General features: G+C 68.7%; 49 protein-coding genes and 1 pseudogene (2 of these 50 cut by a window edge). 27 read left to right on the forward strand and 23 right to left on the reverse strand.

Annotation, left to right across the window (positions count from 1 at the left end; genetic code table 11):
• The 8 genes from ACWGCN_RS15040 to ACWGCN_RS15075 all read left to right on the forward strand — a co-directional run.
• On the forward strand, positions 1-406 hold the 3' end of the coding sequence (locus ACWGCN_RS15040) for a hypothetical protein (protein WP_379313399.1). 1,046 nt of this gene lie to the left of the window's left edge; 406 of the gene's 1,452 nt are visible here — the last part of the coding sequence; the start codon falls outside the window, past its left edge; it ends in the stop codon at positions 404-406.
• The gene (locus tag ACWGCN_RS15045; RefSeq protein WP_378988993.1) at positions 403-1,899 is read left to right on the forward strand and encodes an SCO6880 family protein; all 1,497 of its coding nucleotides are present in this window, start codon (positions 403-405) and stop codon (positions 1,897-1,899) included. Before ACWGCN_RS15040 ends, ACWGCN_RS15045 begins: the two co-directional genes overlap by 4 nt.
• Positions 1,900-1,906: 7 nt before the next feature.
• Positions 1,907-4,198 carry a hypothetical protein gene (locus tag ACWGCN_RS15050; protein ID WP_379313400.1) on the forward strand — a complete coding sequence of 764 codons (2,292 nt, stop codon included), beginning with the start codon at positions 1,907-1,909 and terminating at the stop codon, positions 4,196-4,198.
• On the forward strand, positions 4,195-4,503 hold the full coding sequence (locus tag ACWGCN_RS15055; protein ID WP_056810706.1) for a transposase: 309 nt from the start codon (positions 4,195-4,197) through the stop codon (positions 4,501-4,503). The genes ACWGCN_RS15050 and ACWGCN_RS15055 overlap by 4 nt, the downstream gene beginning before the upstream one ends.
• Before the next feature lie 61 nt (positions 4,504-4,564).
• On the forward strand, positions 4,565-6,220 hold the full coding sequence (locus tag ACWGCN_RS15060; RefSeq protein ID WP_452459206.1) for a peptidoglycan DD-metalloendopeptidase family protein: 1,656 nt from the start codon (positions 4,565-4,567) through the stop codon (positions 6,218-6,220).
• The gene (locus ACWGCN_RS15065; RefSeq protein ID WP_452459207.1) at positions 6,217-6,783 is read left to right on the forward strand and encodes a hypothetical protein; all 567 of its coding nucleotides are present in this window, start codon (positions 6,217-6,219) and stop codon (positions 6,781-6,783) included. Before ACWGCN_RS15060 ends, ACWGCN_RS15065 begins: the two co-directional genes overlap by 4 nt.
• A 31-nt stretch (positions 6,784-6,814) precedes the next feature.
• The gene (locus ACWGCN_RS15070) at positions 6,815-8,641 is read left to right on the forward strand and encodes a type IV secretory system conjugative DNA transfer family protein (protein WP_387442797.1); all 1,827 of its coding nucleotides are present in this window, start codon (positions 6,815-6,817) and stop codon (positions 8,639-8,641) included.
• Complete coding sequence (locus ACWGCN_RS15075; protein WP_378626947.1) at positions 8,638-9,063, forward strand: DUF4913 domain-containing protein; 426 nt, start codon at positions 8,638-8,640, stop codon at positions 9,061-9,063. The genes ACWGCN_RS15070 and ACWGCN_RS15075 overlap by 4 nt, the downstream gene beginning before the upstream one ends.
• Positions 9,064-9,123: 60 nt before the next feature.
• Here ACWGCN_RS15075 and ACWGCN_RS15080 read toward each other — a convergent pair whose 3' ends face one another.
• Positions 9,124-9,678: a hypothetical protein gene (locus ACWGCN_RS15080; RefSeq protein ID WP_452459208.1), complete on the reverse strand. Its 555-nt coding sequence runs from the start codon at positions 9,676-9,678 to the stop codon at positions 9,124-9,126.
• A gap of 240 nt (positions 9,679-9,918) precedes the next feature.
• Positions 9,919-10,815, reverse strand: a complete 897-nt coding sequence (locus ACWGCN_RS15085; RefSeq protein ID WP_452460402.1) for a peptidylprolyl isomerase — start codon at positions 10,813-10,815, stop codon at positions 9,919-9,921.
• A gap of 85 nt (positions 10,816-10,900) precedes the next feature.
• On the opposite strand from ACWGCN_RS15085, the gene hisS reads away from it, so the two are divergent.
• Positions 10,901-12,175 carry a histidine--tRNA ligase gene (gene hisS / locus ACWGCN_RS15090; protein WP_379315761.1) on the forward strand — a complete coding sequence of 425 codons (1,275 nt, stop codon included), beginning with the start codon at positions 10,901-10,903 and terminating at the stop codon, positions 12,173-12,175.
• 108 nt (positions 12,176-12,283) lie between these two features.
• On the forward strand, positions 12,284-12,931 hold the full coding sequence (locus tag ACWGCN_RS15095; RefSeq protein WP_449966087.1) for a hypothetical protein: 648 nt from the start codon (positions 12,284-12,286) through the stop codon (positions 12,929-12,931).
• 42 nt (positions 12,932-12,973) lie between these two features.
• On the opposite strand, the gene ACWGCN_RS15100 is transcribed toward ACWGCN_RS15095, so the two are convergent.
• Positions 12,974-13,987 carry an Rv2578c family radical SAM protein gene (locus ACWGCN_RS15100; RefSeq protein WP_452460401.1) on the reverse strand — a complete coding sequence of 338 codons (1,014 nt, stop codon included), beginning with the start codon at positions 13,985-13,987 and terminating at the stop codon, positions 12,974-12,976.
• A gap of 31 nt (positions 13,988-14,018) precedes the next feature.
• Complete coding sequence (locus tag ACWGCN_RS15105) at positions 14,019-14,993, reverse strand: NAD-dependent epimerase/dehydratase family protein (RefSeq protein ID WP_452460400.1); 975 nt, start codon at positions 14,991-14,993, stop codon at positions 14,019-14,021.
• A gap of 193 nt (positions 14,994-15,186) precedes the next feature.
• On the opposite strand from ACWGCN_RS15105, the gene ACWGCN_RS15110 reads away from it, so the two are divergent.
• Entirely contained in the window at positions 15,187-15,504 is a 318-nt protein-coding gene (locus ACWGCN_RS15110) for a type VII secretion target (protein WP_378945397.1), read from the forward strand.
• The gene (locus tag ACWGCN_RS15115; RefSeq protein ID WP_452529040.1) at positions 15,501-17,126 is read left to right on the forward strand and encodes a hypothetical protein; all 1,626 of its coding nucleotides are present in this window, start codon (positions 15,501-15,503) and stop codon (positions 17,124-17,126) included. Before ACWGCN_RS15110 ends, ACWGCN_RS15115 begins: the two co-directional genes overlap by 4 nt.
• A 58-nt stretch (positions 17,127-17,184) precedes the next feature.
• On the opposite strand, the gene ACWGCN_RS15120 is transcribed toward ACWGCN_RS15115, so the two are convergent.
• Positions 17,185-17,679 carry a hypothetical protein gene (locus tag ACWGCN_RS15120; protein WP_378989005.1) on the reverse strand — a complete coding sequence of 165 codons (495 nt, stop codon included), beginning with the start codon at positions 17,677-17,679 and terminating at the stop codon, positions 17,185-17,187.
• 48 nt (positions 17,680-17,727) lie between these two features.
• On the reverse strand, positions 17,728-18,654 hold the full coding sequence (gene ypfJ / locus ACWGCN_RS15125; protein ID WP_378989006.1) for a KPN_02809 family neutral zinc metallopeptidase: 927 nt from the start codon (positions 18,652-18,654) through the stop codon (positions 17,728-17,730).
• 209 nt (positions 18,655-18,863) lie between these two features.
• Here ypfJ and aspS point away from each other — a divergent pair, with 209 nt between their 5' ends.
• Positions 18,864-20,678 carry an aspartate--tRNA ligase gene (gene aspS, locus ACWGCN_RS15130; RefSeq protein WP_452457816.1) on the forward strand — a complete coding sequence of 605 codons (1,815 nt, stop codon included), beginning with the start codon at positions 18,864-18,866 and terminating at the stop codon, positions 20,676-20,678.
• Positions 20,679-20,753: 75 nt separating this feature from the next.
• Positions 20,754-21,722, forward strand: a complete 969-nt coding sequence (locus tag ACWGCN_RS15135) for a DUF389 domain-containing protein (RefSeq protein WP_449966075.1) — start codon at positions 20,754-20,756, stop codon at positions 21,720-21,722.
• Between the two features lie 2 nt (positions 21,723-21,724).
• On the opposite strand, the gene ACWGCN_RS15140 is transcribed toward ACWGCN_RS15135, so the two are convergent.
• On the reverse strand, positions 21,725-22,735 hold the full coding sequence (locus tag ACWGCN_RS15140) for a hypothetical protein (RefSeq protein ID WP_452457817.1): 1,011 nt from the start codon (positions 22,733-22,735) through the stop codon (positions 21,725-21,727).
• Between the two features lie 193 nt (positions 22,736-22,928).
• Between ACWGCN_RS15140 and ACWGCN_RS15145 the strand changes: the two genes are divergently transcribed.
• Together ACWGCN_RS15145 and ACWGCN_RS15150 are read left to right on the forward strand one after the other, a co-directional pair.
• Positions 22,929-24,098 (forward strand): phosphotransferase family protein, encoded by a 1,170-nt coding sequence (locus ACWGCN_RS15145; protein WP_379312458.1) that lies wholly within the window; start codon positions 22,929-22,931, stop codon positions 24,096-24,098.
• A gap of 76 nt (positions 24,099-24,174) precedes the next feature.
• Entirely contained in the window at positions 24,175-24,996 is an 822-nt protein-coding gene (locus ACWGCN_RS15150) for a siderophore-interacting protein (RefSeq protein WP_387442815.1), read from the forward strand.
• Positions 24,997-25,017: 21 nt separating this feature from the next.
• Here the strand turns inward: ACWGCN_RS15150 and ACWGCN_RS15155 are convergent, their stop codons facing one another.
• From ACWGCN_RS15155 to ACWGCN_RS15165, 3 genes are all read right to left on the reverse strand, one after another.
• Positions 25,018-26,265 (reverse strand): RNA polymerase sigma factor, encoded by a 1,248-nt coding sequence (locus ACWGCN_RS15155; protein ID WP_452457818.1) that lies wholly within the window; start codon positions 26,263-26,265, stop codon positions 25,018-25,020.
• Positions 26,262-26,615 carry a YciI family protein gene (locus tag ACWGCN_RS15160; RefSeq protein ID WP_387442819.1) on the reverse strand — a complete coding sequence of 118 codons (354 nt, stop codon included), beginning with the start codon at positions 26,613-26,615 and terminating at the stop codon, positions 26,262-26,264. Before ACWGCN_RS15160 ends, ACWGCN_RS15155 begins: the two co-directional genes overlap by 4 nt.
• Positions 26,616-26,748: 133 nt before the next feature.
• A complete protein-coding gene (locus tag ACWGCN_RS15165) occupies positions 26,749-28,413 on the reverse strand; it encodes an alkaline phosphatase D family protein (protein ID WP_452457819.1) in 1,665 nt (554 codons plus the stop codon).
• Between the two features lie 123 nt (positions 28,414-28,536).
• On the opposite strand from ACWGCN_RS15165, the gene ACWGCN_RS15170 reads away from it, so the two are divergent.
• Positions 28,537-29,913: a replication-associated recombination protein A gene (locus ACWGCN_RS15170; protein WP_378989015.1), complete on the forward strand. Its 1,377-nt coding sequence runs from the start codon at positions 28,537-28,539 to the stop codon at positions 29,911-29,913.
• A 12-nt stretch (positions 29,914-29,925) separates the two neighbouring features.
• Here the strand turns inward: ACWGCN_RS15170 and ACWGCN_RS15175 are convergent, their stop codons facing one another.
• Both ACWGCN_RS15175 and ACWGCN_RS15180 read right to left on the reverse strand, forming a co-directional pair.
• Complete coding sequence (locus tag ACWGCN_RS15175) at positions 29,926-30,321, reverse strand: nuclear transport factor 2 family protein (protein WP_378989016.1); 396 nt, start codon at positions 30,319-30,321, stop codon at positions 29,926-29,928.
• Between the two features lie 56 nt (positions 30,322-30,377).
• Positions 30,378-31,097: a helix-turn-helix transcriptional regulator gene (locus tag ACWGCN_RS15180; RefSeq protein WP_452457820.1), complete on the reverse strand. Its 720-nt coding sequence runs from the start codon at positions 31,095-31,097 to the stop codon at positions 30,378-30,380.
• A gap of 96 nt (positions 31,098-31,193) precedes the next feature.
• Here ACWGCN_RS15180 and alaS point away from each other — a divergent pair, with 96 nt between their 5' ends.
• The 5 genes from alaS (at position 31,194) to ACWGCN_RS15205 (ending at position 37,300) form a co-directional block, all read left to right on the forward strand.
• A complete protein-coding gene (gene alaS / locus ACWGCN_RS15185; protein WP_452457821.1) occupies positions 31,194-33,857 on the forward strand; it encodes an alanine--tRNA ligase in 2,664 nt (887 codons plus the stop codon).
• Positions 33,857-34,405 carry a Holliday junction resolvase RuvX gene (ruvX, locus tag ACWGCN_RS15190; protein WP_378989019.1) on the forward strand — a complete coding sequence of 183 codons (549 nt, stop codon included), beginning with the start codon at positions 33,857-33,859 and terminating at the stop codon, positions 34,403-34,405. The genes alaS and ruvX overlap by 1 nt, the downstream gene beginning before the upstream one ends.
• The gene (locus ACWGCN_RS15195; RefSeq protein ID WP_449966051.1) at positions 34,402-35,928 is read left to right on the forward strand and encodes an endolytic transglycosylase MltG; all 1,527 of its coding nucleotides are present in this window, start codon (positions 34,402-34,404) and stop codon (positions 35,926-35,928) included. The genes ruvX and ACWGCN_RS15195 overlap by 4 nt, the downstream gene beginning before the upstream one ends.
• 1 nt (position 35,929) lies before the next feature.
• Positions 35,930-36,748, forward strand: a complete 819-nt coding sequence (locus ACWGCN_RS15200; RefSeq protein ID WP_378989021.1) for a shikimate dehydrogenase — start codon at positions 35,930-35,932, stop codon at positions 36,746-36,748.
• Positions 36,749-36,856: 108 nt separating this feature from the next.
• Complete coding sequence (locus ACWGCN_RS15205; RefSeq protein ID WP_452457822.1) at positions 36,857-37,300, forward strand: B-4DMT family transporter; 444 nt, start codon at positions 36,857-36,859, stop codon at positions 37,298-37,300.
• 106 nt (positions 37,301-37,406) lie between these two features.
• Here ACWGCN_RS15205 and aroB read toward each other — a convergent pair whose 3' ends face one another.
• The 4 genes and pseudogenes from aroB to ACWGCN_RS15225 all read right to left on the reverse strand — a co-directional run bounded on the left by aroB (position 37,407) and on the right by ACWGCN_RS15225 (position 41,858).
• Complete coding sequence (gene aroB, locus ACWGCN_RS15210) at positions 37,407-38,525, reverse strand: 3-dehydroquinate synthase (protein ID WP_101467074.1); 1,119 nt, start codon at positions 38,523-38,525, stop codon at positions 37,407-37,409.
• An 866-nt stretch (positions 38,526-39,391) separates the two neighbouring features.
• Positions 39,392-39,937 (reverse strand): annotated as a pseudogene (locus ACWGCN_RS15215) (shikimate kinase); the annotation flags it as partial.
• A gap of 56 nt (positions 39,938-39,993) precedes the next feature.
• The gene (aroC, locus tag ACWGCN_RS15220) at positions 39,994-41,202 is read right to left on the reverse strand and encodes a chorismate synthase (RefSeq protein WP_387444442.1); all 1,209 of its coding nucleotides are present in this window, start codon (positions 41,200-41,202) and stop codon (positions 39,994-39,996) included.
• Positions 41,203-41,384: 182 nt separating this feature from the next.
• On the reverse strand, positions 41,385-41,858 hold the full coding sequence (locus ACWGCN_RS15225; protein ID WP_452457823.1) for a prepilin peptidase: 474 nt from the start codon (positions 41,856-41,858) through the stop codon (positions 41,385-41,387).
• A gap of 161 nt (positions 41,859-42,019) precedes the next feature.
• Here ACWGCN_RS15225 and ACWGCN_RS15230 point away from each other — a divergent pair, with 161 nt between their 5' ends.
• The 4 genes from ACWGCN_RS15230 to ACWGCN_RS15245 all read left to right on the forward strand — a co-directional run bounded on the left by ACWGCN_RS15230 (position 42,020) and on the right by ACWGCN_RS15245 (position 44,560).
• Positions 42,020-43,141, forward strand: a complete 1,122-nt coding sequence (locus tag ACWGCN_RS15230) for a M24 family metallopeptidase (protein WP_378989024.1) — start codon at positions 42,020-42,022, stop codon at positions 43,139-43,141.
• A 64-nt stretch (positions 43,142-43,205) separates the two neighbouring features.
• Positions 43,206-43,769: an elongation factor P gene (gene efp / locus ACWGCN_RS15235; RefSeq protein WP_067452307.1), complete on the forward strand. Its 564-nt coding sequence runs from the start codon at positions 43,206-43,208 to the stop codon at positions 43,767-43,769.
• A 2-nt stretch (positions 43,770-43,771) separates the two neighbouring features.
• The gene (gene nusB / locus ACWGCN_RS15240) at positions 43,772-44,290 is read left to right on the forward strand and encodes a transcription antitermination factor NusB (RefSeq protein ID WP_378626982.1); all 519 of its coding nucleotides are present in this window, start codon (positions 43,772-43,774) and stop codon (positions 44,288-44,290) included.
• Between the two features lie 3 nt (positions 44,291-44,293).
• Complete coding sequence (locus ACWGCN_RS15245) at positions 44,294-44,560, forward strand: YciI family protein (protein ID WP_452457824.1); 267 nt, start codon at positions 44,294-44,296, stop codon at positions 44,558-44,560.
• A 62-nt stretch (positions 44,561-44,622) separates the two neighbouring features.
• Here ACWGCN_RS15245 and ACWGCN_RS15250 read toward each other — a convergent pair whose 3' ends face one another.
• The 6 genes from ACWGCN_RS15250 to ACWGCN_RS15275 all read right to left on the reverse strand — a co-directional run bounded on the left by ACWGCN_RS15250 (position 44,623) and on the right by ACWGCN_RS15275 (position 50,236).
• On the reverse strand, positions 44,623-45,282 hold the full coding sequence (locus ACWGCN_RS15250; protein WP_452457825.1) for a hypothetical protein: 660 nt from the start codon (positions 45,280-45,282) through the stop codon (positions 44,623-44,625).
• Between the two features lie 74 nt (positions 45,283-45,356).
• A complete protein-coding gene (locus ACWGCN_RS15255) occupies positions 45,357-46,409 on the reverse strand; it encodes a hypothetical protein (protein WP_452457826.1) in 1,053 nt (350 codons plus the stop codon).
• A 52-nt stretch (positions 46,410-46,461) separates the two neighbouring features.
• Positions 46,462-47,334: an inositol monophosphatase family protein gene (locus tag ACWGCN_RS15260; protein WP_452457827.1), complete on the reverse strand. Its 873-nt coding sequence runs from the start codon at positions 47,332-47,334 to the stop codon at positions 46,462-46,464.
• On the reverse strand, positions 47,313-48,002 hold the full coding sequence (locus ACWGCN_RS15265; RefSeq protein ID WP_378989030.1) for a hypothetical protein: 690 nt from the start codon (positions 48,000-48,002) through the stop codon (positions 47,313-47,315). The genes ACWGCN_RS15260 and ACWGCN_RS15265 overlap by 22 nt, the downstream gene beginning before the upstream one ends.
• Positions 48,002-48,910: a hypothetical protein gene (locus tag ACWGCN_RS15270; protein WP_378989031.1), complete on the reverse strand. Its 909-nt coding sequence runs from the start codon at positions 48,908-48,910 to the stop codon at positions 48,002-48,004. The genes ACWGCN_RS15265 and ACWGCN_RS15270 overlap by 1 nt, the downstream gene beginning before the upstream one ends.
• Positions 48,911-48,982: 72 nt before the next feature.
• Positions 48,983-50,236 (reverse strand): ArsB/NhaD family transporter, encoded by a 1,254-nt coding sequence (locus ACWGCN_RS15275; RefSeq protein ID WP_378989032.1) that lies wholly within the window; start codon positions 50,234-50,236, stop codon positions 48,983-48,985.
• Between the two features lie 89 nt (positions 50,237-50,325).
• Here ACWGCN_RS15275 and ACWGCN_RS15280 point away from each other — a divergent pair, with 89 nt between their 5' ends.
• Positions 50,326-56,070 (forward strand): WD40 domain-containing protein, encoded by a 5,745-nt coding sequence (locus ACWGCN_RS15280; protein ID WP_452457828.1) that lies wholly within the window; start codon positions 50,326-50,328, stop codon positions 56,068-56,070.
• A gap of 135 nt (positions 56,071-56,205) precedes the next feature.
• Here the strand turns inward: ACWGCN_RS15280 and ACWGCN_RS15285 are convergent, their stop codons facing one another.
• Positions 56,206-57,671, reverse strand: partial view of an NERD domain-containing protein gene (locus tag ACWGCN_RS15285; RefSeq protein ID WP_452457829.1) — the 3' portion only. 784 nt of this gene lie beyond the right edge of the window; only the last 1,466 of its 2,250 coding nucleotides appear in the window; its start codon lies beyond the right edge, outside the window; the stop codon is at positions 56,206-56,208.

Raw genomic sequence — 57,671 nt, forward strand, 5'->3', positions numbered from 1 at the left:
CGGCACCGGCGGCTCGGGTCTGATGGTGGCCGGTGGTGCGGCGGTAGCGGCGATGGGGCTCGGTGCGATCGGCACCAAGGCTGTCGCCTCTCGGCCGGTGGCGGCGCCCGGCTCCGCGGGCTACTTCGGTAATGGCGGTGCGGGTCCGCGGCCCGGTGGACCCGGCGGGGGCGGGGGAAGCGGCGGCGGTGGCGCGGCGCCACGACCGACACCGCCACCACGAGGGGGTGCGCCCGCGCCCGCGACGACGAGTTCGGGCTCGGTACCCGCCGGCGCCCGCAATGTGGCGGCCGCTCGGACCGCGGCCAACACCACCTCGCGCGCGGACCAATCGATGGGCGACGTCGCCGGTGACCGCTGGGCGAATCGTTCACCCGACCTCGGCAGGAGCACGATTCCGCGATGACGACCTCGGCGACCGACACCTACGAGCGCCGCTCGTACGGGCTGTGGCAGAAACCGCGCAGCGCGGGCCTTTTCGGCCTGCGCTGGGAAGAGACCGTGATCGGTTTCGTCGTGGTGATCACGGCACTGATCTGCGCGATGGTCGGTGGATTCAAATGGGGCCTCGTCGTCGGCGGGCTCGGTGCGCTGGTGATGGTGCCCCTGGTGTGGCGGACGGGGGGCCGCTCGGGCTATGAGACGGGACTGATGATGTTCAACTGGAGGCGCTCGCGCAACAACGGCGAGCACGTGTATCGCGGTGGCCGGTTCTCCCGGATCCCCGGCGGTGTCACGAAATTGCCGGGGCTGCTCGCGCCGTCGAAGCTCTACGAAGGCATCGACGCCGGTGGGTATCACTTCGGGATGATCCATCTGCCCGCGTTCGCGCAGTACACGGTGGTGTTGCGGGCCTGGCCGCAGGGGCACGAGGCGGTGGACCAGCCGGTGATCGATCGCTGGGTCGCGGCTTGGGGCACCTTCCTCGCCTCGGTCGGGCAGACCAGCGACATCGTCGCGGTGGTGCCGGTGATCGACACGGTGCCCGAGACCGGAAACCGGTTGCTCAACGAGGTGTCCACGATCACCCGCCCCGAAGCCCCCGATCTGGCCCAGCAGGTGATGTACGAGCTGGCGACCGAATTGCCGCAGGAGCGTGTGCAACTGCTGCCGCGGGTGGCGATCACGTTCAAGGCGACCACCGCCGAGCGGCGCAAGAACCCGGCCGAGGAAGCGGTGGAGATCGGGCGCAGGCTGCCCGGTATCTGCGCGGCGCTGGCCGAGGCCGGCGTGCGGGCGCAGCCGATGTCGGCGGAGGAGGTCATCTCCTTCATCCGCCGCAGCTACGACCCTGCCTCGCAGGCCGACCTCGAGGTGGCCGCGGCCGATCCCGGTGGGCACGGCCTCGGCTGGGACGACGCGGGTCCGGTGTCCTACGACGAGAAGTGGGATCACCTGATCCACGACGGCGGCCGCTCGGTGACCTGGGAGATGGACGCGGCGCCCGAGGGCGCGGTGGACGAGCGGGTGTTGCAGCGATTGCTCGCGCCCAATCCCGAAGTGCCACGCAAACGCATCGCGATCGTCTACCGGCCGCACTCGGCCGCCGACGCCGCCGAGATCGTCGACGACGACTTCAAGAACGCGCTCGTGGCCCAGCAGAGCGAACGCGGCGTGGTCTCGGCGGCGGCGACGCTGCGCGTCGGCGCCACCCAGCAGGCGCGCGAGGAGCAGGCGCGCGGACACGGTGTCACCCGGTTCGGTGCGCTGGTCACCATCACCGAACCGCTGCGCGGTGACCTGCCCCGCATCGAGGCCATCACCCGCGACCTGTCCACGCAGGCTCGGCTCAAGATCCGGCGCTGCTACCGCTACCAGTCCGCGGCGTTCGCGGCATCTCTCGGTTGCGGCGTGATCCTGCCCGAACACGCAACCATTCCGAAGGCATTGGCGGGGTGAGGCGATTATGGGACGCGACTACGAACCCCCGGTGCGCGATCGCGACGACGTCGCGTTGCGCCCGGTCCACCGGCCGCCGCGCATCCGCGGCGAACGCGAGCCACGGCCCGCGGGGAGCGCGCCGCGCGTGAGCGACGACGTGCTCGGCCTCGACGAGCGCACCGACCGCGACGAGCGAGAAGGCTCGGCGCGGGGATCACGCACGGCCGAAGGCCGTCCACCGGTCGAGCACCGGGCACGGGACGAAGCCCGCACCGAGCGAGGTCGTCCACCCCGGCCCCGTGGCGAGGAGCCACGCAGGCCACGCGAGGACGAGCCGCGTCGATCGCGCGAGGGCGAGCGGCGGACGCGGGGTCCGCGTCCCGATGCCGATCGGGGCGCCAGGGCGCGCGCCGAGCGTGGGTTGCGCGACCAGGATCACGGTCCCCGGTTGGAACACGAACGCCCACAGGGTGATCCGCGCCGGCGTCCCAAGCAGGCCGCACCGAAGCCGATGAAGAAGGCGCGGCCCGCGAAGGCGGTGCGCGCGGTCCGGGCCGACGAGGCCGCCGATCGGGCGATGGGTTCGGGCCGGTCGGCGAAATCGACCAAGCCGGACCGGCGTTCGCAAGGCCCCTCGCTGCTCGACGACGCTACCCGCGCCCGCTACGAGATGATCGCCCGCGAGCAGTCGGGTCTGCGCGCGGCCTGGGCGACGTTCCGGATCCACACCGACGATCTGCGCCGCAACAACGCGCACGCGCGCACCGAGGCCGTGGTCAAGGACGGGTTCGACCGCACCACCGCCGAATTGACCGACCGCGGGTACTCGGGCGCGGGCGGCGGCAAGATGAACGTCGTCGGCCGCCCGGTCGAGTATCGCGCCACCACCGCCCAGGTCGCGGGTCTGTGGCCGTGGTCGGTCGGTGCCGGTGCGCCGTTGATCGGCACCCCACTCGGCTCGCACCTGCACACCGGCGCCCCGGTGTGCTTCGACCCGATGAACTGGTTCATGCGCGGCAGTTTCATCACCGCACCCAGCCTGTTCGTGCTCGGCCTCAACGGTTTCGGCAAGTCCTCGCTGGTGCGCCGGATCGTGCTCGGCGGCATCGCCCAGGGCATCACCCCGCTGATCCTGGCCGACGTGAAACCCGACTATCGCAAGATGGTCGAACTCGTCGGCGGCCAGGTGATCGACCTCGGCTACGGACACGGCAAGCTGAACCCGCTGGCCGCGGGCGTGCTCGGTTCGGTGGTGCCACGCCTGGCGGACGAACCCGCACTGCAACGTCAGGTGCTGCAGGATCTGCGCGCCCGGCAGGTGACGTTGATCGCGGGCCTGGTGGAACTGGTTCGCGGCGCCCGCGTCGCCGACTTCGAGGAAACGCTGATCGCCACCGCGCTGCGCATCCTCTACCAGCCCGGCGGGTTCACCCCCGACAAACCGCCGATCATGGAAAACCTGCTCGAGGTGATCGTCGGCGGCGGCGCCGAGATGATGCTCGACGCGGGCGCCGACAACGCCGACGAATACCAGAACGCGATCAAGGGACTGCGCCGATCGTTGCGCGCGCTCACCCAGGGCCCGTTCGGCGCGATCTTCAACGGCCAGACCAGCGTTCCGATCGACACCAGCGCCGTGGCGGTGTGCATCGACGTCTCGCACATCCCCAGCGGCGACAAGAAGCTCAAGGCCGCGGTCATGCTGGCCTGCTGGGCAGACGGTTTCGCGTCCGTCGAGGCCGCGCACGTGCTGGCCGACGCGGACCTCGGCCCGCAGCGCTACTTCCAGGTGGTGATGGACGAGCTGTGGCAGGTGCTCGGGCTCGGCGACTTCATGGTCGACCGCGTCGACGAACTGACCCGTCTGCAGCGTGGCCTGGCCACCGCCCTGATCATGATCAGCCACACCATCAAGGACCTGCAGGCGCTGGGGTCGGACGCCGCGATCGCCAAGGCCATCGGCTTCCTGGAACGCGCGCGCGCCAAGATCTTCGGCGCGCTACCCGCCGAGGAGATCAGCAGGCTCGACTCCACGGTGCCGTTCACCTCGGCCGAGCAGGAAATGGTGACGAGTTGGTCGGCGCCGCAGGCCCTCACCGGGGAGGCGCTCAAGCCCGGCCAGCAGCGGCCGTCGCCGCCCGGTACCGGCAAGTTCCTGCTGAAGGTCGGCGAGGATCGCCGGCCGGGCATTCCTTTCCACATGGAGTTCACGGTGTCGGAGCGAGAAAGCGGAATCCACGACACGAACCAGCGCTTCAGCGAGTTCGGCGACAACCCAAGGGGCACGCCGGACTATTCGAACGGGAGTGAGCAATGATGCCGCACCGGTCCTATCGCCGGGTCTCGCCGGAGGTCCGCAATGCCGCCGTCGCCCAGGTGGTCGCGCTGACCGACAAGTTGCGCAGCGAATCGGAGGCCTGCCGGATGGTGGCCGAACAGATCGGCGTGCACGCCAATTCGGTGCGCAACTGGGTCCGCGCGACCCAGGACCCGAGCCTGGACCGCATGGACGCCACCGCGTTACGCCGCAAAGTGGCGCTGTTGCAACAACAGCTGGCCGCCGCCGCGGAAATGAACCGCACGCTCGCCGACACGCTCAACGAGTCCCGGCGCCGAACATGAACTCCGCCGCGGCGGACGTTGCGCGAATCGGCGCCCGGCGCGGACCGCGGGGAGGCGGCCGGTGAACGTCCGCACGATGATGATGACGGTGTTCGGCTCGGTCGTCGGGTTGGTGGCCCTGGTGCTGGTGATCGTGCTGCCGTCCTCGGATGAGACCTGCGAGACCGGCGATGTGCTGGTCGGATCGTCCGTGCCGACGCTGCCCGAACTCGGTGGGGACAATCGCGCGGGCGCGACCAGTGCTGCCGCGCCGACATCGAATCCGGCGGTCACCGGAACACCGGTGCTGGCCGCGGGTGTGGGTCCGCTGCGCCGCACGTTGCCGCTGGAGATCGGAACGTTCACCATCTCCGATGTGTTCGGTTCGCGCGGCGGCGATCACAAGGGCATCGACATGGCCGCCACCGACGGCACCACGATCTACTCGGTGTCCGACGGCAGGGTCGTCGCCGCCGGTCCCGCTTCCGGGTTCGGCAACTGGATCGTCGTCGATTCCGTCGACACCAACGGTCGCGCCTACTCCGCGGTGTACGGCCACATGTGGGACGCCGGCGTCAAGGTGCGCACCGGCCAGACGGTGACCGCGGGTCAGCCGATCGGGATGGTCGGGTCCGCGGGCGAATCGAGCGGTCCGCACCTGCATTTCGAGATCGTGCCCGGCGGCCGGTTCACCGGCGGTCGTCAGATCGACCCGATGCCGTGGCTCGACGGCGCGCCGACCCCGGATGTCGGTGGCGCGCGGGCATTTTCGAGCGATCCGAACTGTGTGCGCGGATTCGGCAGCGCCGGTGGGGCATTGGCCGACGGGAAGGTACCCGCCGAACTCGAGATCTGGTATCGCCGCGCGGGGACGGTATGCCCGGAGATCTCCTCGTCGCTGCTGGCCGCGCAGGCCAAGCAGGAGTCGGGATTCCGGCGGGGGCTCACCTCGCCCGCGGGCGCCCAGGGCCTGGCCCAGTTCCTGCCGGGCACGGCGGCGGGCATCAATCCCGAGGACGGTCAGCCCTACGTCATCGACGCCGACGGCAACGGGTCCGCCAGCGTGTGGGACGACGGTGACGCGATCATCGGACAGGCCCGCTACATGTGCTCGATCGCCCACAAGATCGCGGGCTGGATGGCCGCGGGGCGCGTGTCGGGCGACCTGGCCGCCCTCACCCTGGCCGGGTACAACGCCGGTGAGGGCGCGGTGCTGGCCTCCGGGGGGATGCCCAATCAGTATGCGGCGCACTATTCCGAGACCAGGCCCTACGTCACCAACATCTTGTCGATGGAACCCCAGTACCGCGCGCCCGGCGCGCAAGGCCGGTTCACCCCCGGGCAGGGCAGCGACGGCGAGCAGATCGTCGAGGCCGCCCACGACTGGCTCGGCACACCGTATGTGTGGGGCGGCGGCGGCGTACAGGGGCCGAGCGGTGGCGGATTCGACGGGCCGGGACTGACCGCCGCGGCGGTGTTCGCCGCATCCTCGGGCGCGGTCACGTTGCCACGCACCGCCGAACAGCAATGGGAGGCCGGGCGGGAGGTCCCGATCGCGAAGGCCGTCGCCGGTGATCTGGTGTTCAGCGGGTTCGGACGGCAGGGCCCGACGCAGGTCGGGATCTACGCGGGCAACGGTCGGCTGATCCAGTCGGTGCCGCCGACGAGCAACCGCGGTGGCGGGGGTGTCGCCGAGGTGGCGGTGCCCGGCGACGCACGGGCGAGGAGGGTGTTGTGACCACGCGACCAGCGATAACCTGGTGGGAGAGAACACGAATCCGCACAACCCCGGCGGTGATGCTCGTGGCAGTCCTGCTCTCGGTTCCGGCGTGCAGTGGTGATGCCGAGCCGACGCGTCCCGAGGCGACTTCCACCACGCGTCTGCTCGAAGCCGCGGTCGACCCGACGACTCCCGACGGTGTCGCGGTGGTCGCGCTGCGCGAGGTCTACACCTGGTACCCCGCGACCGAGCAACCCGGATCCTCGCTGCAGCGCGCGCGAGAATGGCTGGGGCCCAGCATGATACGTATGCTGGACAGTTCGATCGGGGCCACCGCGACTCCGAAACCGTCGCTGCAGTGGGCCGACTGGGCCAAGGCGAAAGCGCGCGTGGAGGCGTTCACCTTCGCCTCGGGGGAGCCGGCGCCCGCGAGCGCCGATCCCACGGTGGCGCAGTACAAGATCGGCATCGAACAAACGGTCGTCTACCCGAACGGCCGCACCGAAGAGCTATCGCCGAGCACCGTCATCGCGACGGTGGTGCAGACCCCGCAGGGCTGGCGCCTCGACGCGTTCCGCTGACCACCCACCACGTCCACACAAGGAGGCACCCGTGGCGAAGAAGAAGGTGACGGATCCGGCCGCGGTCGGACCCGACACAACGCTGATCATGATCATGTTCGGGTTCGCGGCGCTGATCACTCTCGCCGTCGCCCTGCACCTGGGCAACGCGCTGGCGGTTGTGCCGCAGACCATTCCGATCAACCCGATCGCGGTGGTCGCCGATCTGGCGCGGGGCAAGCTGCACTGGCCGCGTGCGTCGACGGTGATCGTGCTGTTGGTGATCGCGTCGGCCATCGCGTATGTGGTGATCCGCAAGCGGTTGAAGAAGCGTGCGGGTGTGGGGCGGTTGGCGGTCGACGACAAGGCCGACCACATGGGCAGCGGTAGCGCGATCGCGTCGATCACCGAGGCCGGAGTCAGGGAGAAGGCGGCAGCTCTGGGGATGAAGCTGGGCACCAACGACTCACCCGGTGTGCCGATCGGCATCGCTGTCGCCGACGGCACCTCGCTCTACGGCTCCTACGAAGACCTGCATCTCGACATCTGGGGCCCGCGACAGGGCAAATCCACCTCGCGGGTCATTCCGGCGATCCTCTCCGCGATCGGGCCCGTGCTGGCGACGTCGAACAAGCGTGACGTGGTCGACGCGACCCGTGATGTGCAGGAAGCCAAGGGCAGTCGCACATTCGTGTTCGATCCACAAGGCGTCGCCGGTGAACGACCGACCTGGTTCTGGGATCCGCTGAGCTGGGTCAACTTCCGCACCGAGGGGTGTGAGATGCGCGCGGCTCGGCTCGCGGGACATTTCGCCGACGCCGAGACCGGCGGCAGCGCCGACGACGGCGACAACTTCTTCGATCCTGAGGCCGAAGACCTGCTCGCCGCGTTCTTCCTCGCGGCCGCGATCGCGGGCAAACCGATCACCCAGGTGTGGGAATGGGTGACGAATCCGCAGAACACCGAGGCGATCGAACACCTGCGCGGCGCCGAACACCACTTCACCGCGTCCGGCCTCGCCATGCAGTACAATGCCGACGAGCGCACCAGGAGCGGCATCTTCGGTACCGCGAAGAAGATGATTCGCTGCTTGCAGCTGTCCAATGTGCACCCGTGGATCACCCCGGCCGACGGCGTCCGTCCCCAGTTCGACGAACTGGAGTTCATCGAACGCAACGGCACGCTGTACTGCCTGTCGCTCGAGGGGCGCGGTTCGGCCGCACCGCTGGTGAGCGCGCTCACCGAGGCGGTCATCGATGTGGCCATGCGTAAGGCCTCGCGCTCGTCGGGTGGCCGGTTGCCGATCCCGTTGCTCGCGGTGCTCGACGAGGCCGCCAACGTGGTGCGCTGGAAGGATCTGCCCAAGCAGTACAGCCACTTCGGGTCGCGCGGCATCGTGGTGATGACCGTGTTGCAGTCGTGGGCGCAGGGCGCGCGTTGCTGGGGCGAGGCCGGGATGAGCGCGCTGTGGTCGGCCGCCAATATCAAGGTTCTCGGCAGCGGAGTCGACGATATGGCCTTCCTGCGCGACCGGTCCGAGGCGATCGGCGAGTACGACTCGATCTCCGCGTCGATGTCGCAGTCGGGCAACAGCAAGAGCTACTCGCGTTCGCTGAGCTCCTCGGTGACCTTCACCGCGCAGGGCCTGGCGACGCTACCGCGCGGTCGTGCCGTCGTGTTCACCTCCGGTCAGCCCGCGGTCCTGGTGCGGACCGTGCCGTGGTGGGAGTCGGAGTACGCCGACGCGGTCAAGCGGTCGATCGAGCAGAACGACCCGACTCGCAAGACCCGCATCGAAGACCTTTTCGGGTCTGCGTCGCTAGCGAAATCTGTTCCGCCGGAAGAGATGGGTGAAGTCGAGGAGGTCAAGCCGCTGTGAGCTACGACAATGTCGCCAATGGGGAGATTACGAACGGCTACCAGGGGGTGTACGAGTTCGTCACCGAGTACCTGAGTCAGGTCTACCGGCGCCAGGTCACCGATATCAGTGACACGGTGTGGTGCCCGGAATGGTGGCACCACAGCGAGGCCGTGATCCGGTTGAGCGCGCTGTGGCAGGCCTGGGAGCATCACCGTCTGCAGGGCGGGACCGGTATCAGCGTGTGGTTTCTCGACCATGCGGACCCGCACATGACCAAGCTGTTCGACCCGAAAGGGCCGTTCAAGTACTGCAGTGTGCGCAACGGTCACAAGGGGATGCTCGAACCGCTGCCGCTCAAGAAACCGGAGGGCGCGGACGCGCAGATGTTCGGCAGTCCGGACATCGACCGGCTCTGGCAGAAAGGCCGCATACCGGACTGACCGGACGGATGCTCGGATCCCGTTGCCAGGCAAGGGGATCCGAGCATATTCGGAGTCGGGTCAGCGACCGCGTTCGATCCCGCGTTCGATCCCGCGTTCCCCACGCTGACGCGCGAGGGTCGCGCGCATCACGGTGTCCCGGGACCGGATCGCCTCTTCCGGCGAGATGCCTTGGCCCATTTCGACCAGCATCCGAACCTGGGTGAGCTCCGGAGCGACGCCGGCACGCTGCAGATGTGCCGCGATCGCCGAGCGTCGCTCGGCCGAGTCGTAGCCGACGCTCGGCGTCGCCGCGGCGTTCGCGGCGAAGGCGGAGCCCGCCGGCTTGTTGAGGTTGATTCCGCGGTTCTCCACACCGCGCGATTCCACCGTGCGCGACCCCACCGACATCATCTGCACGAGTTCGATATTGCGCGGATCCTTGGCCTTGAGATCACGCGCCTCGCGGATCTGCAATTCGCGCGCTTCCTTCATCTTGGCCTCGATCGCCTTCGCCCGGGACTCGGCCTCTTTCTGGCCGTGTTCCCGCGATTTGACGGCGACCAAGATGGCCATCTGCAGCATGGTGCGCATCATGGATGCTGTTTCGCTGCCGATGTCGTCGAGTTCCGCCATGACTGCTCCCCGATGCTGCTGTGGAAGTGGACATCTGAGCCTACCGCGCGAAGGACACGGTGCGATGTCCGGCGGGCCGGGTCGACAGCGGAGAAAATGCGGGTGAGCGGTGCATGAGGCGGATGAATCGTAGGATTGCCTAGCCTCTGATGATCTTCTTCGCACGTCGGGGCGGGAAAACCGGAAACGGACCGGACACGCCAGCGTGTCCGGTCCGTTTCTGTCCTGGGAAAGCGGGTGTCAGCCCACCTTGACAGAGTTGAACGAGATCGGGATGGCCGGCCCGCCGTCTTCCGCGCCACCCTTGACGCCGCCGCCCGCGACCTTGTCCAAGGTGGCCAGGCCGGCCTCGTCGATCGTGCCGAAGATGGTGTAGTTCGGCGGCAGCTGGGTGTCGCCGAAGACCAGGAAGAACTGGCTTCCGTTGGTGCCCTTGCCCTCCGGGGAGGTACCCGCGTTGGCCATCGCGACCAGGCCGCGCTTGTAGTTCACCGGCTGCTGCAGCGCCGGGTCACCGGCGGGGAACAGGTCGGTGGGGTATTCGTTGTCGAAGGAGTAGCCGGGGCCGCCCATACCGGTGGCTGCGGGGTCACCACACTGCAGGATGCCGAAGCCCGGCGTGGCCACGATGCGGTGGCAGCTGGTCTTGTCGAAATAGCCCTGCTGGGCCAGGCTCACTATCGAGTTGACCGTGCAGGGTGCCTGCGCGCTGTTGAGCGACAACCCGATCGGGCCCTGGGTGGAATCGATCGCCACCTTCACCTCGGGACCGTCGGTGGCGACCGACGTCGTGGTGGGCGCGGTGACGGGCTTGGCCGCAGGCTCCTGGCCCGCCGGGTAGCTGCAGTCGACGGTCGCGGGCTTGGCCGCGGGGGGCGGCGGGCCGGGGATGTCGAGGGGAGTGTTGACGAACTGGGTCGTCGGCACCGCCGAGGACGACTCGGCGTTGACCGACTCGCTGTCGTCGCCCCTGGTGAGGAAATACACGCCGGTCGCGGCGGCCGCGACGACTATCACACCCAGTACCGAGCCCGCGATCGTCAAGCGCTTGCGCTTCTTCTCCTGCTCGGCCCGTCGTGCCAGCTGGCGCTCCAGCTTGCGCTTGGCCGCCGCCCGTCGCTGTTCGTTACTCGGCACTACCGCGTTCCTCCCGTGTCGTCAGGTTCGTCTAGAGGGTAACCGGTTGGACGCGGGGGGCGCCCGTGGGGAAAACTGGACCATCGTGACCAAGACCAGCAGCTTCACCGCCCCGAAGGGGGTCCCCGACTACCTGCCGCCCGGTTCGGCCGAGTTCGTCGCCGTGCGCGACGGCTTGATCCACGCCGCCCGACTCGCGGGGTACGGGCATGTCGAGCTGCCGGTATTCGAACAGACCGCCCTGTTCGCACGGGGTGTCGGCGAGTCGACCGACGTGGTCAGCAAGGAGATGTGGACCTTCGCCGACCGCAACGGCGAGAGCTTCACCCTGCGTCCCGAAGGCACCGCGGGCGTGATGCGCGCGGTGATCCAGCACGGCCTGGACAAGAGCGGTCAGCTGCCGGTGAAGCTCTGCTACGCCGGTCCGTTCTTCCGGTACGAGCGCCCGCAGGCCGGTCGTTACCGGCAGTTGCAGCAGGTCGGCATCGAGGCGATCGGCATCGACGACCCCGCCCTCGACGCCGAGGTCATCGCGATCGCCGACGCCGGATTCCGCGCGCTGGGCCTGGACGGATTCCGCCTCGAGATCACCTCGCTCGGTGACGAGACGTGCCGCCCGCAGTACCGCGAACTGTTGCAGGAGTTCCTGCGCGGGCTGCCCCTGGACGAGGAGACACAGCGCCGCGCCGAGATCAACCCGCTGCGTGTGCTCGACGACAAGCGTCCCGAAGTGCGCGAGCTGACCGCGAACGCACCGCTGATGATCGACCACCTCTCGGAATCGGCGAAGGCGCACTTCGAGCAGGTTCTCGGACACCTCGACGCGCTCGGCGTGCCGTACGTGGTGAACCCGCGCATGGTGCGCGGTCTGGACTACTACACCAAGACCACGTTCGAATTCGTGCACGACCAGCTCGGTGCGCAGTCGGGCATCGGTGGCGGTGGCCGCTACGACGGACTGATGGCCGAACTGGGCGGTCAGCCGCTGTCGGGCATCGGTTTCGGCATCGGGGTCGACCGGACGGTGCTGGCACTCGCTGCCGAGGGCAAGTCGGCGGCCGATCCGGCGCGCTGCCAGGTGTACGGCGTCGCGCTCGGCGACGCGGCCAAGGCGAAGCTGGTCGCGCTGGCCGGTGAACTGCGTGCCGCCGACATCAGCGTCGACCTGGCCTATGGCGGACGCGGGATGAAGGGTGCGATGAAGGGCGCCGACCGTTCGGGGGCGAAGTACACCCTTGTGCTCGGCGATCGCGATCTCGCCGAGAACACGATCGGCGTCAAGGAGATGGCAACCGGTGAACAGCGGTCCGTCCCGCTCGACGGCGTCGTGGCGGTGCTGCGCGCGGAGCTCGGTCGCTGAGGCCGCGTACTCCGCGGTGGGCGCCGCGCTCGGCTGCTGAGGTCGGTGGGGCGCGGTAATCTGACCGCGCCTCATGCCGGGCGGGCCGGTGGGGGCGGAGAGGCAATCGTGGACGGGCAGTCCGGGCAGCCGGCGGCGACGGAACCGGTGGGAATCGACCTGGTGGCGCCCGAGGTGTTCGCGCCGATGTTGCGCAGGCTCGCGCTGGCCGCGCTCGGCGTGGGCGTCGGTGCGGCGTTGCTGTCGGCGGTCTGGCTGAGCTGGCCGTACGCGATCCTGATCGGACTGGCCGTCGCTGTCCCGACCATCGGTTACGTCTTCGCGTTCCAGCGGCGGCGGCTGTGGTTGAGCGGCACCGTGATCCGCGCACACCGGCTGGTCGGCGAACACACGGTCGACCTCGCCCACGCTACCGGCGTGCAACTGCTGGTGTATCCCGCACGCCTGAGCCGCATCGTCTTGCGGGTCACCGCCGGCGGCGACACCCAACTGGTGCCGCTGGCGATGTACACCGACGTGGGCAGCGGCCGTGAACTGCATCTGCTCGGCCTGCGCAAACTCGCCGACGCACTCGCCGCCAGCGAACTCGCCGCGGCCATCGCGATCTCGGAAGTGCTCGTGCAGCAGTTGCGTGCCGAGGCGCGCGACGCCGGCCTCGGCGAACGTCCGCTGTATCGCGCGGTGCGGTCGGTGCGGAGCAAGGACAGCGTCTCACCGGTGGTCCTCACCGATTCCGAGGTCGCCGCACTCGGTTGAGCGTCGCGGGATGGTGTCGTAGCCCGACCGCCTGTCCGGCGGTCAGCCGAAGAGGGCGAGCTGCGCGTCCTGCGGCGTGGGTGGGGGAGCGGCCGGCGTAGTGGGGCCTTGGACTCGGCGTAGGCCGTGGTGGTCGAGGAGGGGATTCACTCGGTCGCGTAGCCAGTCGCGGTAGAGGGGAGTGACGTTGCCGCCGCGGGCGTAGAGCTGGCGGTAGCGGCGCATGAGCGCGGGGTGTTCGGTACCGAGCCAGGTGAGGAACCAGTCTCGGGTGGGACCGCGCAGGTGCATCGGGAAGGCCATGGCGCTGGCCGCGCCCGCGTCGGCGATCGCGGCGAACAGGGCCTCGAGGTGGGCCCGGCTGTCGGTGAGACAGGGGATGATCGGCGCGGCCATGACATGGACGGTGAAGCCCGCGTCGGCCAGCGCGCGGACCAGGTCGAGACGGGCACGCGGTTCGGGGGTGCCCGGTTCGAGGCGGTGATGCAGGTCGGGATCGAGGATGGCGATCGACACCGCGACGCTCACCTCTACGTGCCGGGCCGCCTCGGTGAGCAGGGGGAGATCGCGGCGCAGCAGCGGGCCCTTGGTGAGGATGGAGAAGGGGGTGCCCGAATCGGCGAGCGCGCCGATGATGCCGGGCATCAAGCGGTATCGGCCCTCGGCGCGTTGGTACGGGTCGGTGTTGGTGCCGAGCGCTACCGCCTCGCGCTGCCAGGACCGGCGCAGAAGTTCGCGACGCAGCACCGCGGCGATATTGGTCTTCACCACGATCTCGGAATCGAAATCCTCGCCCGCGTCGAGGCCGAGATATTCGTGGCTGCCGCGCGCGAAGCAGTAGCGGCAGGCGTGCGAGCAGCCACGCATCGGGTTGATCGTCCAGCGGAAGGGCAGCGCGGAGCTCTCGGGCATCTTGTTCAGCGCGCTCTTGCACAGCACCTCGTGGAAGGTGATGCCGTCGAACTCGGGGGTGCGGACGGAGCGGACCAGCCCGGCCCTGGTCAGGCCGGGCAGCGCGCCGTCATCGGCGTCCAGGGTCTGAGCTTGCCACCGCACCCCACGAGTCGAACATTTGTTCGAACGGCTGTCAAGCCTGACGCGACGCCCGCAGGAAGTCGACGAGGTCGTTGACGGTCTCGATGGTCGGGCGGGGGCGGTAGCCGAGTTCGCGTTCGGCCTTGCCGTGGTCGACAACCGGCGCCGAGATCAGTGCGCCCAGTGCGGCTTTGGACAGGCTGTCGGAGCCGAAACGCCTGCCGATCGGCTCGAGCACCGGCAGTGTCGCGCCGAGTACCTTCGCCGGGATGGCGAAGCGTGGGCCCTTGGCGCCGGTGCGGGCCGCCGCCATCCGGCAGAAGTCGATCATCGTGGTCATCTCGCCGCCGAGCAGGTAGTTCTCGCCGGTGCGGCCCTTGTCGCCCGCGAGGACCAGGCCCTGGGCGACGTCGCGCACGTCGACCAGGTCGAAGCCGCCGCCGATCATCACCGGAATCCGGCCGCGCATCGCCTGGGCGGCGATGACGTTCAGCCGGGACAGGCGATCGGGGAGGTCGACCGGGCCGTAGACGCCGGTCGGATTCACGATCACCGCGTCGAGTCCGCGCTCGATCACCGGGCGCAAGGCCAGTTCGCCGGACCACTTCGACCGGTCGTACACGGGCAAACCGGGATCGTCTGAGCGGCCGGAGGTCTCGTCGATGTGTCCGCCCGCGCGGTACTGGTCGAAAGCGTGGATAGAGCTGGTGTGGACGAACCGGCGCACGCCCGATTCCAGCGCCGCCTCGGCGGTGACGCGCACGCCCTCGGTGTTCACCCGCCACGCCAGATCGTTGCGTTCGGCGAGGGTGATCAGCGCGACGAGGTGGTAGACCACCTCGGTGCCCGCCAGCGCCGCACGCATCGACGCCGGGTCGAGCACATCGCCTTCGACCCAGGTGACGGCCGGATCGGCGGTAGCCGGGGCGACGCGGTCGATCGCGACGACCTCGTGGCCGCGCTCGACGAGCAGAGGGATCAAGTTGGTACCGAGGTAGCCGGCTGCGCCGGTCACTGCGACCTTCATGAGGCCGAGGATATAGAACATGTTCTAGTTTTGATAGTGGATCACGCAGATCGGGGGTGGCACGACTCGAAAACTGCCGGGGAGTTCGGCTATATTTGGCGCCAATCGCAGTTGGGTGGTCGCGTCGGGAGTTTCGCGTCCGTCGCTCGCTTCTGTAGTGCAGACTTTTCACGACGAGTTGGGGGGATTTCGCATGACCGATCTCTCGGTGCAAACCGAAGAAGTCGCCGCGTTCGCGGCGACCAATGGCGGGGTGGCGGCACAGGTCGCCGCGGCGGGCAATATCGACCTGGTTGCCAGCGTGTCGGCGGCGACGCCCGTGTTCGGCCTCATCGGCGCCGACTACCTGGCGATGTTCGCGGCCGCGCAAGCGTTGCAGGCCAAGGACATCAACGACCTGTCGGCGAAGTTCAGCTCGCTCTCCGACGCGGCCTTCAAGTCGTCGGTGACCTTCGAGACCACCGATATCGACAATGCCGCCCAACTCGCCCGTCAGGCCGCCGGCCTGTGAAGCCGCTGAGTTCGGACGCGGGCGTCATCGCTCCCGATGCCGCGATGGCCGCCGCCGATGCCGCGACGGCGTCGGTGATGGGTGCGGTACCCCTCGATTCGCAGGCGATCCTGGACGTCCCGCTCATGCAGGTGCCCGAGGATGTGGCGACCGACGAGGAAGCGGTCTTCACCCTCGCGCAGAAGATCACCGACGAAGCCCAGAACGGCAGCATGTCGCCCGCCGGACTGGGTGGGCTCGGCGGCCTCGGCACCGGCGTAGAGCCCCAGGACATCCTGTCCGGCGTCGCGGACGACGCGTCGTCCGCGCTGAGCGGCTTGCAGGGGACGGTCGCTCAGGTCGCCGCGCCCGCGTCGGCCGCCGCGCTGACCGCGTTCGACCAGGCCAAGTCCGCACTCACCGGCACCTCGGGTGCGGGCGCGTCGAGCACCGCCGGCGCGAGCACGTCGGCCGCCGCGACGACCCTGACCGAAGATCCGGTGGCCGCGCTGATGAGCGGCCTGTCGCTGCCCGCACTGCCCGGCATCGACACCCTGTTCCAGCCGTTCCTCGATCTGCTCAGCAGCTTCGGTACCGGCGTTTTCGGCTCGCTGGACCCGACCTCGATCCTGAGCAATTCCTCGGCGGTCATCGAGCAGGCGATGACTCTGGCCCAAGGCGGCGTGAAGACCGTTCAGCAGGTGTGGGAGGGGCAGTCCGCCGACGCGGCGACCACCGCCAGCCAGCAGGCGCAGACACAGGGGCAGGACACCAGCCAGCGCGGCATCGATATCTCCGCGCTCACCCAGCAGGCCGCTGCCGTCGTCCAGACCGGCAACGCCCAGCTCACCACGATCGCCACCACCTTCGCGGCCCAGGCCACCGCGCTCGCGCCGACGATCATGCTGCCGCCGACCCAGGCCACCCTGATCGGCTTGGCCACTTCGCATCTCGGTGAGGCGGTGTCGGTCGTCAACGTCACCCGTGGGCAGTTGATGGGGTACACCGGCGAGCTCAGCGGCGTCGTCGGGCAGCTGGCCAGCCAGAGCGGCCTGCCCTCGCCCGAGGAAGTTCTCTCCGCGGCTTCGGAGAACATCGGCGAACCGCTGCTCACCCAGGCGGAGGAGGCTCTGACCGGCGGCGGCGATTCGTCTACCACCGCCGCGAGCACCACGGCGGGTACCACTACTCCTGGCTCGACTTCACCGTCGAGTGTCGGTACCGGTGGCAGCGGCGGTGGATCCGGCGCCTCGCTCGGCGCGCTCGGTACCGCGCGCGGCGGCGCCGGCGGCTCGGCGGGCAGCACCGGCGGCACTCCGAGCTCGGGCACTCCGAAGTCCACCGCGGCCGTGCCGGGTGCGGCGGTTCCGGCGTCGGGCCGGCCGATCAGCACGGTGATGGGCTCCGGCACCACCACGGCCGCCGGTACCAGCGGTACCTCCGGCATGATGGGCGGCGGTGGCGCGGGAGCGGGTGCGGGCCGTGGCAACAACGAGGAAGAACACGGTCGTACCGTGCAGCCCTACCAGAGCCGCACCGGCAACGACGATCTCACCGGTCCGCTGGGCGAATCCACGCCCGACGTGATCGGTGCCGTCCACGAGGACGAACGCGAAGCGGACGCGACCGCGGATCGGTTCTGACCGGCAAGGGGCTCGCCGGTGAAAACCGGCGAGCCCCTTGCGGTTCGGTGTCGAACGATCAGCTCTTGAAGGCGTCGACCAGCTTCTTGTAGAGGTCGGTGAAGCGCTTGCGCGCGGCCTTCTGCTCCGGGTTGAGGCCATCGGACGCATCGGGGGAATAGATCACCAGGTGCGCTTCGTCGGCCGGGTCGTCGGGCATCAGGTCGATGATCTGGGTGCCGCGGTTGTCGCCCGCCGGCATCCCGAAGTCGGTGTCCTTCAGTGCGTTGATCTCCTCGCGCGCGGCCTCGATCACGTCGGCGGCAACCTTTCCGGTCACCTGCTTGGGTGCGGTCTCGGGTTTACGGTCCTTGCTCACCGCGTCGGGCATGTGCACGGCCTTGCCGTCGGCGAACACCTGCAGGACCGGACGCAGGTCGGTGCGCTGCGACCAGCCGTCGGGGATCGTGGTCAGGCTCACCAACGGTAGTGGCGCCGGATCGGCATGGGCGAGTGCGCTCGCGCCGCTCAGGGCGAGAGCGCAGACGAGCAGTCCGGTCATGGTCGGGCGCATGGGTTCCCCTCGATCGAAAGACAGTGCGTGGGTTTCGCGTTCGAGGCGTCAGCGTATCCCGGGCGGGTTGTCGAGGTCACGCGCGGAATAGGTGTCGCACGCCTGCACCGACCCGGTCCGGTAGCCGGTGAGGAACCACTTCTGCCGCTGTTCGGAGGATCCGTGGGTCCACGACTCGGGATTGACACCGCGACCGGCCGAGCGCTGGATACGGTCGTCACCCACGGCATTGGCGGCCGACAGCGCATCGCGAATGTCATTGTCGGACAGGGGTTTCAGGAAGGGCTGTCCACCGCCCGGCGAGGGCTGCTTGTCGGCGAAGTTGGCCCAGATACCGGCGTAGCAGTCGGCCTGCAGCTCGGTGCGGACCGCGCCCGAGGTCGCACCCTGCGGATCACGCTGAGCCTTGCCGATGTCGCCGAGCTGGTTCTGGATGTGGTGGCCGACCTCGTGCGCGACCACGTACTCCTGCGCCAGCGGTCCCGCGCTCGCGCCGAAGCGGTCGGTGAGTTCCTGGAAGAAGGCGGTGTCGAAGTAGGCGGTCTGGTCGGCGGGGCAGTAGAACGGGCCGACATCACTGGTGGCGTTGCCGCAGCCGGTGCTCACGCCGCCGGTGAACAGCACCAGTTCGGGCTCCACGTACTGCTTGCCGGTCTGCTTGGGTAGCTGCACCGACCACACCGCGTCCAGGCTCTGCGCGGTGGCCACCACCCGGCAGTCGACGTACTTGTTCGCATCGGCGCCGGTCTTGCAGTGGGTCGGCGTTCCCGCGGTCCCCGGCTGTGCCTGCTGCCCGCTCTGCGCGCCGGTGAAGTTGCCGAGCACTGTCCCCGGATCGCCGCCGAGGAGCAACGTGATCACCAACAGGATCAGACCGCCCGCGCCGCCGCCGAGAGCGAGTTTGCCGCCCATGCCGGGTCCGCCGCCCGACGACGCCCGGCCGGGATCGATCTGCATACCTTCGTTGAAGGTCATCGCGGTACTCGCCTTCGCTCGGTTGTCCAGCTGTCTCACAGCGCGATTCACCGTCGGCGGGAGCGGCGACGGCGGACAGGTGTCACAAGCTTGACACGGTGAGGAAGATATCGGTTTTCATCCGGGCACCGTGTCTCACTACGATGGCAGTGCACACGGTCATCTGCGCCGGTGCGACAAGTCCGTGAAAGTCTGTCGAAAGGAATACCGTGCTGCGCACCCACTTGGCTGGTTCGCTGCGAGGCGAGCACGCCGGTCAGACCGTCACCCTCACCGGCTGGGTGGCGAGGCGTCGTGACCACGGTGGTGTGACCTTCATCGATCTGCGCGACGCCTCGGGCGTCTCGCAGGTGGTTTTCCGCGAGGGCGAGGCGGCCGAGCAGGCCCACAAGCTGCGCGCGGAATACTGTGTGCAGGTCACCGGTGTGGTGGAACGGCGTCCCGACGGCAACGAGAACCCGGAGCTGCCGACGGGGCAGATCGAGGTCGACGCCAAGGAACTGGTCGTGCTCAACGAGAGCGCGCCGCTGCCGTTCCAGCTCGACGAGACCCCCGGCGACGAGGCCCGCCTCAAGTACCGCTACCTGGACCTGCGCCGCGAAGGCCCCGGCCACGCCATCCGCCTGCGCTCCAAGGTCAACGCCGCGGCTCGCGACGTGCTGGCCAACCACGACTTCGTCGAGGTCGAGACCCCCACGCTCACCCGTTCGACTCCCGAGGGTGCCCGCGACTTCCTGGTTCCCGCGCGCTTGCAGCCGGGTAGCTTCTACGCCCTGCCGCAGAGCCCGCAGCTGTTCAAGCAGCTGCTGATGGTCGGCGGCATCGAGCGGTACTACCAGATCGCGCGCTGCTACCGCGACGAGGACTTCCGCGCCGACCGCCAGCCCGAGTTCACCCAGCTCGACATCGAGATGAGCTTCGTGCGCCAGGAAGACGTGATCCTGCTGGCCGAGGACATTCTGACCTCGCTGTGGAAGCTGGTCGGCCACGAGATCGTCACCCCGATCCCGCACATGACCTACGCGGAGGCGATGCGGCGCTACGGCTCCGACAAGCCCGACCTGCGCTTCGGGATCGAGATCACCGAATGCGCCGAGTACTTCAAGGACACCCCCTTCCGGGTGTTCCAGGCGGAGTACGTCGGCGCGGTCGTGATGCCGGGTGGTGCGAGCCAGCCTCGGCGCCAGCTCGACGCGTGGCAGGACTGGGCGAAGCAGCGCGGCGCCAAGGGCCTCGCGTACATCCTGATCAACGAAGACGGCACCCTCGGCGGCCCGGTCGCCAAGAACCTGACCGATGCCGAACGTGAAGGCCTGGCCAAGCATGTCGGCGCCGAACCCGGCGACTGCGTGTTCTTCGCGGCAGGCCCCACCAAGGCACAGCGTGCTCTGCTCGGTGCCGCGCGCGGCGAGATCGCCCGCAAGTGCGACCTCATCGACCCGAACGCCTGGGCCTTCGTCTGGATCGTCGACGCCCCGATGTTCGAGCCGACCGCCGACGCCACCGCCAGCGGCGACGTGGCCCTCGGCTACTCGGCCTGGACCGCGGTGCACCACGCGTTCACCTCGCCCAAGCCGGAGTCGATCGACACCTTCGACACCGACCCCGGTGCGGCGCTGGCCTACGCCTACGACATCGTCTGCAACGGCAACGAGATCGGCGGCGGTTCCATCCGTATCCACCGCCGCGACGTGCAGGAACGCGTGTTCAAGGTGATGGGCATCGACCACGACGAGGCGCAGGAGAAGTTCGGCTTCCTACTCGACGCCTTCTCCTACGGCGCCCCGCCCATGGGCGGCATCGCCTTCGGCTGGGACCGCATCACCGCGCTGCTGGCGGGCGAGGACTCGATCCGCGAGGTGATCGCGTTCCCGAAGACCGGTGGCGGCGTCGACCCGCTCACCGACGCACCCGCGCAGATCACCGCGCAGCAGCGCAAGGAAGCGGGCATCGACGCCAAGCCCGAGGCCAAGGGCAAGGGCGACGCCGCCGACGCGCCGAAAGTTGTTGCGGCCGAGAAATAGCGGTCATCGGAGGTAGCCCGGTACCTTCTGGTCAGTTCCCGATCGCGACGGCGGGACCGATCAGGAGGACACCGGGTGCTACATCTGCGAGTGATCAGCCCGCCCGAGCAGACCGACGCCCTGGTGCGGGTGCTCGAGGAGGACGCCGGTGTCACTCATCTGACGGTGGCGCGCGGGATCGCCCTCGACCCGCCGGGCGATCTGGTCCAGGCCGATGTGGCGCGCGAGGCGGGCAACAAGGTTCTCGCCGATGTGAAGGCGCTCGGCATCGTTCATACCGGCGGGATCACGCTGGAACCGATCACGGCGGTGCTGTCCGACGCCGCCGATCGCGCGGTCCACGCGGCGCCGGGCGACCCGAGCGACGCGGTCGTCTGGGAGCAGTTGCTCAAGGAGACGCACGAGGAATCCTCGCTCAACGCCACCTTTGTGGCGTTTCTGACGATCGCCTGTCTGCTGGCCTCGATCGGTGTGGCGACCAACTCGCCGGTCACCATCGTCGGCGCGATGGTGGTGGGTCCGGAGTTCGGGCCGCTGGCAGCGCTGTCGGTCGCACTGGTTCGCCGTAACTGGCGGCTGGCCCGGCGTTCGGTACTCGCGCTTGCCGTGGCCTTCCCGGTGGCGATGGTGATCACGCTCGGCGCGACCCTGGTGTGGCAGCAGCTGGGCTGGATCACCACCAAGGGTGTCATCGACGCGCACAATGTCGACTTCATCTACGAGGTGGGGCCGTTCTCGCTGGTCGTGGCCCTACTCGCCGGTGCGGCCGGGATGCTGTCGCTGGTCACCGCGAAGTCGGCGGCCCTGATCGGGGTGTTCATCTCGGTCACCACCGTGCCCGCCGCGGGCTACGCGGTGGTGGCGGCGACGATCGGTCAGTGGCATCGCGCGTTCGAATCGGTCGGTCAGCTCGCGGTGAACCTGCTCGGCATCGTCGTGGCCGGGGTGATCGTGCTCGAGTTGCGACCCCGGGCGGGGGACACGGACGGTCCGCTCGGGCGATTCAAGCGGGCCATCGGCATGCGGTCCGCGCTCGACCGCTGACCTCAGACGCGGGCGACCGGTCCCGCCGTCAGCATCCGGTAGGAGTAGGTGACCGCGATGACGCATACCGGCCCCGCGACGAACAGGCCGAGCCCGCACAGTATCGCGCCGACGAGGGTGACCAGCGTGATGGTGAGCGCCAGCAGCAGCGCCGCCCACAGGTTCGCCAGCACCAGTTGCGCGCTCGCCTTGATCGCTTCCACCGGACCGTAGTCCTGGTCGATCACGAAGTGTATCGAGAACATGCACAGGAACCCGGCGACGATGCCGGGCAGCAGGCACAGCGTCGAGGCGAGCAGCGTGACGGTGAAGGCGAGCAGCGAGGTGAGCAGGACATTGCCCGCGTTCACGAACCGGAAGTAGGACCCGAAAGCCGGTGGATACCCGTCGGTTTCGTAGAGCGCGCCGCGCACCATCGCCGCCTGCAGCAGCCACAGTGCGACGATCACCATCAAGAACAGCAACAGCACGCTGAACGGCGACGTCGGCTCGACGATCTGGACCACGGCGACGAAGCCGAGATAGATCAGCACGCCCACCGCGGTGACGCCGAGCCACGGACCCGGATTGGCCCGGAATCGTTCCCAGCCGTAGCTCAGCGAACGGCCGATATCGAGGGCTTGTGCTCCCGAATGGTAGTAACCGGGCGTCTGCCCGGCACCGCCCTGCGACACGCCGGATGCGGGGTATACCGGATTCTCCGGTTTTGCCTGGGGGACGGCGTAACCGGAGCCCGTGCCCGCGGGCCCGTACTGCGGTGTAGGCCCGCCGCGTCCGGCAATCGGTGGCGGCGGCTCGACCGGCTCCTGCCCGTACTGGGCGGCGCCGGGTCCCTCGAATTGCGGATAGCCTGCGCCACCGGCCATTCCGTGCCTGCTCGGTCCCGGACCGGGAGCCGGTGGCTGCCCGGTGCCCTCATGTCTGCCCGTGGGGCCGGCGAACTGTCCGCCACCGCCCGGAACAGGCGACCCGCCCGGCGAATCGCTCGATGCGGCGTACGGAGTGTCGGTCACTGTGATAGACCTTTCGACTCAACCGGTTTGCGGTGTGGCGCACAGCAGTTCACGATGAGAAAACCCGACGACCGGCTGATGTGTCAAGCGAACAGGCACACACGCGCAACCTCGGCGCCAACACGCCGAGCGACGCGGAAAGGTTGTCCAACCGCTCGCTAGAAGTGACCGGGTACGAGTAGCTTGAGAGGCGATGACCGCACTATTGGCCGAACGCGCCGCCGACGTCGTGTCCGCAGCACAACAGTTGCTCACAAAGCGAATGGGTGCTCCGGTAAAGCTGAGTGATCCGATGGAGCTCAGCGGCAGTGGTAGGACGACAGTCCTACGCGTGCGTGTTGCGGAAAACGCATTTTCGTTGCCGCGCACCCTGATCGTGAAGCAGGTGCGCGGTTCCAGTCCTGACCGCCGCATCGGTGGTCTGGCGCCCGGCGTCGCCAGCATCGACGCCGCGTTCCTGCGCGAGGCGGTGTCCTACCAGTTCACCACCGCGCTGAGTCGCGAACAGCGCCCCGGAGCCTTCCTGATCGCCCACAGCGTTCCCGACCGGCTCCTCGTGCTGTCGGACCTCGGCGAGAACGCCTTACTCACCTCGGTGCTGCAGGCGCGTGTCGAGCCGGGCACCCGCAACTCGCTGATGGCGTTCGCTCAGGCGCTCGGCCGGATGCACGCCGCGACCGTCGGCCGCGAACCCGACTTCGTCGCCCTGATGCGCCGGGTCGACTCGGCGCATCGCGTCGACGGGATCGCCCAGCAGGCGCAGGCTGCCATCGCCGAGGTTCCAGGTCTGCTCGAAGCCGAGTTCGGCGTCGAGGTGCCCGGGGAGATCGCCGAGCGCATCGTGCACGGCAACCGTCTGTTCACCGGCGGCCGCTACCGCGCGTTCAGCCCGTCGGACCTGTGTCCCGACAACGTGATCATGAACGAGGAAGGCGCGCGGTTCCTCGACTACGAGTGGGGCGGTTTCCGCGACGCCACCCTCGACATCGCCTACGCGCTGGTCTCCTTCCCCGGCTGCCTGTGCGATTTCGAACTCTCGCGCAGCCGTGCCAAGGAGATGGTCGAGGCCTGGCGTTCGGCCGTGGTCGGTGTATGGCCGTCGTTGGCCGACGACACCGTCCTGGCCGAACGAATCCTCGAGGCCCGGCTGATCTGGGTCTGGCTGTCGACGTACTGGTTCCTGCCCGCCGACCACGCCCGCATCGCCACCGCGCGTGAGCACGGGCTGTCGGTGCCGCGCTCGGAGGCGCTGATCAACCGGTGGTCGGCGCTGGCCGAGGACGCGAGGATGACCGGCGACGACGCGGTCGGCGACTTCGCCGAACAGGTCTCGGCGATGCTCGAAGAGCGCTGGTCGGAGTAGCGCGGCCGAGCGGGCTCCCCATTTCCCGGCGCGACACGGGTACCGTCGGCAGGGATCTGAGGAGTTGGGAGCAGCCGTGCCGATACCGGTCACCGTCACAGTCGTCCGCAAGCAGTGGTTGACCCCGCACCTGGTGCGGGTGGTCGGCACGGTCTCGGACGGATTCAGCCCTAACGGGTTCACCGATGCCTACGTGAAGTTGATCTTTCCGGTGCCCGGCGTCGACTACCCCGAGCCGTTCGATCTCGACACTGTGCGCGCGACGCTCGGCCCGGAGAGCCAGCCCGTGCTGCGCACCTACACCGTGCGGTCCTTCGATCCGCAGCGACGCGAGATCAGCATCGACTTCGTGGTGCACGGCGACGAGGGCATCGCCGGGCCATGGGCGCGCTCGGTGGAGCCGGGCGCGCGGTTCTGGTTGAACGGACCCGGCGGTGCGTTCGCGCCCGACCCGGCGGCCGACTGGTACCTGTTCGCCGGCGACGAGTCGGCGCTGCCGGCCATCGCGGCCGCGCTCGAGGCGCTACCCGCCGGTGTGCCCGCCCTGGTGTTCGTCGAAGTGGGCGGCACCGAAGACGAGATCGCCCTCGACTCGCCCGCCGACCTGCGCCTGCAGTGGGTGCATCGCGGGGTGTCCTCGGACCGGATCACCGACGACCTCGCCGGGGCCCACTCACCACTGGTGGCCGCGGTGCGCGCGGCCGAGTGGCTGCCGGGACAGGTCCACGCGTTCGTACACGGGGAGGCCGAGGCCGTGATGCGTCAGCTGCGTCCCTACCTGCGCAAGGAACGTGACGTCGCGCCGAAATGGGTCTCGATCTCGGGGTACTGGCGGCGCGGCCGCACCGAGGAGGGCTTCCGCGAGTGGAAGCGGGAGCTGGCCGCCGAAGGCGCCTGATCCGGAGTTCCCCGGTGCCGGTCAGCTCGTCAGCGCGACGAGTTTGTCACGCAGATGGGCACGTTCGACCGCGTTGTCGGTGAGCAGCAGCGCCGACTCGTAGGCGGCGATCGCCTCCTCGGTACGTCCGAGATCGGTGAGGAAAGCGGCGCGGGCGGCGTCGAGATAGCCGTAGGTCGCCAGCGCCGGTTCCGCGCCGAGCGGATGTAGTAAGGCCAGCGCCTGCGCCGGATCGCCGGCCAGGCCGACCGCGATGGCGTGATTGAGCAGCGCGACCGGCGACGCGGAATCGCGCAGCAACAGCCGATACAGGCCGATGATCTCTCGCCAGTCGGTGTCGGCCCACGTGGGTGCCTCGTCGTGGACCGCGGCGATCGCGGCCTGCAAGGTATACCGGTCGGTATGTGGCAGAGCGTGTTTCACCAGCGCGATGCCCTCGGCGATGGCCGCGTGATCCCAGCGCCCGCGGTCCTGGTGTTCGAGCGTGCACAGATTGCCGTCGTCGTCGACGCGCGCTGCCCGGCGGGCGTCGGTGAGCAGGATCAGCGCCAGCAGCCCGGTCACGGACGGGTCGTCGGGAACCAGCGCGTGCATCATCCTGGCCAACTGCAGCGACCGATCGACGAGATCGGCACGGACCAGCACCTCACCCGCCGGCGCGGTATGGCCGGTGGTGAACAGCAGATGGATCACCGCGCAGATGGAATCGAGCCGCTGCGGCAGTTCCCGCACCGAGGGCACCCGATACGGAATGGCCGCGACCGCGATCTTCTTCTTGGCTCGGGTGATGCGCGCGGCCATCGTCGACTCGCTCACCAGGAACGCGCGAGCCACCTCGGCGGTGGTGACACCGCAGACCAGCCGCAGAGTCAGCGCGACCTGTGCCTGCGGTGCGAGCGCGGGGTGACAGCAGGTGCTGATCAGCCGCAACCGGTCGTCGGGGATCGCCGGGTCGTCCAGGTCGGCCAGCGCCAGATCGGCGGTGTCGGCGACCGGCTCGTCGACGACGAGCTGGGGCAGCGCCCGCCGGAAGGTGCTGTCGCGACGGAGCAGGTCGAGGCCCCGGCGTCGCGCGACCGTCGTCAGCCAGGCGCCGGGCTTGGCCGGGACGCCGTCGCTCGCCCAGACGGTGAGGGCCGTCGCGTAGGCATCCTGGACGCATTCCTCGGCGAGGTCGAAATCGCGGACCAGCCGCACCGTCGCGGCGAGCACGAAGGCCCATTCACGACGGTGCGCCTGCTCGACGGCCGCGGCCGCCACCGTGGTCACGACTGCGGGTAGACCTGGATCGGGCGAACCTCGACGCCACCGGTGGGGGCAGGCACCCGCGCGGCGATCGCGATCGCGGCATCCAGGTCGGGCGCCTCCAGCAAGTAGTAGCCGCCGAGCGCTTCCTTCGCCTCGGCGAACGGCCCGTCGGTGATGACGACCTCGCCGTTGGCGTCGTGACGGATCGTGGTGGCGGTCGCGGTGGGCTGCAACGCCTGCCCACCGAGATTGGCATCACCGGCGATCTGCTGGAAGGTGCGATGCGCGGCGAGCATGTCGTCGAACTCAGCGGGGGAGTACGCGGCGTAGGCGGCTTCGTCGCCGTAGATCAGGACCAGGTACTGGCTCATGATGTGCTCCTTCGGGTGTGGGGCTGCCCGCTCGTCGGGTGCCGTACTCACTCGACGAGCGACCACGGGCGCAATCGACAACCCTGTCCGAAGAATTCTGCGCCGATTTCCGCCGCGTCGCGGCGAACCCCGGTCAGGGCATCGGCGTCGGCCGCGGTTCGAGCCGACCGCCCGCCGGAACGGCGAACGACGCGCCGTGGCGCACGCCCGTCGCGGGATCGGTGACATCGGCGAGGTAGAACCAGTCCATCTGCGTCTGCGTCGCGGTCACCTCGAGCACGCCGAAACCGTGCGAGTCGAGCTCGACGTAACGCAGGTGGTGGTTGGCTGCCTTGATGGCCTCTTCCGCCGGTACCGACGCGGTGCGGGCGGGCATCTTCAGCAGGTCGCCGACACTCGAGGAGGTGACCGACGGGATCACGAACTCCGCGCCGACAGTCGGTCCGCCCGGGTAGTTCGCGGCGTTCACCGGCAGGTCGGCGGCCCAGGAGGTATGGATGTCGCCGGTGAGGAACACGACGTCGCCCACTTCGTTGTCGGCGATCGCCCGGAACAGCGTGGTGCGGTCGGCGGTGTAGCCGTCCCACTGGTCGCCGTTGACGGTGATCCCGCCCTGCGGAATACCGAGTGCCTCGGTGATCGCCTGGGTCGTGGCCGCTTCCAGTGGCGGGAACACCAGCGGCGCGACCATCACCGAATTGCCGACCAGCTTCCAGCGGGTGGGGGAGGAGGTGAGTCCCGCGGTGAGCCACGCCATCTGGGCGCGGCCGGTGATGGTGCGCGACGGGTCGTCGGCGTGGCGCCAGCCCCCGCCCGGCCCCGCCTCCTCGTCACGGTAGGTGCGTAGATCCAGCATCGACAGTTCCGCCAGCGTGCCGAATCGCAGGCGTCGGTAGATCTGCACCTGGCCGTCGGCGCGCGTGGCGCGCACCGGCATCCACTCCAGGTAGGCGCGGGTGGACGCGGCCTTACGGTCGGCCCAGGGGCCTTCGGTGGCGGGGTCGTGGTTCTCCGCGCCCTCGCGCCAGGAGTTGTCGGCCGACTCGTGGTCGTCCCAGGTGCAGATGAACGGCACTCCCGCGTGCAGGGCCATCAGGTCGGGATCGGTCTTGTACTGGCCGTGGCGGGTGCGGTAGTCGGTGAGGGTGACGATCTCGTTCGCCGGGTCGTGTGCGCGGACCGCGCCGTTGCGGCCGGTGTACTTGCCGCGGCCGTACTCGTAGATGTAGTCGCCGAGGTGCACGATCGCGTCGAGATCGGTGCGCGCGGCCAGGTGCCGGTAGGAGCCGAACCAGCCTGCTTCCCAGTTGGCGCAGGAGACCAGGCCGAGGCGGAGGCGGTCGACCTCGCTGTCCGGTGCCGGCGCTGTTCTGGTGCGGCCGACGGGTGAGGTCTCGCCGAGCGCGGTGAAACGGTAGAAGTAGTCCTCACCGGGGGTGAGGCCGGTCGCGTCGATCTTGACGGTGTGGTCGGTGTCGGCCGAGGCGGTGACGGTGCCGGACGCGGCGAGCGTGCCGAAGCCGGCGTCGGTGGCGATCTCCCAGCGCACCGCTGCCGCGTCGCCGAGGCCGGAACCGGGAGCGGCGTCCTCGGCGACCGTGACCCTGGTCCACAGGATGACCGCGCCCGGTAGCGGATCGCCGGACGCGACGCCGTGCCGGAAGACAGCACCCGCGGCGTGCGCGGCCGCTGCGGTGCCCAGCACCGCGACCGCCGCGACCGCCGTGGAACCGGCGAACAGGGTGCGGCGGGCGAACCCGACCGGCTGGGAGGTTACGGCGCTGTTGTTTTCGACCACGATCAGCGATCACAGCCCACGAATCGCTCGGGCGCAAGTCGACCCGGGGATTGTTGGTCAACTGTCCATCTACGTGGCAGGTCCTGGTCGATCTCCGGGGTCGGTTGGAGAGCTTCGCAGGACATGTCCGAGGGCCTCGGTACCCTGCACAACGTGAGCGACAGCCTTTTCGACGTGCCCGGCGAACACGCGTCCGCCGAACCCGGCGCCGATGCGGTGTTCCGTCGCGACTCCGGCGCGCCGCTCGCCGTCCGCCTGCGCCCGGCGAACTTGGACGAGGTGATCGGCCAGACGCATCTGCTCGGTCCCGGGTCTCCGCTGCGTCGGCTCGTCGAAGGGTCGGGGGCGGCATCGGTGCTGCTCTACGGCCCGCCCGGCACCGGAAAGACCACGCTGGCCTCGTTGCTCTCGCAAGCCACCGGCCGTCGGTTCGAAGCGCTGTCGGCGCTCTCGGCCGGCGTGAAGGAGGTGCGGGCGGTGATCGACCTCGCCCGGCGCAGGCTCGCCGCGGGCGAGCAGACCGTGCTGTTCATCGACGAGATCCACCGCTTCTCCAAGACCCAGCAGGACGCGCTGCTGGCCGCCGTCGAGAACCGGGTCGTGTTGCTGGTCGGTGCGACCACCGAGAACCCCTCGTTCTCCGTCGTCTCCCCGTTGCTGTCGCGCTCGCTCGTCCTGCAACTGCAACCGCTCACTCCCGACGACATCCGCGCGGTCCTCGCCCGCGCGATCAGCGACCCGCGCGGTCTCGCCGACGCCTACACCGTCAGCGACGACGCGATCGAGCACATCGTGCGGATCGCGGGCGGCGACGCTCGCCGCGCGCTCACCGCGTTGGAGGCGTCGGCCGAGTCGGCGACCGAGGGCGCCGTCGACCTGGAAACGGTCGAGGCGACCGTCGACAAGGCTGCCGTCCGCTACGACCGGGCGGGCGACCAGCACTACGACGTGATCAGCGCGTTCATCAAGTCCATTCGCGGCTCCGATGTCGACGCCGCCGTGCACTATCTGGCGCGCATGCTCGCCGCGGGCGAGGACCCCCGCTTCATCGCGCGCCGCTTGATGATCCACGCCAGCGAGGACATCGGCATGGCCGACCCGATGGCCCTGCAGACCGCGACAGCGGCCGCCCAGGTCGTCCAGCAGGTCGGCCTGCCCGAATGCAAACTCGCCTTGGCGCAGGCCACCATCCATCTCGCGACCGCCCCGAAATCCGGTGCGGTGACCACCGCGATCGGCACGGCGATGGCCGATGTCTCACGCGGCAAGGCCGGTGCCGTCCCGCCGTACCTGCGCGACGGTCACTACGCCGGCGCAGCCCTGCTGGGCAACGCCCAGGGCTACAAGTTCCCGCACAAGTACCGCGAAGGCGTCGTGGCCCAGCAGTACCCACCCGACGAACTGGTCGGCACCGACTACTACCTGCCCACCGACCACGGCAACGAACGCACGATCGCCCCGCGTCTGGAAAAGCTGCGCCGCATCATCCGAGGCAAGTGAGGCGGGGTGCGGTCAGTCGAGCGTGAACGGACCGGCGCCACCGACCGACCACACCTTGCGCAGTTGCCCGCCGACCGCTTCGAAGACGTCGATCCCGCCGTGCGCGGGAATCTCGTCGTGGGTTGAATGCCAACGGACAGCGAATGTGCCGGTGCCGGTGGCATCGAGACCGCCGACCGCGTCGGAATCGACGACGAACCCGACGTCGGGTCGCTGCGCCCGGTATTCGGCGACGAACGAGGCGAACGCCGCGGGCCCGCGCAGCGCGTCGGCGATGTCGCGGGTCGGCGAGGCGAACCGGATGCTGAAGTCGTCGGTGAGCAACGCCGTCGCGAGTTCGGTGCTGCCGTTCCACAGCTCGGTCCAGGTCGCGGCGAGCTGATCGGCGGTGACGGTCGTGGTTGTCATGGACTGCTCCTTCGAGTCGGGCCGCGGCGGGTGCGGCGGCCTGCGTCATCCAGAATTCAGTCGTTGCGCGACAACGGTGTGTCGGTGATCGCCATCACATCGATGAGCGTGCCGAACCCCGTCGGGATCGCCGACAGGTCCACCTCGCGTTCGGGACTCGCCTCGTCCAGGACATCGGCGGCCAGCACCCGATCGAGCCGAAATCCCCGCAGTCCCGTCCGCATTCGGCACCAGGCGTACAGAAACCACTCCTCGCCCGCCAGGAACGCCAGTGGTTCCACTTCCCGCGAGGTGGTCACGCCCTCGCGGTCGGCGTAGTCCAAGCGCAGCACTCGCCGCCGGATCACCGCGTCGAGAATCGCGGGCGAGACCGCTCTCGCCGGATCCACCGGCAGGAACCGGATCCGCTCCACCAGTGCGGTAGCGCGCACTCGGTCCTGTTCGGGCAGGACCGCCACGATCTTGTGTACCGCCGAAGCCGCCGCCGCGGCGAACGGCGTACCGGCCAACCGTGGCAACGCCACCGCGAGAGCGGTGGCCTCGGCCGTCGTCAGACTCACCGGAGCGAGCGTTCGATGCCGATCGAGCGCGTACCCGCCCGAGCGCCCCGGCACGGTCATGATCGGCACCCCGGCCTGGGACAATGCGGCCAGATCGCGTTCGATCGTGCGGGTCGACACCTCGAAGCGGGCCGCGAGCTGCCGGGCGGTCCGCGGTCGCGGGCTGTAGGCCCGCAGTTCCTCGGCGAGTGCGTAGAGCCGCTCGGTTTTCGTCACGACGCGATTGTCGTCGATCCACTGTGCCACCGGCGTGGCGCGGACCACCCCGGTCGATGAAAAAGCACCCGCACCGGCCCGGTAGGCTGGGTATTTGTGCAGACCCACGAGATTCGACGACGGTTCCTGGACCATTTCGTCCGTGCCGGACACACCGAGGTCCCCAGTGCTTCGCTGATCCTGGCCGACCCCAACCTGTTGTTCGTCAACGCAGGCATGGTCCAGTTCGTTCCGTATTTCCTCGGTCAGCAGACCCCGCCGTACGCCACCGCGACCAGCGTGCAGAAGTGCGTGCGCACCCTCGACATCGAGAACGTCGGCATCACCACCCGCCACAACACGTTCTTCCAGATGGCGGGCAACTTCAGCTTCGGCGACTACTTCAAGCGTGAGGCCATCACGCTGGCCTGGACGCTGCTCACCGACAGCGTGGAGGACGGCGGCTACGGCTTCGATCCCGAGCGCCTGTGGGTCACCGTCTACCTCGACGATGACGAGGCCGAGCGGATGTGGCTCGAGATGGGCGTGCCCGCCGACCGCATCCAGCGCCGCGGCATGGCCGACAACTACTGGTCGATGGGCATCCCCGGCCCGTGTGGCCCGTGTTCGGAGATCTACTACGACCGCGGCCCCGAGTACGGCGTCGAGGGCGGCCCGGAGGCCGACGAGGACCGCTACATCGAGATCTGGAATCTCGTGTTCATGCAGAACGAGCGCGGCGCGGGCATCTCCAAGGACAACTTCGAGATCCTCGGCCCGCTGCCCAAGCAGAACATCGACACCGGCATGGGCGTCGAGCGGGTCGCGTTCCTGCTGCAGGGCGTGGACAACGTCTACGAGACCGACCTGATGCGCCCGATCATCGACAAGGCCGAGGAACTCACCGGCCGCTCCTACGGCGTCGAGCACACCGACGACGTGCGCTTCCGCGTGATCGCCGACCACGCCCGCACCGCCGCGATGCTCATCGCCGACGGCGTGAACCCCGGCAACGACGGCCGCGGGTATGTGCTGCGCCGTCTGCTGCGCCGCATCGTGCGTTCGGCGCGCCTGCTCGGCGCCGAGAAGCCGGTGATGGCCGAGCTGATCAAGGTCGTCACCGACCTGATGGCGCCGTCCTACCCCGAGCTGGCCACCGACTTCTCGCGCATCGAGACCGTGTCGGTCGGTGAGGAGATGGCGTTCCTCAAGACCCTCAACACCGGCGAGACCCTGTTCGACAACGCCGCCACCGCGGTGAAGTCCAAGGGCGGCAAGCAGATCACCGGCTCCGACGCGTTCGCCCTGCACGACACCTACGGCTTCCCGATCGACCTCACCCTCGAAATGGCCGCCGAGGCGGGCCTTTCCGTCGACGAGGACGGTTTCCGCTCGCTCATGGCCGAGCAGCGCAAGCGGGCCAAGGACGACGCCCAGGCTCGCAAGCACGCCCACGCCGACCTCACCGTCTACAAGGAACTGGTCGACCGTGGCGCCACCGAGTTCACCGGTTTCGACGAGCTGACCTCCGAGGCCACTGTGCTGGCCCTGATCGCCGACGGCGTGCGCGTCCCGGTGGCCACGGCAGGCCGCGACATCGAGGTCATCCTCGATCGCAGCCCGATGTACGCCGAGTCCGGCGGTCAGATCGCCGACCGCGGCACCATCACGGCCTCGGGTGTGAAGCTGCAGGTCAACGACGTGCAGAAGATCGCCAAGAAGGTCTGGGTACACAAGGCCACCGTCGAGTCGGGCCAGCTCACCGAGGGCGATGTCGTGCTCGCGCAAGCGGATCCGGCCTGGCGTCGCGGCGCCACCCAGGGCCACTCCGGCACGCACATGGTGCACGCCGCGCTGCGCCAGATCCTCGGCCCCAACGCCGTGCAGGCGGGTTCGCTGAACAAGCCGGGTTACCTGCGGTTCGACTTCAACTGGCAGGGTGCGCTGTCGGAGCAGCAGAAGGCCGATATCGAGGCCGTCTCCAATGACGCTGTCGGCGCGAACTTCCCGGTGAACACCTTCGTCACCGATCTGCCTAACGCCAAGAAGATGGGCGCGATGGCGCTGTTCGGCGAGAACTACGGCGACGAGGTGCGCGTCGTGGAGATCGGCGGCCCGTTCTCGATGGAGCTGTGCGGCGGCACCCACGTGGAGCACTCCTCGCAGATCGGCCCGATCACCCTGCTGGGTGAGGCCTCGGTCGGTTCCGGTGTGCGCCGCGTCGAGGCCTTCGTCGGCCTCGACTCCTACAAGTACCTGGCCAAGGAGCGGGCGCTGCTGGCCGGTGTCGCGTCGTCGCTGAAGGTGCCCTCCGACGAGGTGCCGGGGCGCGTGGAGCAGCTCGTGGAGCGGCTCAAGGTGGCCGAGAAGGAACTGGAGCGCACCAAGATCGCCGCGGTGCTGTCGTCGGCGGGCACCTTCGCCGAGCAGGCCGAGCGGGTCGGTGCGGTGCGTCTGGTGGCCGCCGCGGCGCCCGAGGGTGTGTCGGCCGGTGACCTGCGGACGCTGGCCACCGATATCCGTGGCCGTCTCGGCAGTGAGGCCGCCGTGGTCGTGCTGCTCGGCAACGTCGAGGGCAAGGCGCCGTTCGTGGTGACCGTGAACAAGGCCGCCCAGGATCTCGGCTTCAAGTCCGGCGATCTGGTCGCGGCCTTCGGACCGAGTATCGCCGGGCGTGGTGGCGGCAAGCCGGAGATGGCGCAGGGCGCGGGCTCGGATCCGTCGGGCATCCCGGCCGGTTTGACCGCGGTCCGCGCCCGGGTGGCCGAACTCGCCGGCTGATGACCACCCCTGGTTCGTCCAGCGAGGAATCGGCCGACCGCCCCGATCCGGAGACCGACCCGGGTCGGGGCCGCCGGATCGCGATCGACGTGGGCAGCGTGCGCATCGGAGTCGCCTCTAGCGACCCCGACGGCATCCTCGCCACCCCCGTCGAGACCGTCGCGCGCGCCAAATCCGGTGGGCGCGCGGGCCCACCCGCCGATATCGCAAGAATTGCCGACATTGTGCGGGAATACGAAGCGGTCGAAGTGATCATCGGTCTGCCACGCACGCTGCGCGGCGAAAACGGCACCGCGGCCACCATCGCGCGTAAGTTTGCCAAGCAGTTGCGCCGGGTGATCGACCCGATTCCGATACGCCTTTCCGACGAACGTTTGACTACGGTGTCTGCTGCACGTGCGCTGCGCGACAGTGGAGTTCGCGCACGTGGCCAGCGGCAGATGATCGATCAGGCGGCAGCCGTGTCGATTCTGCAAGGATGGTTGGACGAGCGGAGTTCGGTGTTGAAGGACGCAGCAGATACGGCGAGGGTCGGAGACGATGCATGACCGACCGATGGACCAGGGCCGAGGAACGCTACCGGGCTCGGGAAGCTGATCGGCGCTACCCCCGCCGCGACGACTGGGGGCTCGATGCCCGCACGGTGCGTGAGGACGCGGCGCCGGATCGCGGCGAGTGGGACGAGGACGGCACCGACGTCATCCCGCGCTATGAGGACGAGGTCTACGACGACCAGGTCCTGGAAGACGTCCTCGAACCGGAACCCGAGCCGGAGCCGGTCGTTCCGCCGCGTCGCGTCGGGCAGCGCGCAGCGACGGCCGAGCGTGGCCGTCCTCGCGCGGGGTCCGGCCGGAACAAGCCGCCCGGCCGGAACAAGCCGTCGGGACGCGCCAAATCACGGATCGCCTCGCGGAAGGCGGCTGAGCGCAAGAAGCGCCGCCGCAATATGTGGGTGATCGCGGCGGTGTTCGTCGTGCTGGTCGTCTCCGCCGCCGGTTTCGCCGGGTACAAACTGATGGGCAGTCTCGCGCCCGCCGAGGATTTCGCGGGCCCGCCCGGCGAACTCGTGGTGGTCCAGGTGCACTCCGGTGACACCGCCACCCAGATCGCCGACACCATGAAGGAAAAGGGTGTCGTCGCCAGTTCGGAAGCGTTTTACGAAGCGGCCGTGCGCAATTCGAACATGAACAGCGTGCAGCCCGGGTACTATGCGGTGCAGAAGAACAGTCCCGCCGCGCACGCGGTGACCTCGCTGGTGTCGAAGGACTCGCGCGTCGGCAACGTCGTGATCTCGGAGGGGCGTCAGCTGCACAACCGGCGCGACGTCCACACCGGCGCCCCCACGGAAGGCATCTACACCAAGATCGCCGCCGCCAGCTGCCTCGGCGCCGGTTCCGCCGCCAAGTGCGTCACTTACGAGCAACTCGATGCCGCGGGCGCCAGTGCCGACCTGGCCGCTCTCGGCGTGCCCGACTGGGCCAAGGCGTCGGTCGCGGCCGCTCCAGACCGGCGCAGGCAGCTCGACGGGCTGATCTCCGCGGGCACCCTGGATTTCGATCCCAGCGGCGGGGCTGTGCAGATCCTGCGTCAGCTGATCACCGCGAGCGCGGCGCTCTACGAGTCCACCGGATTGTTGCGTTCGGGCGCCGAAACCCAGCTCAACCCCTACCAGACGTTGATCGCGGCCTCGTTGGTCGAACGCGAAGCGCTGGCACCGGACATGCCGAAGGTCGCGCGGGTCATCGTCAACCGGCTGCGGATCGACCAGCCGTTGCAGTTCGACTCGACGGTGAACTATTCGCTGGAGGAGACCGAGGTCGCTACGACCGACTCCGACCGCAACACCGTCACGCCGTGGAACACGTACGCGATGTCGGGTCTGCCCGCCAATCCGATCTCCGCACCCTCGCTCAAAGCCCTGCAGGCGATGGAGAATCCGGAGCCGGGGAAGTGGCTGTACTTCGTCACGATCGACAAGAAGGGCACCACCCTGTTCACCGAGAGCTACTCCGAGCACCTGCGCAATATCGTGAAGGCCGAGCAGAGCGGCATTCTCGACAGTGGGCGCTGAGATGGGTCGCAAGGCCGCTGTCCTCGGTCAGCCGATCGCGCATTCGCGCTCGCCTCAGCTGCACCTGGCCGCCTACCGCGCGCTGGGCCTCGACTGGAGTTACGAGCGGATCGAATGCGATGCCGCGCGGTTGCCCGGGCTCGTCGGTGAGTTGGGCCCGGAATGGGTCGGGCTGTCGGTGACGATGCCGGGCAAGGAAGCGGCGCTGGCGGTGGCTGCCGAGCGCACCGAGCGCGCGGTGCTGGTCGGCTCGGCCAATACCCTCGTGCGCGTCGATGCCGGGTGGTCGGCGGACTGCACCGATGTCGACGGCGTCCTCGGTGCGTTGCGCGGTGGTGGCGTCTCGGCGATCGACGAGGCTGTCGTGCTCGGTGCCGGCGGAACGGCCAGGCCCGCGTTGCTTGCTCTGACCGAACTCGGGGCGAAGAAGGTCACGGTGATCGCCCGTGATGCCGGACGGGCACGCAGCGCACTGGAATTGGCGGACCGTCTCGGCCTGCGGGCCGCGGTCGTGCCGTTCGACAGGGAGCAGGTGCGCGCGGCGTGCGCGTCGGCCGCGGCGGTGGTGAGCACGGTGCCCGCCGAGGCGGCTGCGGTGATCGCGTCGGCGGTAGCCGTGGCACCGGTCGTGCTCGACGCGATCTACAACCCGTGGCCGACCCCCCTCGCAACGGCGGTCGAGGCCGCCGGGCACACGGTGGTCAGCGGCCTGCAGATGTTGCTGAATCAGGCCTACGGACAGGTCGAACTGTTCACCGGTCGACCTGCGCCGCGTGCGGCGATGGCCGCTGCGCTGGAAGCGTCCCTTCCGCAGCAGTAGGCGACGGCTCCGGTGGCTGCCGCCGAGTGCGGTGCCGAATCCTCGACGTCACCGACCGATCTGTCGAATTGACACCGGTTCTAGTTTTTGCCCGCTAAGGTGTTCTTCATGACCGCTTGGGTGTTACGAGCCACCGTCCTCGGCGCGCTGGTCGTCGCCCTGCGTGTTCTGCTCGGCCTCGTCATGGCCTCCTGGCCGACCTACGGCACCTTCTGGCGCGCGGCCTGCCTGCTCGCCATCGTCGCCGTGGTAGTCGCCTGGGGCGTGCGCGACGGCCGCACGGGCGCCGACGGCCTCACCGTCCGCTGGTTGGCTGCCGGGTTCGGCGCGGGCCTGGCCAGCTCGGCCGTGTGCTGGGTCCTCGATCAGGTGCCCGGAATCGAACTCGGCGACGCCGGGATCCTCTACGAACTGACGTCCGCGGCATCGTTCATCCTGCTGCTGATCTTCCTGCCCGCGCTGGCGGGTGTCGCCTTCAGCTACTCGCGGTCGCGCCGTTCGAGCGAATCCGCCACCGGCGCCGCGGAACCCGAATTCGCCACCGCGAACTGAGCGGAGTCGTTCTCTCGGGAACGGCACCGGCCGCGAGTCAGACCCTTCGAACCTGTTCGCGCCCCACCACGGTGTCGGGGCGCGAACAGGTGCCAGAGTGCGGATCTCAGAGCATGATCGGCGACGTGCCCGGGGTGGTGTCGCGGGCGATGGCCGAGTAGGCGGCGGCCAGCAGCGACGGATCAGGGCCCTCGAGTCGGCCGGGCTTGGCCAGACCGTCCAGGATCACGAAACGCAGCACACCGGATCGGGTCTTCTTGTCGGTTTGCATCGCGTCCATCAGGTGGGGGAGCGCATCGCCGTCATAGGAGACGGGCAGGCCGACGCTTTCCAGGATGGTGCGGTGCCGATCGGCGGTGGCGTCGTCGAGACGGCCGGCCAGTCGGCCGAGTTCGGCGGCGAAGACCAAGCCGACGGACACCGCGGCGCCGTGACGCCAGCGGTAGCGCTCGCGGCGCTCCACGGCGTGGCCGAGGGTGTGGCCGTAGTTCAGGATCTCGCGCAGGCTCGATTCCTTGAGGTCGGCGGCGACCACGTCGGCCTTGACCTGGATGGCGCGCCGGATCAGTTCGGGCAGCACATCGCCGGTGGGGTCGAGGGCAGCCTCGGGATCGGCCTCGATGAGGTCGAGGATCACCGGGTCGGCGATGAAACCGGCCTTGATGATCTCGGCCATGCCCGCCACGATCTCGTTGCGCGGCACCGTTTCCAGGGTCGCCAGGTCGACCAGCACGGCGCTGGGCTCGTGGAAGCTGCCCACGAGGTTCTTGCCCGCCTCGGTGTTGATGCCGGTCTTGCCGCCGACCGCGGCGTCGACCATCGCCAGCAGCGTGGTCGGCACGTGCACGATGCGCACCCCGCGCATCCAGGTGGCGGCGACGAAGCCGGCGAGGTCGGTCGCGGCGCCGCCACCGAGACTCACGATGGCGTCGTTGCGGGTCAGGCCGATCCGGCCGAGCACCTCCCAGCAGAACCCGGCCACGGCCAGTTCCTTGCCGTCCTCGGCGTCGGGGATCTCGATGCGATGCGCGTCGATCCCGGTGTCGGCCAGTGCTTTACGCACCGCCTCGGCGGTTTCGGCCAGCGGCGGCTGATGGAAGATCGCCACGGTCCGCACGGCGTTGCCCGCGTTGACCGCTTCGACGAGATCGCCGAGCAGTCCGCGGCCGATGATCACCGGGTACGGGTCGGCGGTGCGAACCTGGATGATGTTCGGCTCTGTCACGTGCGCTGCTCCGATTCTTTCTGGTCATTGTTATTGTGTCGTCCGCCGCGTCGCCGCGGTTGCCCGCGTCGTCGGCGTTCGTTGGCGCCGGTCCCACGCTCCGCGTCACCGGATGGTCCGGCCCGCTGCACCTGTTGTGGTACCCCGGTCCGGCTTTCCACCGAGGATTCCGGGGTAGTCGAACCCGACGGTCCGCCAGGCTCGCCACCGCGCTGCCCGGCCCGCCCTGGGGCGCCTGCCTCACGGCTCGCCGTCCGCCTGCCGCGACCGGCATTGCGACCGGCCGCCTGGCCTCCCGTGACCGGGCTGCGGCCGCCTACTCGACTACCCGGCGTGCTGCGATTACCCGTCCGGCCCCCGGCGCCGGCAGCGCGGTTGCCCGGCTGGTTTTCGGCTGTACCCGCGCGGCCCTCTGATTTCGAGCTCGCGCGGCTCTCCGGACTCTCGGCCACCGAGCCGCCGGTTTCCCGGGTGGCCACGCTGGTTGCCGGCCGGATCCGCGCACCGCCTCGGCGCGACCTGCTACGCCGGGACCGTCGACCGGCGGTCGTGCGTGACTCACTCTGCGCCGCACCCGCTGTGCGAGTGGCGCCGGTGGTGTCGTCGACTGCCGCCCGATCGGTCGCGGATTGTGTTGGCCCCGAACGGTTCCGATCATCCGGGGCGTCGCGGCGTTCGATGGCCGCCACACCTGTCTGGTCGGCACCGCTTCGGCGTGCGGCGGCGGCGCGGGCCCTGGCGCGTCGCCTGTTCTTGGACCGATTGCTGCCCGTTCCGGGCCTGCCGGTGACCGAACCCGAAGCGGGCGAGGTGTTTCCGGCGTTCACACGTGGAGATTGCAGATCGGTGCGCACCGATTCGAGACCGAGCTTGGCCAGGATCATTCGCACCACCCGACCCGGACTCCGCCCGTCGGTCCGCACACGCACGGAGGCGATCTCGCGGTAGAGCGGGCGACGCTCGCGCATCAGATCCCGATACTTGGCAGCGGGGTCGACTCCGTTGAGCAGTGGACGGGTACTGCTGGCGCCGGTACGCCGAACCCCTTCGGACACACTGATTTCCAGGTAGACGACGAGAGCGTCCCGCAGCAGGTCTCTGGTTCGTTCGGACAGCACCGAACCGCCGCCGAGGGAAACCACGCCGTCGTGCTCGAGCACGGCACGGCGCACCACCTGTTCCTCGATCCGGCGGAACTCCGTCTCACCGTCGGTGGCGAAGATGTCGGGAATCGTGCGGCCGGTATCGGCCTCGATCCCCGCGTCGGTGTCGTAGAGCTCCACCCCGAGTTCCCTGGCCAGCTTGCGCCCGATGGTCGACTTCCCCGAGCCGGGCAGCCCGACCAATACCACGCGTGCCGCAGGCGCGGTCCGGTCGTCACCGCCGGTGTCAGGAGCTCCGGGCTCGACGATCGCCGGTGAGGGGCCCGCGTCGCTCTCCGGCGCGGTCCCCTCCTGCCCCTGCGCGGTCACGGGATACGGCTGTCCGCGGGCACGTGTGGGCGGCTACCGATCCGCTTGACGTAACTGGTGATGTTGTCGACGGTCTCGGCCAGCGAGTCGCCGCCGAACTTCTCCAGCGCGGCCTGCGCCAGCACCAGCGCCACCATCGACTCCGCGACCACGGCCGCCGCGGGCACCGCGCACACGTCCGAGCGCTGGTGGATGGCGACGGCTTCCTCACCGCTGGACATGTCGACCGTCGACAGCGCACGCGGCACAGTCGAGATCGGCTTCATCGCGGCGCGCACCCGCAGTGCTTCGCCGTTGGTCATGCCGCCTTCGAGGCCGCCCGCGCGGTTGGTCGAGCGCAAGACGCCGTCGGGGCCGGGACGCATCTCGTCGTGGGCCTGGCTGCCGCGTCGTCGCGCGGTCTCGAACCCGTCGCCCACCTCGACACCCTTGATCGCCTGGATGCCCATGAGGGCGGCGGCCAGGCGCGAATCCAGACGCTGCTCACCGCTGACGAACGAACCGAGCCCGATGGGCAGGCCGTCCACGATCACCTCGACGACGCCGCCGAGGGTGTCGCCGTCCTTCTTGGCCGCTTCGATCTCCGCGATCATGGCCGCCTCGGCGTCGGCGTCGAACGCCCGCACGGGGCTGGCGTCGACCGCGTCGAGATCGGCCGGACCCGGCGTGACGCCGGTGGTGTTGGCGGCGGCGCCGATCGACACCACATGCGAGATGACCTCGACACCGAAGGCCTGGCGCAGGAAGTTGCGCGCGAGTGTGCCTGCTGCGACCCGGGCCGCGGTCTCCCGGGCGCTGGCCCGTTCGAGCACCGGACGGGCATCGTCGAAGCCGTACTTGAGCATCCCGGAGTAATCGGCGTGACCGGGGCGCGGGCGGGTGAGCGGCGCGTTACGCGCCATTCCCGCGAGCTCGGTCTCGTCGATCGGATCGGCCGACATCACTTCGGTCCACTTGGGCCACTCGGAGTTGGCGATCTCGATGGCGACCGGGCCACCCATGGTGCGGCCGTGGCGTACGCCACCGACCAGGGTGACCTTGTCGGCCTCGAACTTCATCCGGGCGCCGCGCCCGTAACCGAGCCGGCGGCGGGCGAGCTGTGCGGAGACATCGTCCGATGTCACCTCGACTCCGGCGACCATCCCTTCCAGGAGGGCGACGAGAGCGGGACCATGGGATTCTCCGGCAGTTATCCAGCGCAACACGCCGACTATCTTCCCATGTCGACACGTGTAGTCGGGAATGCGGGCCGACGTGACGAGCGGCACGTCGGCGCCGAGCCGGGCCGCGCGGTGGCGGCCGCCGCCCTGATCCGGCCGAACCAGCCTGCTCCGGACCGCAGGCAACACCCCATCACAGGGTTCGTCTCGGCGCGTCGCGCTGCCGGTCATGCCAGTGCCATCGCGGTGACGGTGGCCAGGCACATCGCGGGGCCGTGTGGCACCAGCCGCCGTGCCGGTACCGCGCGCACCTGCCGCGAACCACGGCCCACCACCGCACGCAGCCGATCACCGCCGAGCAGCACGGCCGCGGCCGCGGCGGTGAGCAGCGGGGCGGCCACCGCGGCCCACACCCAGGCCGGCGGACCGGCGATCGCCGTGGCAGCTCCGAGCGACACCGCGAGCTTCACATCACCCGCGCCGAGCGCGGCCGGGGAGTGCAGGTGGGCGATCAGATACGGCATCGTCAACAGCGCGGCCCCGATCACCGCGGTCTCCAATTCCCCTGTCGAGAACGCGAACAGGAACACCGCGGCCGCACCCACGCCGGTCAGCGCGTTGGGAAGGCGACGGGCATGGATGTCGATGACGCCCAGCAGCAGGCACCAGGCGATGAGGCAACAGAACGCGGCAGTGGTCATGGGATCGATCGTGCTGGGCCGCGACCGCCGAAAGTGGGCCGTACCCGAGAATGTGGATAACGTCCGCGCATGTGGACAACGCTGTATCCACCTCGCCCACCGACACGAAATCCTGGGTATCGCGTGCCGACGTGTCGCCCGTCGGGCGGTAGCGTTGACCCATGTGTGCTGACTACACGGCTCCCGATTACGCGGCCCGGCGCGGTGCCCTGCGGAGCCTGCTGGTGGAAAACGGTGTCGACGCGTTGCTGGTGACCGATCTGGTCAACATCCGCTACCTGACCGGCTTCACCGGATCCAATGCCGTTGTGCTGGTGCATTCGTGGGATATGCGCGGAGCCGAGGACCGCACTGTCATCGGTACCGACGGCCGGTACTCCGCTCAGGTCGCCGAACAGGTCCCCGATCTGCAGGCCGAGATCTGCCGGGCCACCGCGCGCCGCGTTCTCGAGCTGACCGGGGAATGGCAGCTCGGTCGCGTCGGCTTCGAGAGCCACGTGGTGACCGTCGATCAGCACACCGCGTTCCAGGAGCTGCGCACCGGGCTGCAACTCGTCCCCACCTCGGGTCTGGTCGAACAGCTGCGGATGGTCAAGGATCCCTACGAGGTCGACCAGCTCGGCGCGGCGTGCACGGCCGCCGACAAGGCGCTGGCCACCCTGCTCGAGCGGGGCCTGCTGCGTCCGGGCCGCACCGAGAGACAGGTCGCCCGCGACCTCGAATGGGCGATGTTCGAGCACGGTGCCGATGCGATCTCGTTCGAGACGATCGTCGCCGCGGGCGCCCATTCGGCCATCCCGCACCACCGGCCGACCGGCGCCGTCCTGGCCACCGGTGACTTCGTGAAGTTCGATTTCGGCGCGGTGGTCAACGGCTACCACTCCGACATGACCCGCACCCTGGTCCTGGGGACCCCCGCCGACTGGCAGCGGGAGATCTACGAACTGGTCGCCCGCTCGCAACGCGCGGGCACCGAGGCGCTCGAACCCGGCGCGCAGACCAGCGAGGTCGACGCGGCGGCCCGGATGATCATCGAAGAGGCGGGGTACGGCCCGCAGTTCGTGCACGGTCTCGGTCACGGCGTCGGGCTGCAGATCCATGAAGCACCCGGAGTGGCGAAAACGAGTACCGGTACACTTCTGGCTGGTGTGGCGGTGACCGTCGAACCTGGTGTATACCTTCCCGGCCGCGGCGGGGTCCGGATCGAGGACACGCTCGTGGTACGCGAAGCGGGCCCGGAACTGCTCACCCGCACCAGCAAGGACTTGATCGTCGTCGACTGACGTCGGCGCGCAGAACGCAGTAACCCCCAGTACGCAGTAATACGAAAGAGGAGATCCGAGGACAGTGGCGGACACCAGCGACTTCAAGAACGGCCTTGTGCTGAAGATCGACGGTCAGCTCCAGCAGATCATCGAATTCCAGCACGTGAAGCCGGGCAAAGGACCCGCGTTCGTGCGGACCAAGCTGAAGAACGTCGTGTCCGGCAAGGTCGTCGACAAGACCTTCAACGCGGGTGTCAAGGTCGAGACCGCGACCGTCGACCGTCGCGACATGACCTACCTGTACCACGACGGCACCGACTACATCTTCATGGACGGTGACACCTACGACCAGATCTCCATCCCGGAGGCCACCATCGGTGACGGTGCCCGCTTCCTGCTGGAGAACATGGGCGTGCAGGTCGCCGTGCACGAGGACGCGCCGCTGTTCGTGGAGCTCCCCGTCACCATCGAGCTGGTCGTGCAGCACACCGACATCGGCCTGCAGGGCGACCGCTCCACCGGCGGCACCAAGCCCGCCACCCTGGAAACCGGCGCCGAGGTGGCCGTTCCGCTGTTCATCAACACCGGTGACAAGCTGAAAATCGACTCGCGCGACGGCAGCTACCTCGGCCGCGTCAACGGCTGATCGTGACCGACTCCCCGGCAGACAAGAAGGGCTCGTTCAAGAAGCTCGGCGCGCGCCACAAGGCGCGCCGCCGGGCCGTGGACCTGCTGTTCGAAGCGGAGGCGCGCGATGTCGACGTCTCCGTGCTGCTCTCGGATCGCGCTGAGCTGGCGACCCGCGACCAGAGCGTGGCTCCCGTGCACGCCTACACCACCACCCTCGTCGAGGGCGTCGCCGACGATCTCGACCGGGTCGACGGCACCATCGAGGGCTACCTCCAGGACTGGACTCTGCAGCGGCTGCCCGCGGTCGACCGGGCCATTCTGCGGATCGCGGTGTGGGAGCTGTTCCACGCCACCGACGTGCCCCCGGTCGTCGCGGTCGACGAGGCTGTCGAGCTGGCCAAGGAACTGTCCACCGACGACTCCCCGTCGTTCGTGAACGGCGTGCTCGGCCAGGTCGTGCAGGTGGCGCCGCAGGTCCGCGCCGCCGCGGCCGCAACGGCCGCCACGAAGGCCGCGCGTGGCGAGTCGGAGTCCTGAGGCGTGGCGCGCAAGTACCTCGTGATGGCCGAACGCACCCCGGCGTTCGACGCCTCGGTGATCGAACCGCACCGCAGCTTCCTGCGGGAACTGCTCGCTGAGGGCCGACTCCAGGAAAGCGGTGGCTTCACCGACGGCACCGGCGGCGCCTATGTCATCCTGGCCGAAAGCCTCACCGCCGCAACAACAATCGCCTACTCCGACCCGCTGCACACCACCGGCGCCTCGGATCTGACGATCCACGAATGGGAAATCACCGTTTCGGCGTGAATCCCGTTCCCGCAGCCGCACGTTCCGAGTGAACGTGCGGCTGTTGTCGTACGCGGGCCCGGTCAGATCTTGTGCAGGCAGAACGAGACCGCCGGTGAGGTGTGGATCACCGCTTTCGTCTCGCGAAACCGCTTCCGCGTCGCGTCGCAGACGTTCCGGTCCTCGGCTTCGACGCGAGTATCGACCTCGAATGTCCCTGCGCCACAGGGGACCTTGCGTAGACGGTCGAGATGGAGCTTGACGTTGCCCGGGTCGTTGACACACTCACCGACTTTCGCGTTGAGGTGAGTGCACAGGTACTTCATGGGGCTGCTGGTGTACTTCCGGCGACTCCGCGAGAAGTCCGTGTCACCGGTCGCGCATTTCTGCGTACTCCACGCGCTGGTGATGATCAACGCCGCGTCGGGGTCGGCGCATGCGCGTCGATGAAAGTCCCAGCCACCGCGGGTCGGATCGGTGTAGTACCCGCAATCGCCGGTTCGCTCCGTGTCCGATCGCGGCGAGAGCAGACCCCAGGCCATCAACCCGACCGCGCTGATCGGCACGAGCGCGACCAGCCCGAGCAGAACCCACTTACGTTTGCCGCCGAACAAGCGCGCAGTGCGCGCCTGTTGCTCCCGATAGCCCGGCCGTGTGCGACGACCGCGGGGCGGTCGCCACTGATCACTCGGTCGCGCCGGCTGCCCGGTCTGTTGTCCCTGCGGGATGTTCGGCTGCTCCACCCCGCCAGCTTGCCACCGGCGCAGTCGAACTCGCATCGCGGCTGTCGTCTCGGACCCATACCGCGGGGCGAGCCCTACGCTGCCGTGTCGCCCGCGCCCCGGACCGCTCGATCGTGGTCCTGGAGTGCTTTCGTGATGATGTCGGTGACGTCGGCATCGTCGAAATCGCCGGGCAGGCCCATGCCCAGGGTGTCGAACAGGTCGCGTACCTGTTCGACAGTCGGCTCGTCGTCGAGCCGTACGGACGTCGCGCGGTCGATCGCGACCGGCCGGGATTCGGCGAAGCTGGTCCTGAGTTCGATGTTCCAGGAGTCGTAGTAGGGGCGGTCGCGCTCGATGATCATGGCGGGGAACCGCGGTCCGCGCTGGGTGACGATCAGAAAGCGGGTGGACAGGTCCCACCGGAACAGCGACACCGACGACGTCAGGCCGATCTGGATGTCGAGGAGCTGCGGCAGTCGTTGTTTGTGCCAGCATGCCGCGGCGATGGTGGCGTACACCTCGATCTGAGTGCCCTTGGCCGTCCAGGTGCGCGCGTCGTCGTCGGCGCCTTCGGCCAGCGAGCGGTAGAGCGCGGCGTAACGCGAACAGAGGTCGCGATCGGTCGGATCGAGAATTTCCAGGCGGACCAGCAGCTCTCGGCGATTGCGATGAGCTCGGTGCAAGCAATCGGGCAGCGTGACAACGCGGGTGTGAGCCCCGGTCCCGCCTTTGAAGATCCAGCGATCGGTTTCGGTCCGTGCCTCGGCGAGCACTTCCGATACCTCGTCGCCCTTGGCGAATCGGACGGCCGACAAGCTGTCGAGCGTGCGCTGGGTGCTGGTGAGCAGTTCGTCGATCGCCGAGGCCCGGTCGCGCCGGTCGTTCAGCTCGTCCAGCGTGTGCGCGATCTCGGTGAGGGACTGTCGTACCTGTGCGTTCATCGCCTCCTGTCGCCATCGGTCACGCAGAACGGCGAAGGCGATCACGCCGAGAGTGAGTGGGATGACCTTGGTCAGCAGCTCTTGCCTGGTGGGGTCGACCAGCCCGAGCACGCTCAGCGTGACAGCAAGAACAATGGCGATCGCGCTTTCGAAATTGCTCTTGATCCACACCGCAGCAGCGACGATGCGTGCGGGAAAACTCATGGCGGCCACCCCTTTTCGCCGACATCGCCGGTCATTCGTCCGGTGCGATGCGCTACAGGCTAGCGGGAGGCTCCGGTTTGCGCACGACGGACTTCACGAGCTGTGCCAGCTCGTCGACAGCGACCGGCCCACCGGCGAGGAAGCTCACTTCGCTCGACGGATCATCGATGGATTCGGGCAGCGGAGTTCGGTCGAAGTCGGTGATCTCGATGCCGCACTCACGAGCGATCAGGCTACCTGCGGGGAAGTCGATCAACCCGGCGCGGTAGCCGACGAATCCGTGTATCAGCCCACGGCTCAGCATGATCCAGCACAGCAGGGGTGACCACAGCTGGATGAGACGTCGGGAATGGGTTTCCAGCGCGAGTCGAAGGGCGATGGCGGTGGTGTCGGTACGGCCGACCGGATACCCCTGCAACCATGCCAGCACTGGATCGCCGGGCGGTCGCGGCGGCACCTGGCGTCGCAGCGCACCGTGCGGCCCTGCCGCGCCTCGTCCCCGAATGGCCGACCAGGTGTTGCCGGTCATCGGTTCGTGCACGACACCCAGAACCGGGGTCCCGAAGTGGCACAACGCGATACCGATGCTGAACACCGGCAGACCGACCGCGAGATTGTTGGTGCCGTCGAGCGGGTCGACGAACCAGCACCATTCCGGCTCACCGCGGAGTTCGCCGGATTCTTCGGCGATGACGCGGTGGTGGGGGAACGCTCGGCGCAGATCGCGAAGAATGATCTCCTCGGCGCCGAGGTCCAGATCGCTGACCAGGTCGCCGCCGGCGTCCTTGACCCGGATACCGAGCGGCTGAGTCAGACGTGAGTGGATGAGCTGCCCGGCGCGGATCGCGGTGTCACGTGCGGTCGCGGCGGCGCGCTCGATGACGTCGCGTTCGAGTGTGAGATCTATGAATTCGCTGTGTCGCACCGTTCCTCCAGGCCATTCGCGGGGCAATCCGTTCGCAGGCGCGCCAGGACGGCTTCGGCCAGCTCCCGCGTTCGCTGGGAACTGTGCGGTGTGCGTTCGACACGATGATCGGTGGTGCCGGGATCGCCCAGCGACAGGTCGAGCTCGCCGGGGATGTGTTCGCCCAACACGATGGTGGCGGCGGCGCTCAACACATCGGTGACGTGGAACTCGCTGTGCGGCAACGTGTACACGTCGCCGTCGCGGAACACCTCGCGCGATCGGCTGCGGTATCGGACCGAGCGGCGGGTGGCGTGGACGGTATCGCCGTCGGTGTCGCTACGAACCTCGAAAACCCGATGGGTGCCCGCGTCCGAATCGGCCGAGACATCGATGATCTCGTTGACGACCGTGCCGTACAGGACATGACTGACCAGATTCCAGCTATGGGCGTGCACCATCGATGTCGTCGGCGCGGCGGGCCGGTCGGTACTCCAAACATGCAGGCAGATGCCGCGGCCCTCCTGTCGCCACACCGGAAAACAGGTGAACCCCAACGGATGCCGGACCGCAACGACCTCGACCACGCCTGCTGCCACGTCGGCCAGATAATCGTGCACCCAGGCACGCACCTCGGCGGTCGCGCCCGCAGCGGTGAGCAGCGAACGGAGCCGGGTGTAGGCGGGCATCAGTACGGGTTTCTCGGCTGGAGCGCACGGCGCACGATGTCGGCGACGTCGCGGTCGGTGAACGAGGTCGGCAGACCCAATCCCAGCGCGTCGAAGAGTCGCCTGGTCTGGTCGACGGAGGGTTCGTCCGCCAACGGCAGGTCCTCGCACCGATACAACGGAACCTGGCGGGTCTGTTTGAAACTGGCGACCAGTTCGCGGCTGAAGTCACGGTAGTAGGGCCGGTCGCGTTCGAACATGAGCGCCGGGGTGTTCGGGTTGTCCTGCGTGACGATGACGCAACTCGACGAGAGGTCCCAACGGAAGGTCGTCATCACCGCGGACAACCCGACGTCGATGGTGAGGAAGGTGAACCGTTGGCGGTACCAGCACGCCGCGAGCACCGTCGCGTAGGCCTCCTTGCGAGTGCGCTCAGTGGTCCACTGCTCGCCGGTGCGGTCGGCTTCCGGGGTGAGCGAGGACCGGAACTGCGCGTAGGTCTTGCACAGCGCCTCGTTCGACGGATCGAGGATCTCGATCTGCATGCGCAGGGGGCGTTGTTCACGGCGCGCGTTCTCCACACACGCGCGCAAAGTGACGGCTCGAATGTAGGTTCCGGTGCCGCCCTTGAAGATCCACTGCTCGGTGTCGCGGCGGGCGAGGGTGTGCGCGTGGCCGATCTCGGGTCCGTAGAGCAGATGGACCGCGGTCGCGTCGCGGACCGCTTTGGTGGCGATCCGTCGGTCACGCAGCAGGGTGGTCGCGAGCAGAGCGAGCACGAGCAGCACTGCGCCGTCGATGACCGCCGGTTCGAGCTCGATCTGATTCGACAGTGGATCCATCACGGCGATCGCGCCGATGATCACCGCGATGGTCAGCGCCAGCGCGCCATCGACGTTGGTACGCAACCAGTTCAGCAGTCGCGACATCCCGCCCCCTCCCAGTTCGGTGATTCCAGGATAGGCCGCGCGACCGGGTCGGCGGGTCGGGAAGTCGAGAAGTCAGGCGATGAGCAGCAGCGCGGTGACCGCGGCGGCCGTCGCGACCACGGCCAGTGCGAATCCGGTGCAGACGAACCGGAGCATCGGAACGCGCACCTCGTGGGTGCGACAGAACTCCAGTCCGATCAGCGTTGCCAGCGATGCCCACGGCGTGACGACCGGCCCGACGTTCGTGCCGATGAGCAGCGCGAGCAGCTGTGTCCCGTTCTCCACCGGGATCACGGATTCCCCGGCGGTGTAGGCAGGCAGATTGTTGGCCACGTTGGACAGGCCCGCCCCCGCGGCCGCCGCGCGGAACGCCCCGGCGACACCGTCGTCGACGCCGATCAGGCCGTGCATGATGTCGTTGAGTCCCCATCGGCTCAATGTCGGCACCACCAGGAACAATCCGACGACGAAGATCAGCAACTGGAACGGGATCAGCGACCACCGCAGCGCTGCGGGCCGCAGAATCGCGAAGGCGACGACCGCGATCGCGGCGGCCACCACCGCGGCGAGACCGATCTGATCACCGACCACCGGAATCGCGAGGATGAACAGCAAGCACGCACCGGCGGTCGCGTAAAGCAATGTCCGCGCACGCATTCCCTCGGTGCGGATGGGCTCCGGCGGCACGTAGCGGTCGGCGTCGCGACGATCACGACGCCAGTACCACAGCCACAGGAACAGCATCGTCACCGTGATCGAGGCGAGCTGGGGCGCCCACATGCTCGCCGCGAATTCGGTGGAGCTCTTGGCGATCCGATCCGCCGCCAGCAGATTCGTCAGATTGGATACGGGCAACAGCAGGCTGGCGGTGTTGGCCAGCCACAGCGTGGTGATCGCCAGCGGCAGCGGCGGGATGCGTGTCGGTCCCGCGAGCGCGAGCATGACCGGGGTCAGCAGCACGGCGGTGGTGTCGAGGTTCAGCAGAATCGTTGTCGCCGAGGCGAACGTCACGCACAGTGCGAACAGGGCGAGGTAGTTTCCGCGTCCGACGATCGCGATCCGATGCGCGATGACATCGAAAACCTTGGCTTCCCTGGTGAGTTCGGCCAGCACGATCACGCTGGCGAGAAAAAGCAGCAACGGCCCGACGCGACGCAGGTTCGCCGCCGCCTCGGCGCGGGGCAGCAGTCCGGTCGCGACGAAGGTCAACCCGACGAGCAGCAGGCCGACGCGAATCCGATCCAGCACCGACAGCCGTGGTCGTGGTAGCCGTGCCCACCACTGCGGTGGCGTGACGCGGCGGTGCGGGTCGACCTTTTCGGACACCGATCCATGATCGCATTGCGGCTTACCGGACGCGTGCTCGTCCTGCCAAGAGTCTGCCGCGGTGATCATTCGGGCGCATACTCGACGGTGTGACGGACCTGGGGTGGGCACGTGAATTCTTCTTCATCAGCTATTCGCCGGCTGACGAACGCTGGGCCACCTGGGTGGCGTGGCAATTGGAGACCGCCGGATTCCGCACGCTGATCCAGGCGTGGGACTTCGTGCCGGGGACGAACTTCATCGACTTCATGGACCGTGGTGTGCGCGATTCGGCCATCGTGATCGCCATCCTGTCCGACAGCTACCTGACCTCCCATTACGGAACGATGGAGTGGCAGGCGGCAATTCGCACCGACGAGCACAAGTTGCTGCCGGTGCGGGTCGCCGATTGCGCGCTGGAGGGTCTGCTCGCCACGCGCACCTATCTGGATCTGGTGAATGTCGCCAGCGCCGAGACCGCGCGGAACACCCTGCTCGATCGCGTCGGTCACATGCGTGACGGTCGAGCCAAACCGGCGCGCGGACCGGAGTTCCCGTCGGGTTCCGGTGCGGCGGTGCGGGATCGGCCCGTTCCGAATGGTTTCGGCCCGGCACAGGCCGTGGAGCGTCGGCGGACTCCCGCTGTGCCACCGAGCTTTCCGGGCGCGGGCAGTTCACGCGAAGCGCGCAACGGGCTCTCGGTGCTGCATGTCGCGGGCCCCCGGTTCGGGCGCGGTCTGTTCGGGCGCGACGAGCCGGACGGTCCCGGCGAACTGCAATCACGTATCTGGGCCGATGTCATCCACCTGTCCGATCAGGGCGTGCCGTCACCGGATGTGATCGTCGTCTCCGGTGACCTCACCGAATCGGGTCACCCGCGCGAGGTCGACGACGCGCTTGCCTTCCTCACCGGCCTGCGCATTCTGCTGGGCCTCGAGCCTGATCGCCTGATCGTCGTACCCGGCAATCACGACGTGTCGAAGAAGGCGTGCGAGAGCTACTTTCTGCGCTGCGAGTCACGCGACCGGCTGCCGCAACCGCCGTATTTCGAGAAACTCGAACAGTTCGAGCGCATGTTCGGCGAGTTGTACCAGGGCCTGGATCATCTGGTGTTCGACGCCGGGCAACCATGGACCCTGTTTCCCATCGCGGACTTGCGAATTGTCGTCGCGGGACTGAATTCGACGATCGCCGCGACGCATCGTCAGGAAGACGACTACGGCAGTGTGGGGCAGACCCAGGTCGCGTGGTTCTCCGAGCAACTACGCGCGTTCGAGGCACGCGGATGGTTACGCCTGGGTGTGGTGCGCCACGATCCGATGCCGGGTGCGGGGGCCGCGCGAACCGACCCAGCGCTTCTTCGTGACGCGACGACGGTCTCCCGGCTGCTCGGCAACCGGTTGAATGTGTTGCTGCACGGGCCGGGACCCGGTGGCGTGCACGCCGATCTGCTGGGGGGCGTGCTGCCGGTGCTGCCCGCCGCGGCCCCGGGGAGCGCGGAGATCATCCACCTGACCGCCGAGGGCATGTCGCGCTATCCCGCCCAGCACCATGATCGAGAGGTCGAACGCACGGTCATCCCCGTGTCCTGGTCGAATGTGGCCGCGGCCCTGTCCGCGCCCGCCGAGACGAAGATGATCGAATCCGCGGGGACCGAAGATCCGGATTCCGATGAACAGGCCGGTGACTCGGCGCCCGTGGTCGATCCGCAGGGGCGTCTGCTGGAGCGCGTCATCGAGGTCTGTGCCGCGCGCTACCCCGGCGCGCGGATCAGGCGGGTCGAGGCGGACCCGCCACACCTGTTCGTCACCCATCATCGTGACGGGATGGCGGCGCAGTGGCGCATCGGCGCCCACGTGGGAGATCTGACCAGACAGGTGGTCGAGGATTTCCTGGCGCACGACCCGGAATTCGGATCCGAGCTCGTTTATCGTGGCGCGGTTCCGGCCCGTTCGCTGCGGGAGGAGGCAGCGGGTCAAGGGTTGCGCATCCGCAGCTTCCTGGAATTCCAGGGCATGCTCGATCTGACCGGCTATCTCGCCCGTCAGGTGCTCGACCTGCGCACCGACCGGCGCTACCCACCCGAATTGTATGTACCACAACGGTTTCGGCTGCTGGAGGAGAACGAAACCGCGATTCGCGACGATCTGATCGCCGAACTCATGGGCGTGGTGACCGCCGATCACGGCTGGTTCGTACTCCTGCTCGGTGACTTCGGGCGTGGCAAGACGTTCGCGCTGCGCGAGCTCGCCCGCCGGATCAGCGAGTCGACGCCCGCGCTGATTCCGATCCTGATCGACCTGCGGGCGCTCGACAAGACCCACTCGGTCGACGGACTGGTGGCCGCCCATCTGGCCAATCACGGCGAAGACCGGATCGATCTGAAGGCATTGCGCTACATGCTGCGCGAAGGCCGGGTGGTGCTGTTGTTCGACGGCTTCGACGAACTGGTGACCAGGATCAGCTACGAGTTCGCCGCCGACCATCTCGAGACCCTCCTGCAGGCCGCCGTCGGCAAGGCGAAGATCATCGTGGCCAGCCGGACTCAGCACTTCGAGTCCAGGGCCCAGGTGTTGACAGCGTTGGGCGAGCGGGTGGGTCTGCTCGACGACCGGCGCATCATCAGCATCGAGGAGTTCGCGCCGCCACAGATCCATACCTTCCTCACCAATCGCTACGGGGGTGACACGCGGCGCGCCGACGCCAGAATGCAGTTGATCAGGGGCATCCAGGACCTGCTCGGGCTGGCACAGAACCCGCGCATGCTCAGCTTCATCGCCGATCTCGAGGAGCGCCGGTTGCGCGCGGCCGCAGGAACAACCAATGCCATCGGCCCGGCCGCCTTGTATCGGGAGATCCTCGATTCCTGGCTTCGCTACGAGGTGGATCGCACGGCTACCGTGGCCGGATCGCTGCCGGGACTGGGACTGGACGAATTGTGGAGGGCGGTAACGGCTTTCGCGCTGCGGGTGTGGGAGACAGGCAGGCCCTATCTGCGTGCGGCCGAATTGTCGGAAGTGGCACGGGAACTCACCGACACCGCGGTCCGCGATCGCATGTCGGTGCAGCAGTCGGCGCACGCCATCGGTTCGGGCAGCCTGCTGGTGCGTACCGACGACGACCTGTTCGGTTTCATCCATTCCTCGGTGACCGAATGGCTGGTGGCCGATCACCTCGCCCGCCTACTCGGTGCGGGCGTGAGTGCACCACACCTCGCGCAAGCCCAATTGTCGCTGCTCATCATAGATTTCCTGTGCGATCTCGCCGACCCGCGCACGCTGCGTACCTGGGCGGAGTCGGTGCTGTCCGACTCCGACGCCGACCCGAACTCACGCACCAACGCGCTGCGGATCACCACCCGGCTGCGCACGGCGCCGAGCTCGGACCTGCGCGGCGCGATGTTGGCCGGCGAGGACCTCTCCTACCGCGACCTGCAAGGGGTCGATCTGAGCGGCGCCGATCTCAGTGGTGCGCGGTTGATCGGCGCGAATCTGACCCACGCGGTGCTGCGCGGTGCGCGGCTGGTCGCGGCGCGGCTGGACGACGCACGCCTCGTCAGCGCTGATCTGACCGACGCGGATCTCACCAGGGCGCGCCTGATCCGTACCGACCTGACCGGCGCGCGTGGCAGGGGTAGCCGCTGGCAGCGCGCCGCACTCCTGGACGTGATCGGCCAGGCCTCGGGGGCGGATCTGCGCGGCGCGGCCGTAGTACCCGGCGGATCGGTGCAGACCGAATTCGCGCCTGCCGCACTGGGCGTTCGGCACGGATTCCACGCCAGTCGAGGCAGACTGCCCCAGCCCGTCGCGTACAGCCAGGACGGAAGTACGGTCGCGGTCGGCAGTGACGACGGGGGCGTGCTGATCTGTGACGCCGACACCGGCCGGCCACTGCGGATGCTGCAGACCCACCGCGCGCGCACCTTCGCGGTCGCGTACACCGACCAGGTCCTGATCACCGGCTCCGGCGACGGAACGGTCGGCATCTGGGATGCCGTCAGTGGGGAACTCCGCCGGATTCTGCGGGGGCACGAACAGTGGCCGTGGCCGGTGCTGCTCGGTCCCGGCGGTGATCTGCTGGCCACCGGTGACGCGCGTGGTGTGCTGCGGCTGTGGTCGTTGCCCAGCGGCGATCTGCGTCACGAGTGTCTGCCACCCGAACACGGCATGACCTTGATCTACAGCATCGCCCTGCACGGTCGGACGCTGGCCGCCGCCTACGGCAACGGCATGGTGCGCCTGTGGGACATCGAAACCGGCAGGCAAACAGGGGAATTCCAGGCAGCGGGCGGCGCCGCCTACCGCATCGCCTTCGACTCGTCGGGAACCCGGATAGCGGTGGGTGGAGTAGACGGACTACTGACGCTCTGGGACCCCGTCACCTGCACGCTCACCGGCAGGTTGACCGGTCACACCGGACGCATCTACACGCTGGCCTTCCACCCGTCCCGGGACGTGCTGGCCAGCGGGGACACCGACGGGCTGCTCCGCGTCTGGAATACCGACACCGGAGAAGTGCTGCACGCGCCGACCGAACACAGCGCGGCGATCTATTGGGTGTCGTACGACCCGTCGGGAGAGCTGCTGGCCTCCGGGGACAGTGCGGGGCTCGTCTGCCTGCGTGCGTCCGAGACCGGTCAGCTGCGGCATCGTCTCACCGCCCACACCGGATCCATCTGGCCGTTCGCTTTCCGGCCCGACGGCGCCCAGCTCGTGGTGACCGACGACCAATTCACCACGCGTTTCTGGGATCCGGTCACCGGAGCCTGCCGATACCTGCTCACCGGGCACGGCCGCCGAACGACAGCGGTGGGCTTCAGCGCCGATTCGGCGATGCTGTCCACCCGAGGCAACGACGGCGTCGTCCGGCTGTGGGACACCGTCACCGGACGTCTCGTTCGCACGCTGACCGGCAGCGACGACCACCTGCTGACCTTCGAGTCGGCGCTGTTCAGCACGGTGCGACCAGGGCAGCTCGCGATGGTGGGCAACGACGGCAGACTCAGCCTGTTCAACCTCGACGCCGACTCCTATGAGCGCCACATCAGCATCGAGGATGCGCCGATCTGGGCGATCGCGTTCAACCCCTCCGGTGAACTGATCGCCACGGCGAACGACGATGACACAGTGACGATCTGGAACCGTGCGACCGGTGCCCAGTACGGGATCTACCGCGAGCACCGAGGCAGGGTTCGGTCCCTGGCCTTCAGCGCGGACGGGGCGCTGATGGCCTCGGGCTGCGACGACTCCGTCGTTCGGATCTGGGACGTGGAGTCGGGGCGGTGCTTGCACACTCTGCGCGGGCACCGAGACCGGGTGTACGGGGTGGCATTTCACGGCAACCGCGTCGCCAGCGTCTCCTGGGACGGCTCGGCACGGATCTGGGACGTCACGTCGGGCGAGCCGGTGCACGAATTGACGCGGCACACCGGAAAACTCTGGTCGGCCGCCGTCGACGCCCAGCGGGGCATCCTCGCCACCGCGGGAGACGACCTGGTGATCCGGCTGTGGGACATGGACACCGGTCGGCATCTGCACACCTTGGAAGGTCATCGCCGCCGGGTGTCGACCTTGGCGTTCGACGCGTCGGGCGATCTACTCGCCAGCGGTAGCGAAGACGGAAACGTCGTGTTGTGGTCCGGTGCGGCGGATCAGGGGGCGGCGCCCTCGATTCGCGCGGTGTTGCTCGGACTGCCCGAAGGATGGGCCGCGTTGACCCCCGACGGGCGATACAAATACGAGGGCAACGTCGCGGGCCAGTTCTGGCATGTGATCGGCACGACTCGCTTCGAGTCGGGCGAACTGGATCCGCATCTCGCCGAGGTCGTGCGGGTCGCCGCAGATGCCCCGCTGTGAGCCCGACGGCCTCCGCCGGTGGGTGTACGAGGAAACCGGCGGAGGCGCGACCGACGCTGGGTAGGCGCGGTGTCGGGTTGTGCTCGGGGCACGAGGTGAATCCTGCTACCTCGAGTGCGCTCGAGGTCAAGCGGTTCAGCGGGGGGCGTGGACCAGTGGGGCGAGGAAGCCGGTGAGCTGGGCTGTCGAGGGTTGGCCGAGGCGGCGGCCGAGATAGTCGGGGGCGTCGGCGGCCGCCCGGCAGCGGTCCTGGTCGGTGTTGGCCGGGTTGTCGGAATAGCGTTCACCGAGCATGGTGGCCTTGGCGACCTCGCGTCCGGTACGGAGTTCGTAGACGGCGACCTCGTAGGTGGCGCGGAAGAGGTTGACGGTGCGCCCCACCGGTGCGCCGGGGGAGGGGCCGTACTGGCAGGTCTGCACGAGGTCGCGCAGTTCCAGCTGCTTCATGCAGGCGATGAGCTGCACGGTCGACGGGTCGTCCGGGTTCCACGCGGTCGGATCGTTCGGGTGGACCATGGTCGTGAGGTCACCGGACAGATAGATCGGGCGCGCGCCGTCGCGCTCGTAGGGCGCGGCGTTCGGGAACGGCTTCTTGTCCTCGCCACACATCCGGTCGTAGTCCGACATCTCGAATCGGCTCGCCTGCACCGCCGCGATCGCGAAGAACCCGGCTCCGAACAGCGCGATGAACAGCAGCAAAGCGACACCGGGCCCGACTCGCAGGCCCCGCCTGGGGGCACTCCGCTCCCGAACGGGACGGTTGTGCCACCGCTCGAGCAGTGACGGGCCGTCCCCGCGACGCCACGACCGCCATTTCTGCGAGAGGGTCGGCTGCCGCGTCGTTCGGTCGTGTTCGACCCAATCGGACCAGTGCTCCGGGTGTCGCTGGGGCGCTGGGGTTTCCGGGGAACGATACGACGGTGCGACGGCGGGGGTGTACGCCGGGGAAGGGGTACTTCGCGATTCGGTCTCGCGGGCCGACCCGGCGGCACCGACCGCGGCAGCAGCGCCCGACGCGGCCACTGTACCGACTGCGGGAGCCCACTCGGCAGTGCGGTTTTCGCCGGTACCAGCGGATGTGCCCGCAGCGGCCACTTCGTCCCCGGGCGTGGGTTCGTGGCGTTCGATGCCATCGGTCGGTGGATCGTCGATCGCGACCGATTCATCGGCGGCGACGGATTTGCTCAGTGAGACAGTGCTTTCGGGCTGACCGTCCGATGATTCGGCTACTTCACCGGGCGCGGGTTCGTCCAGATCGATCGTGTCGTCGTCGAAAGGCTCAGCGCGTGTGGCGCTTTCCCGATCCGGAGCAGCGCCCTCAGCGGTTGGCTCGTGCTCCGGGTTGTCGTCCTGGGCCGAGTCTTGTTCGGCACCGTCGGGGGGTGAAGTTCGGTCAGTCATCGGTTCGGCGGATTCGGTGCTGGGTATCGGCTCGTCGGGCGGTCCGATCGCTGTGGCCGATAACGCCGCGTCGTCGGACTCGTCGGCTTGCGCGCCGGTGAAACCTTCACTCGAAGAAGGGGATTCCGTCTCGCGTTCAGCGGGCACCGACGTCGGATCCTCGGGATGAGCCGCGGTAGGGGGTCGATGGGCGAGTCTGT

It is taken from the genome of Nocardia sp. NPDC055050, assembly GCF_053608345.1.

Excerpts from the sequence above, each read along its gene's own strand:
- ACWGCN_RS15045 (WP_378988993.1), top strand. The coding sequence starts at position 403 with ATGACGACCTCGGCGACCGACACCTACGAGCGCCGCTCGTACGGGCTG.
- ACWGCN_RS15050 (WP_379313400.1), top strand. The coding sequence starts at position 1,907 with ATGGGACGCGACTACGAACCCCCGGTGCGCGATCGCGACGACGTCGCG.
- ACWGCN_RS15055 (WP_056810706.1), top strand. The coding sequence starts at position 4,195 with ATGATGCCGCACCGGTCCTATCGCCGGGTCTCGCCGGAGGTCCGCAAT.
- ACWGCN_RS15080 (WP_452459208.1), bottom strand. The coding sequence starts at position 9,678 with ATGGCGGAACTCGACGACATCGGCAGCGAAACAGCATCCATGATGCGC.
- ACWGCN_RS15105 (WP_452460400.1), bottom strand. The coding sequence starts at position 14,993 with ATGAAGGTCGCAGTGACCGGCGCAGCCGGCTACCTCGGTACCAACTTG.
- ACWGCN_RS15110 (WP_378945397.1), top strand. The coding sequence starts at position 15,187 with ATGACCGATCTCTCGGTGCAAACCGAAGAAGTCGCCGCGTTCGCGGCG.
- ACWGCN_RS15120 (WP_378989005.1), bottom strand. The coding sequence starts at position 17,679 with ATGCGCCCGACCATGACCGGACTGCTCGTCTGCGCTCTCGCCCTGAGC.
- ypfJ (WP_378989006.1), bottom strand. The coding sequence starts at position 18,654 with ATGACCTTCAACGAAGGTATGCAGATCGATCCCGGCCGGGCGTCGTCG.
- ACWGCN_RS15145 (WP_379312458.1), top strand. The coding sequence starts at position 22,929 with ATGACCGCACTATTGGCCGAACGCGCCGCCGACGTCGTGTCCGCAGCA.
- ACWGCN_RS15160 (WP_387442819.1), bottom strand. The coding sequence starts at position 26,615 with ATGAGCCAGTACCTGGTCCTGATCTACGGCGACGAAGCCGCCTACGCC.
- ACWGCN_RS15170 (WP_378989015.1), top strand. The coding sequence starts at position 28,537 with ATGTCCGAGGGCCTCGGTACCCTGCACAACGTGAGCGACAGCCTTTTC.
- ACWGCN_RS15175 (WP_378989016.1), bottom strand. The coding sequence starts at position 30,321 with ATGACAACCACGACCGTCACCGCCGATCAGCTCGCCGCGACCTGGACC.
- ruvX (WP_378989019.1), top strand. The coding sequence starts at position 33,857 with ATGACCACCCCTGGTTCGTCCAGCGAGGAATCGGCCGACCGCCCCGAT.
- ACWGCN_RS15195 (WP_449966051.1), top strand. The coding sequence starts at position 34,402 with ATGACCGACCGATGGACCAGGGCCGAGGAACGCTACCGGGCTCGGGAA.
- ACWGCN_RS15200 (WP_378989021.1), top strand. The coding sequence starts at position 35,930 with ATGGGTCGCAAGGCCGCTGTCCTCGGTCAGCCGATCGCGCATTCGCGC.
- ACWGCN_RS15205 (WP_452457822.1), top strand. The coding sequence starts at position 36,857 with ATGACCGCTTGGGTGTTACGAGCCACCGTCCTCGGCGCGCTGGTCGTC.
- ACWGCN_RS15225 (WP_452457823.1), bottom strand. The coding sequence starts at position 41,858 with ATGACCACTGCCGCGTTCTGTTGCCTCATCGCCTGGTGCCTGCTGCTG.
- ACWGCN_RS15230 (WP_378989024.1), top strand. The coding sequence starts at position 42,020 with ATGTGTGCTGACTACACGGCTCCCGATTACGCGGCCCGGCGCGGTGCC.
- ACWGCN_RS15255 (WP_452457826.1), bottom strand. The coding sequence starts at position 46,409 with ATGAGTTTTCCCGCACGCATCGTCGCTGCTGCGGTGTGGATCAAGAGC.
- ACWGCN_RS15265 (WP_378989030.1), bottom strand. The coding sequence starts at position 48,002 with ATGCCCGCCTACACCCGGCTCCGTTCGCTGCTCACCGCTGCGGGCGCG.
- ACWGCN_RS15270 (WP_378989031.1), bottom strand. The coding sequence starts at position 48,910 with ATGTCGCGACTGCTGAACTGGTTGCGTACCAACGTCGATGGCGCGCTG.